The 57,671-nt window shown below is 41.0% G+C and carries 51 protein-coding genes (1 of these 51 running past the window's edge); 33 read left to right on the top strand and 18 right to left on the bottom strand.

Annotated features, from left to right (window positions below; genetic code table 11):
• From P1X15_RS27190 to P1X15_RS27175, 4 genes are all read left to right on the top strand, one after another.
• On the top strand, positions 1 to 11 hold the 3' end of the coding sequence (locus tag P1X15_RS27190) for a xylulokinase (protein ID WP_277341288.1). Its footprint begins 1,489 nt before the window's first position; the window shows 11 of its 1,500 coding nt (coding positions 1,490–1,500); the start codon falls outside the window, past its left edge; the stop codon is at positions 9 to 11.
• A 58-nt stretch (positions 12 to 69) separates the two neighbouring features.
• Positions 70 to 240, top strand: a complete 171-nt coding sequence (locus P1X15_RS27185; protein WP_157585040.1) for a hypothetical protein — start codon at positions 70 to 72, stop codon at positions 238 to 240.
• A 225-nt stretch (positions 241 to 465) separates the two neighbouring features.
• A complete protein-coding gene (locus P1X15_RS27180; protein WP_277341287.1) occupies positions 466 to 906 on the top strand; it encodes a DUF2147 domain-containing protein in 441 nt (146 codons plus the stop codon).
• 101 nt (positions 907 to 1,007) lie between these two features.
• Positions 1,008 to 1,574 (top strand): bifunctional precorrin-2 dehydrogenase/sirohydrochlorin ferrochelatase, encoded by a 567-nt coding sequence (locus tag P1X15_RS27175; RefSeq protein ID WP_277341286.1) that lies wholly within the window; start codon positions 1,008 to 1,010, stop codon positions 1,572 to 1,574.
• A 7-nt stretch (positions 1,575 to 1,581) separates the two neighbouring features.
• On the opposite strand, the gene P1X15_RS27170 is transcribed toward P1X15_RS27175, so the two are convergent.
• Positions 1,582 to 1,905, bottom strand: coding sequence for a hypothetical protein (locus P1X15_RS27170; protein WP_277341338.1), 324 nt, complete (start codon positions 1,903 to 1,905; stop codon positions 1,582 to 1,584).
• An 81-nt stretch (positions 1,906 to 1,986) separates the two neighbouring features.
• Here P1X15_RS27170 and P1X15_RS27165 point away from each other — a divergent pair, with 81 nt between their 5' ends.
• Positions 1,987 to 2,973: a glycosyltransferase family 9 protein gene (locus P1X15_RS27165; protein WP_277341285.1), complete on the top strand. Its 987-nt coding sequence runs from the start codon at positions 1,987 to 1,989 to the stop codon at positions 2,971 to 2,973.
• A gap of 14 nt (positions 2,974 to 2,987) precedes the next feature.
• On the opposite strand, the gene P1X15_RS27160 is transcribed toward P1X15_RS27165, so the two are convergent.
• The gene (locus P1X15_RS27160) at positions 2,988 to 3,473 is read right to left on the bottom strand and encodes a GAF domain-containing protein (RefSeq protein WP_277341284.1); all 486 of its coding nucleotides are present in this window, start codon (positions 3,471 to 3,473) and stop codon (positions 2,988 to 2,990) included.
• A 163-nt stretch (positions 3,474 to 3,636) separates the two neighbouring features.
• Here P1X15_RS27160 and P1X15_RS27155 point away from each other — a divergent pair, with 163 nt between their 5' ends.
• From P1X15_RS27155 to P1X15_RS27145, 3 genes are all read left to right on the top strand, one after another.
• Positions 3,637 to 5,979 (top strand): RND family transporter, encoded by a 2,343-nt coding sequence (locus P1X15_RS27155; protein WP_277341283.1) that lies wholly within the window; start codon positions 3,637 to 3,639, stop codon positions 5,977 to 5,979.
• A gap of 80 nt (positions 5,980 to 6,059) precedes the next feature.
• Positions 6,060 to 6,299, top strand: coding sequence for a DUF4834 domain-containing protein (locus P1X15_RS27150; RefSeq protein WP_277341282.1), 240 nt, complete (start codon positions 6,060 to 6,062; stop codon positions 6,297 to 6,299).
• An 85-nt stretch (positions 6,300 to 6,384) separates the two neighbouring features.
• Complete coding sequence (locus P1X15_RS27145; protein WP_277341281.1) at positions 6,385 to 7,413, top strand: VWA domain-containing protein; 1,029 nt, start codon at positions 6,385 to 6,387, stop codon at positions 7,411 to 7,413.
• Here the strand turns inward: P1X15_RS27145 and P1X15_RS27140 are convergent.
• The 5 genes from P1X15_RS27140 to glmM form a co-directional block, all read right to left on the bottom strand.
• Positions 7,388 to 8,599 carry a S8 family serine peptidase gene (locus tag P1X15_RS27140; protein ID WP_277341280.1) on the bottom strand — a complete coding sequence of 404 codons (1,212 nt, stop codon included), beginning with the start codon at positions 8,597 to 8,599 and terminating at the stop codon, positions 7,388 to 7,390. The genes P1X15_RS27145 and P1X15_RS27140 overlap by 26 nt on opposite strands.
• Before the next feature lie 181 nt (positions 8,600 to 8,780).
• On the bottom strand, positions 8,781 to 9,389 hold the full coding sequence (locus P1X15_RS27135; protein WP_277341279.1) for an OmpH family outer membrane protein: 609 nt from the start codon (positions 9,387 to 9,389) through the stop codon (positions 8,781 to 8,783).
• A gap of 223 nt (positions 9,390 to 9,612) precedes the next feature.
• Complete coding sequence (locus tag P1X15_RS27130; protein ID WP_277341278.1) at positions 9,613 to 10,992, bottom strand: vanadium-dependent haloperoxidase; 1,380 nt, start codon at positions 10,990 to 10,992, stop codon at positions 9,613 to 9,615.
• A gap of 117 nt (positions 10,993 to 11,109) precedes the next feature.
• Complete coding sequence (locus P1X15_RS27125; protein ID WP_277341277.1) at positions 11,110 to 11,607, bottom strand: gamma carbonic anhydrase family protein; 498 nt, start codon at positions 11,605 to 11,607, stop codon at positions 11,110 to 11,112.
• Positions 11,608 to 11,618: 11 nt separating this feature from the next.
• On the bottom strand, positions 11,619 to 13,010 hold the full coding sequence (gene glmM, locus P1X15_RS27120) for a phosphoglucosamine mutase (RefSeq protein ID WP_277341276.1): 1,392 nt from the start codon (positions 13,008 to 13,010) through the stop codon (positions 11,619 to 11,621).
• A 262-nt stretch (positions 13,011 to 13,272) separates the two neighbouring features.
• Between glmM and P1X15_RS27115 the strand changes: the two genes are divergently transcribed.
• The 4 genes from P1X15_RS27115 to P1X15_RS27100 are packed head-to-tail and all read left to right on the top strand — an operon-like array spanning position 13,273 to position 18,203.
• Complete coding sequence (locus P1X15_RS27115; protein WP_277341275.1) at positions 13,273 to 13,710, top strand: hypothetical protein; 438 nt, start codon at positions 13,273 to 13,275, stop codon at positions 13,708 to 13,710.
• 39 nt (positions 13,711 to 13,749) lie between these two features.
• On the top strand, positions 13,750 to 15,354 hold the full coding sequence (locus P1X15_RS27110) for a hypothetical protein (protein WP_277341274.1): 1,605 nt from the start codon (positions 13,750 to 13,752) through the stop codon (positions 15,352 to 15,354).
• Complete coding sequence (locus P1X15_RS27105) at positions 15,351 to 17,222, top strand: CocE/NonD family hydrolase (RefSeq protein WP_277341273.1); 1,872 nt, start codon at positions 15,351 to 15,353, stop codon at positions 17,220 to 17,222. Before P1X15_RS27110 ends, P1X15_RS27105 begins: the two co-directional genes overlap by 4 nt.
• Positions 17,223 to 17,228: 6 nt before the next feature.
• Positions 17,229 to 18,203: an NADPH:quinone oxidoreductase family protein gene (locus P1X15_RS27100; protein ID WP_277341272.1), complete on the top strand. Its 975-nt coding sequence runs from the start codon at positions 17,229 to 17,231 to the stop codon at positions 18,201 to 18,203.
• A gap of 50 nt (positions 18,204 to 18,253) precedes the next feature.
• On the opposite strand, the gene P1X15_RS27095 is transcribed toward P1X15_RS27100, so the two are convergent.
• Complete coding sequence (locus P1X15_RS27095) at positions 18,254 to 19,678, bottom strand: SusD/RagB family nutrient-binding outer membrane lipoprotein (RefSeq protein WP_277341271.1); 1,425 nt, start codon at positions 19,676 to 19,678, stop codon at positions 18,254 to 18,256.
• 49 nt (positions 19,679 to 19,727) lie between these two features.
• Positions 19,728 to 22,904 (bottom strand): SusC/RagA family TonB-linked outer membrane protein, encoded by a 3,177-nt coding sequence (locus P1X15_RS27090; protein ID WP_277341270.1) that lies wholly within the window; start codon positions 22,902 to 22,904, stop codon positions 19,728 to 19,730.
• 345 nt (positions 22,905 to 23,249) lie between these two features.
• Between P1X15_RS27090 and P1X15_RS27085 the strand changes: the two genes are divergently transcribed.
• The 4 genes from P1X15_RS27085 to P1X15_RS27070 all read left to right on the top strand — a co-directional run bounded on the left by P1X15_RS27085 (position 23,250) and on the right by P1X15_RS27070 (position 25,418).
• A complete protein-coding gene (locus P1X15_RS27085; protein ID WP_277341269.1) occupies positions 23,250 to 23,891 on the top strand; it encodes a DUF1361 domain-containing protein in 642 nt (213 codons plus the stop codon).
• Positions 23,892 to 23,912: 21 nt separating this feature from the next.
• Positions 23,913 to 24,293, top strand: coding sequence for a diacylglycerol kinase family protein (locus tag P1X15_RS27080; RefSeq protein WP_277341268.1), 381 nt, complete (start codon positions 23,913 to 23,915; stop codon positions 24,291 to 24,293).
• Positions 24,294 to 24,301: 8 nt separating this feature from the next.
• A complete protein-coding gene (locus P1X15_RS27075; protein ID WP_277341267.1) occupies positions 24,302 to 24,952 on the top strand; it encodes a hypothetical protein in 651 nt (216 codons plus the stop codon).
• Positions 24,953 to 25,124: 172 nt separating this feature from the next.
• Entirely contained in the window at positions 25,125 to 25,418 is a 294-nt protein-coding gene (locus tag P1X15_RS27070) for a transcriptional regulator (protein ID WP_277341266.1), read from the top strand.
• A 76-nt stretch (positions 25,419 to 25,494) separates the two neighbouring features.
• Here P1X15_RS27070 and P1X15_RS27065 read toward each other — a convergent pair whose 3' ends face one another.
• From P1X15_RS27065 to P1X15_RS27050, 4 genes are all read right to left on the bottom strand, one after another.
• Positions 25,495 to 26,328: a porin family protein gene (locus P1X15_RS27065; RefSeq protein ID WP_277341265.1), complete on the bottom strand. Its 834-nt coding sequence runs from the start codon at positions 26,326 to 26,328 to the stop codon at positions 25,495 to 25,497.
• 122 nt (positions 26,329 to 26,450) lie between these two features.
• Entirely contained in the window at positions 26,451 to 27,653 is a 1,203-nt protein-coding gene (locus P1X15_RS27060; RefSeq protein WP_277341264.1) for a carboxypeptidase-like regulatory domain-containing protein, read from the bottom strand.
• Complete coding sequence (locus tag P1X15_RS27055; RefSeq protein ID WP_277341263.1) at positions 27,646 to 28,230, bottom strand: RNA polymerase sigma factor; 585 nt, start codon at positions 28,228 to 28,230, stop codon at positions 27,646 to 27,648. The genes P1X15_RS27060 and P1X15_RS27055 overlap by 8 nt, the downstream gene beginning before the upstream one ends.
• 272 nt (positions 28,231 to 28,502) lie before the next feature.
• Positions 28,503 to 32,801 carry an SdrD B-like domain-containing protein gene (locus P1X15_RS27050; RefSeq protein ID WP_277341262.1) on the bottom strand — a complete coding sequence of 1,433 codons (4,299 nt, stop codon included), beginning with the start codon at positions 32,799 to 32,801 and terminating at the stop codon, positions 28,503 to 28,505.
• 333 nt (positions 32,802 to 33,134) lie between these two features.
• On the opposite strand from P1X15_RS27050, the gene P1X15_RS27045 reads away from it, so the two are divergent.
• Positions 33,135 to 34,973, top strand: coding sequence for a von Willebrand factor type A domain-containing protein (locus P1X15_RS27045; protein WP_277341261.1), 1,839 nt, complete (start codon positions 33,135 to 33,137; stop codon positions 34,971 to 34,973).
• A 79-nt stretch (positions 34,974 to 35,052) separates the two neighbouring features.
• Here P1X15_RS27045 and P1X15_RS27040 read toward each other — a convergent pair whose 3' ends face one another.
• Positions 35,053 to 35,691, bottom strand: a complete 639-nt coding sequence (locus tag P1X15_RS27040) for a porin family protein (RefSeq protein ID WP_277341260.1) — start codon at positions 35,689 to 35,691, stop codon at positions 35,053 to 35,055.
• A gap of 137 nt (positions 35,692 to 35,828) precedes the next feature.
• On the bottom strand, positions 35,829 to 36,539 hold the full coding sequence (locus P1X15_RS27035) for an SDR family oxidoreductase (protein ID WP_277341259.1): 711 nt from the start codon (positions 36,537 to 36,539) through the stop codon (positions 35,829 to 35,831).
• Positions 36,540 to 36,599: 60 nt separating this feature from the next.
• On the opposite strand from P1X15_RS27035, the gene P1X15_RS27030 reads away from it, so the two are divergent.
• On the top strand, positions 36,600 to 38,108 hold the full coding sequence (locus tag P1X15_RS27030; RefSeq protein ID WP_277341258.1) for an arylsulfatase: 1,509 nt from the start codon (positions 36,600 to 36,602) through the stop codon (positions 38,106 to 38,108).
• Here the strand turns inward: P1X15_RS27030 and P1X15_RS27025 are convergent.
• A complete protein-coding gene (locus P1X15_RS27025) occupies positions 38,105 to 38,689 on the bottom strand; it encodes an isoprenylcysteine carboxylmethyltransferase family protein (RefSeq protein ID WP_277341257.1) in 585 nt (194 codons plus the stop codon). The genes P1X15_RS27030 and P1X15_RS27025 overlap by 4 nt on opposite strands.
• A 102-nt stretch (positions 38,690 to 38,791) precedes the next feature.
• Here P1X15_RS27025 and P1X15_RS27020 point away from each other — a divergent pair, with 102 nt between their 5' ends.
• From P1X15_RS27020 to P1X15_RS26975, 10 genes are all read left to right on the top strand, one after another.
• Positions 38,792 to 39,088: a WGR domain-containing protein gene (locus P1X15_RS27020; RefSeq protein ID WP_277341256.1), complete on the top strand. Its 297-nt coding sequence runs from the start codon at positions 38,792 to 38,794 to the stop codon at positions 39,086 to 39,088.
• Positions 39,045 to 42,020 (top strand): hypothetical protein, encoded by a 2,976-nt coding sequence (locus P1X15_RS27015; RefSeq protein WP_277341255.1) that lies wholly within the window; start codon positions 39,045 to 39,047, stop codon positions 42,018 to 42,020. Before P1X15_RS27020 ends, P1X15_RS27015 begins: the two co-directional genes overlap by 44 nt.
• Before the next feature lie 16 nt (positions 42,021 to 42,036).
• Complete coding sequence (locus P1X15_RS27010; protein ID WP_277341254.1) at positions 42,037 to 43,476, top strand: WGR domain-containing protein; 1,440 nt, start codon at positions 42,037 to 42,039, stop codon at positions 43,474 to 43,476.
• 186 nt (positions 43,477 to 43,662) lie between these two features.
• Positions 43,663 to 44,235 carry a hypothetical protein gene (locus P1X15_RS27005; protein ID WP_277341253.1) on the top strand — a complete coding sequence of 191 codons (573 nt, stop codon included), beginning with the start codon at positions 43,663 to 43,665 and terminating at the stop codon, positions 44,233 to 44,235.
• Between the two features lie 9 nt (positions 44,236 to 44,244).
• Positions 44,245 to 45,894: an SWIM zinc finger family protein gene (locus tag P1X15_RS27000; RefSeq protein ID WP_277341252.1), complete on the top strand. Its 1,650-nt coding sequence runs from the start codon at positions 44,245 to 44,247 to the stop codon at positions 45,892 to 45,894.
• A gap of 18 nt (positions 45,895 to 45,912) precedes the next feature.
• Complete coding sequence (locus tag P1X15_RS26995) at positions 45,913 to 46,884, top strand: DUF4034 domain-containing protein (protein WP_277341251.1); 972 nt, start codon at positions 45,913 to 45,915, stop codon at positions 46,882 to 46,884.
• Positions 46,885 to 47,227: 343 nt separating this feature from the next.
• Positions 47,228 to 48,715 carry a reverse transcriptase domain-containing protein gene (locus P1X15_RS26990; RefSeq protein ID WP_277341250.1) on the top strand — a complete coding sequence of 496 codons (1,488 nt, stop codon included), beginning with the start codon at positions 47,228 to 47,230 and terminating at the stop codon, positions 48,713 to 48,715.
• A 37-nt stretch (positions 48,716 to 48,752) separates the two neighbouring features.
• Positions 48,753 to 50,282 carry a serine hydrolase gene (locus P1X15_RS26985; protein WP_277341249.1) on the top strand — a complete coding sequence of 510 codons (1,530 nt, stop codon included), beginning with the start codon at positions 48,753 to 48,755 and terminating at the stop codon, positions 50,280 to 50,282.
• Positions 50,283 to 50,402: 120 nt separating this feature from the next.
• Positions 50,403 to 51,746, top strand: a complete 1,344-nt coding sequence (locus P1X15_RS26980; RefSeq protein ID WP_277341248.1) for a Gfo/Idh/MocA family protein — start codon at positions 50,403 to 50,405, stop codon at positions 51,744 to 51,746.
• 123 nt (positions 51,747 to 51,869) lie between these two features.
• Positions 51,870 to 53,033, top strand: coding sequence for an AIR synthase related protein (locus P1X15_RS26975; RefSeq protein WP_277341247.1), 1,164 nt, complete (start codon positions 51,870 to 51,872; stop codon positions 53,031 to 53,033).
• 83 nt (positions 53,034 to 53,116) lie between these two features.
• Here the strand turns inward: P1X15_RS26975 and P1X15_RS26970 are convergent, their stop codons facing one another.
• Together P1X15_RS26970 and P1X15_RS26965 are read right to left on the bottom strand one after the other, a co-directional pair.
• Positions 53,117 to 53,557, bottom strand: coding sequence for a DUF3592 domain-containing protein (locus P1X15_RS26970; protein ID WP_277341246.1), 441 nt, complete (start codon positions 53,555 to 53,557; stop codon positions 53,117 to 53,119).
• Positions 53,558 to 53,560: 3 nt separating this feature from the next.
• Entirely contained in the window at positions 53,561 to 53,869 is a 309-nt protein-coding gene (locus tag P1X15_RS26965) for a hypothetical protein (RefSeq protein WP_277341245.1), read from the bottom strand.
• Between the two features lie 153 nt (positions 53,870 to 54,022).
• Between P1X15_RS26965 and P1X15_RS26960 the strand changes: the two genes are divergently transcribed.
• From P1X15_RS26960 to P1X15_RS26940, 5 genes are all read left to right on the top strand, one after another.
• Positions 54,023 to 54,598 (top strand): Crp/Fnr family transcriptional regulator, encoded by a 576-nt coding sequence (locus tag P1X15_RS26960; protein ID WP_277341244.1) that lies wholly within the window; start codon positions 54,023 to 54,025, stop codon positions 54,596 to 54,598.
• Positions 54,599 to 54,754: 156 nt separating this feature from the next.
• The gene (locus P1X15_RS26955; protein WP_277341243.1) at positions 54,755 to 56,110 is read left to right on the top strand and encodes a DUF6973 domain-containing protein; all 1,356 of its coding nucleotides are present in this window, start codon (positions 54,755 to 54,757) and stop codon (positions 56,108 to 56,110) included.
• A complete protein-coding gene (locus P1X15_RS26950; protein ID WP_277341242.1) occupies positions 56,100 to 56,525 on the top strand; it encodes a hypothetical protein in 426 nt (141 codons plus the stop codon). The genes P1X15_RS26955 and P1X15_RS26950 overlap by 11 nt, the downstream gene beginning before the upstream one ends.
• Positions 56,526 to 56,592: 67 nt before the next feature.
• A complete protein-coding gene (locus tag P1X15_RS26945) occupies positions 56,593 to 57,018 on the top strand; it encodes a hypothetical protein (protein ID WP_277341241.1) in 426 nt (141 codons plus the stop codon).
• A gap of 68 nt (positions 57,019 to 57,086) precedes the next feature.
• A complete protein-coding gene (locus tag P1X15_RS26940; RefSeq protein ID WP_277341240.1) occupies positions 57,087 to 57,503 on the top strand; it encodes a hypothetical protein in 417 nt (138 codons plus the stop codon).
• The last annotated feature ends 168 nt before the right edge of the window (positions 57,504 to 57,671 follow it).

Raw genomic sequence — 57,671 nt, 5'->3', positions numbered from 1 at the left:
ACAAAGGATGATTTATCCCTAACTTGCGGCGTATTTTTTAGATAATCATTCAATAAACACCGTTTTCACATGGAAGCGCACAAAGAACAGGAAGTTCACTGGGGCTGGTTACTAGCCTACTTTTTGATTATTGTTACTTTATTATTTGCCTTTGGCGATACACTTGTGGCCATTGTAGGTACCCTTATTCAAGCTTTAATTTTTGCGGGTTACCACAATTCCCTTCACAAAGAAATTTAACCCTCCTATTTTGGGTAAATAGATATAAAGCCGGCTTTGTCGGCTTTTTTTTTGCCCTTTTGAATAACGGCGTAAAAGGAAATTTACACAGAGTTTCAGAGAAAATAGTAAAAAAACTTGGGGTTTCTGATACTCGGTACACCTTAAGGCAAAAAAAATATTAGCAAATTAAAATTTTACGATTACTTATTTACGTTTCTTCATAAACCAAAACCAATATTTCAGATGAAAACATCATGGTTATTTCTCTTCAGCATGTTATTATGGATGAATACTAAAGCCCAAAACAACCCAGATGCTTGCGTAGGTACTTGGCTGACTGGCTCTAAAAAAGGTCACGTTCAAATCTACAAACAAGGCGATAAATATTTTGGAAAAATTGTATGGCTCAAAGAACCTAATAACCCCACAACCGGACAACCCCGCACCGACATCAACAATAGCGATGCGCAGAAAAAGACCCGTCCTTTGTTGGGATTAGTAAATCTTCGCGATTTTAAATACGACGGGGCCAATACTTGGAATGACGGAAAAATTTATGACCCCGAAAATGGCAAAGAATATAGTTGCAAAATGAAGCTCATAGATGCCAACCATTTAGATGTAAGAGGATATATTGGCGTATCTTTGATGGGACGTACAGATAGCTGGACAAGAGTCAAATAAATAATTGGCCTATTTGTAGGTATTTAAATTTGACTACAAATAGGCCAAGCTTTCTCAAACGCTATTTTGAAACTTGATACACTCAAAAAATTTAATTTATAATGAATAATCTCTTTCCGATTTTTTTGAAGCTCGAACAGCTCCGTGTTTTGATTGTAGGAGGTGGCTATGTCGGACTCGAAAAACTTACGGCAGTTTTGGCAAATTCTCCGGCTACCGAGGTATATTTGGTAGCCCCCGAAATCAGGACAGAAATCAAAGAAATAGCATCTGAGAACCCAAACGTTCGGCTGATTTTAGACACCTATGCCCTACCCTACCTCGACAATAAAGACTTGGTGATTGTGGGTACCAACGATAAAGAAGTAAACAAACAAGTACAACAAGATTGTAAAACCAAAGGGATACTAGTCAACGTAGCCGACACGCCCGACTTATGCGATTTTTACCTGAGCTCAGTCGTCAAAAAAGGAGATTTAAAAATTGCCATTTCGACCAATGGCAAATCACCTACCTTTGCCAAGCGTTTTAGAGAGGTTTTGGAGGAGATATTGCCAGATACCTTACAAGAAATTTTGGATAATCTCCAACTCATAAGAAACAAGTTAAAAGGCGATTTTCAGGAGAAACTTGAAAAATTGAATGAAATCACAAAAGTCATGAAATGACCGCTTTTCAAAACAAATCCAATGGCAGAGGTTTGTCTTTAAGAATGAAAAAATAAATCAAGCCCGCCAACACCATATAACTCAAAATCAGCCATTTTTTCTTTTGTTCAAACTCTTGATGGTGGTGATAGTAATCATAATACATAGAAGCGGACAAACCAAAGACCATCAAAATAGCACACATAATAGCACAATGAGTACGATAAATAACATATGGATGTAAAAAGCTTGCACCCAACAATATATATACCAACCACATACCAAATCCCATTCGGTATAAATACACACTCAGGCGTCGGTCATTTTTTATATCAAAAAGTTTATCGTCCATATCGGTAGAAGGCTGATTTTCAGTAAAATTATATATTTTTGTAATCAAAGTCAAATACCATTTACAACCCTTATACGTTTCATGCCTTTAAAAGTTTTGGTGATTCGCTTTTCCTCAATCGGGGACATTATTTTGACAACTCCCGTGGTGCGCTGCCTCAAAACCCAACGCCCCGATGTAGAGATTCACTACCTCACCAAAGCTTCTTATCAATACCTCTTGGTCGACAATCCTTACATCGACCGCATACACACCCTTGAAAGTAGTCTTTGGAAGCTTATCAAACCTCTCCGTGAAGAAAAATTCGATTTAATCATTGACCTGCATCACAATCTTCGCACCCTTCAAATTAAATTAGGGCTTGGAGTTCAGGCCATTAGTTTCAACAAACTAAACTGGGAAAAATGGCTACTCGTCAATTTTAAAATCAACGCTCTTCCCAATGTTCATATTGTAGATCGTTATCTTCATACCTTACATTCATTAGGAGTAGTAAACGACGACCGCGGGCTCGATTATTTTATCCCTTATCGCGATATTATAGAACCTGATTGGCTACCCGAAAGCCATCAAAAAGGATATGTAGCCTATGCCATAGGAGGCCAACACGAAACAAAAAAGCTCCCCCTCAATCGAATGATAGAGCTTTGCGAGAAAATCAATTTTCCTATTGTGCTATTAGGCGGAAAAGAAGACGCTGCCAATGGTGAAATCATTGAAAAAGCAATCGGTAGCAGGCTGATTTACAATGCTTGTGGCAAATGTAACTTCAATCAATCAGCTTCCTTGATTCAGCAGTCGAAGTTGGTATTTAGCCACGATACTGGCTTAATGCACGTAGCTGCTGCCTTCAAAAAGAAAGTATACTCTATCTGGGGCAATACTATTCCAGAGTTTGGAATGTACCCTTACAATACCCATTTTGTGTTGCTCGAAAATCGTCAGCTTTCTTGCCGTCCATGTTCCAAAATTGGGGCAAAACGCTGCCCTAAAGGGCATTTCAAATGCATGAATGAATTATCTTTTCAGTTTGAAATCAAAGAGTTGAAGCATCAACGGTGGCAATAAAAGCCAATGACAGCCTAGAGTTTTTGTTCTATCAATTCTACCACTTTTTTTAGCCACTCTGCATCGATTTCGCTAAAATCATCGAGTACATCACTATCTACATCCAGTACCATCGCCACACTTCGGTCAGGAGCAAATACCGGAACTACAATCTCTGACTTGGACGCGGAGCTGCAAGCAATATGCCCCGGAAACTGCTCCACATCAGGTACAATAAGGGTTTTCTGCTGTGTATAACTCGCGCCGCATACTCCTTTATCAAAATGGATACGAGTACACGCAATCGGCCCTTGAAAGGGTCCCAATACAAGTTGATTTTCTTTTTTTAGATAAAAGCCTACCCAAAAAAAGCCAAATGCCTCACGCAATGCGGCTGCAATATTGGCCAAGTTGGCAATAAGATCATTTTCGCCTTCCACTAGCGCCGCAATCTGCGGCACCAGACTTTCGTACAAAGCTTCCCTGTTTTTAGTATCGGGAAGATAAAGAGTTTCAGCCATGTTGTTTTTAAATAACTTTTCAAAAATACCTCCTTTACAGCTAGCCTATTTTTGAGTCAAATTAAGCCTTTTTAAACTACAATAGACATAACTTCGTTAATTGAAAGTGATTCTAGGTTGATATTGTTTAGATTTGCGCACTTTCTTTTACTGAGTACCCCTAATGTTTTGGAAAAAAGTTTCTTCCTTTATTCTCAAAAACCGCTTACAGCTTTTCAGCCTTTTGATAGGGCTAACGGTTTTGATGGGTTATCAAGTTTCAAAAATCCAGTTTTCTTACGAATTACCTAAGATTCTGCCCGAAAACAACCCCGATTACCAGCTTTATGAGGCTTTCAAAGCACGATATGGCGAAGACGGCAACCTCACTGTGGTCGGGATTGAAACCAGCAAATTGTTCAGCATTCCAGTTTTTAAAGATTGGTACAGTCTAAATCAGCGGCTCAAACTACTCAAAGGAGTAAAAGAGGTGATTTCAAATGCGACTATTATCACCATCGTTAGAAATGATAGCCTCAAGCGTATGCAAGCCAAGAAGCTATTGACTCATGTTCCTAATTCTCAACAAGATTTAGATTCCCTGCAAATCATTATTAATCATCTTCCTTTTTATCAAGACCTCCTGATAAGCCCTTCCCAAAAGGCACATTTAATGGGTGTCATCATTGAGCCTAGTGAACTCAATGCACCAAGTTTGATTAAAATCAATCAGAAGATAAAACAAGAAGTAGAACAGTTTGGGCAAAAGCATCGCATACCTGTACACTTTTCTGGATTGCCCTATATTCGTACCGCCTTTGCCACCCGTGTAGCCCAGGAGGTTGTGCTATTTACAGCTTTGTCGCTCTTCGTAACAGGCCTTATCCTACTACTCCTTTTTAGATCATGGCGAGTAGTGGCTATTTCTTTAAGCGTTGTACTAATAGGCGTAGTATGGAGTATGAGCTATATGGTCTTATTGGGTTTCCCAATATCTCTCTTGACCTCCCTGATACCACCTCTTATAGTAGTAATAGGTGTACCCAATGCGATTTTTTTAACTAATAAATATTACGAGCAACTCCGTTTAGCCCAAATTCAAAGAAATGCAATCGCCGTTGCGACAGAAAAAATTGGAGAAACAACATTTTGGGCAAATATCACCACTGCCATTGGTTTTGGGGTACTATGCATTACGGGCAGCAAAATGCTTTTGGAGTTTGGAATAGTAGCGGCCCTAGGTGTATTGAGCACTTATGTACTTTGTTTGATTTTGATTTCAATTTTGTACTCCTATTTCTCTCCCCCAAAAACTGCTCAATTATCACATACTGAAAACGTTTTTCTTCAAAAATTTTTGGGCAAAATTACCGAATGGGTCCAGTTTAAACGACGACAAATCTATGTGTGTGTGGTCATTTTGGTGGGGATTTCTATCATTGGTTTTACCCAAATCAAAGCCATAGGATATGTGGTAGATGATATACCCAAAGAAGATGTACTTTATACTGATCTCAAATTTTTTGAAAAACATTTTAAAGGGGTCTTGCCTTTTGAAATCAACATAGACACAGGACGCCCTGGCAGGGTTTTGACCCCTCAAACCTTAACCAAAATCAAAATTTTACAAAAAGAAATAGCCAAACACCCCGAATTTACAAAGCCTATTTCTTTGGTAGAAGCTGTGAAATTTGTTTACCAAGCATATAGGGGTGGGCAGCCCAAATACTTTGTATTGCCCGATGCCCTTGAGCTAAAAAAACTGGAACAATTTCTCGACACCACTCAGAAAAATTTTCTCCAAACCAATATTTTTTTAGACAAAACGCACCGACATACCCGCATAAGCTTTCAAATAGGTGATATTGGCACCCCTCGAATTTCGAGTCTCTATAATAGTCTTCAGCCCAAAATCGACAGTATTTTCAACATTGACCCAACTACTGGCACATGGGTGGATAAAGAGGAGGCCTACCAAGCCAAAATCACGGGCAATAGCGTGGTTTTTACGAAAGGAAATGAATACCTACTCCAAAATCTAATCCAAAGCACACTGCTAGCGGTGGGGATGATTTCGGTACTGATGATTGTGCTTTTTGGTAGTTGGCGTATGATTTTAGTAGCGGTTGTTCCGAGCTTAGTTCCCTTGATTATTACAGCGGGGATTATGGGTCTAGCGGGGATACCCCTCAAGCCTTCCACAATTCTTATTTTTAGTATTGCGTTTGGTCTTTCGACCGATGCTACCATTTATTTCCTCACACGATACAAAGACGAAATAAGAAACTCTCATCATCATAATAGTAGCCAACATATCACTGACACGATTCGGCTTACGGGTATAAGTATGCTACAAACGGCCATTGTTCTCTTTATAGGATTTATTACTTTTACTGCATCTACGTTTCAGGGCACGGTTTACTTAGGAATTTTGGTTGCAATAACTTTGTTGATGGGGGTAATATCCAATTTAATTTTGCTCCCAGCGTTTTTATTTTGGATAAATCACAAAAAAATTGTCCTTTAGAAGATTATCGTTTCTGTGATACTAAAGAAACTTCCCCCTTACGGTCTTTTAGTAGAAAGCATCTAATTTTTGAAAAAACAATGAAAATACTATTCAATATACTCTTGGTTTTTGTGTTCTTAATTGCCTTTGTACCAGCGTTCCGCAGGTTCATGTTTTGGCTTTTGGTAGGGCGGCAATTGATAAAAGAACAAAAGAAAGCCAATCGCCAGCCCCAAAGACGCGAAGGAGATGTTAGGGTTGAACGCCCCACCTCCAAAGATGACTCCTCTCGCTTCAAAGGCGGCGAATATGTAGATTATGAAGAAATAAAAGACTAGCAGAAGCACTTTTTCGCTGAGAAATTCCCATTTTTGAGAATAATGCCAAATTTGGCCTAAATCAGCGATTTGCTTTTAAACACACATGTGGGATTGGCTTTCTATTGAATGGTTTTCACTCTCTAAGTTTAGAGCTTTTACTTGGGTATATCCTTATTTTTTGTACGGGATTTTAGCCATTCCAATTTTATTTTGGCTCCGCAATGCTTTCCACGCAGGAGCATTTCAAAGGTTGAGCTTTACATTTGTCCGCCACGACCCTTCTAGTAGTTGGTCGGTATGGTTGAGGTGGCTTTTCCCAATTGCGGCATTTTTATCTTTGAGCTGTATACTAATTGCCTTGGCTCGCCCCCAACTCATCCGAAATGTCACCGAACGCGACGCCGAAGTCATCGACATTATGCTTGCACTTGATATTTCTAGTTCGATGCTAGAAAAAGACCTTCTTCCAAACCGTTTGGCAGCGGCCCAATCAGTCGCCAAATCATTCATTAGTGGGCGTCTTCAAGACCGTATCGGTTTGGTAGTGTTTGCGGGTGAGGCTGTTACGTATTGTCCACTTACCAATGATTATGACTTGTTATATGGTTTCTTGGAAGAAATTAATAGCAAAATGATTGCTACTTCTGGAACAGCCATTGGTAGTGCTTTAGCAGTATGTATCAACCGATTACGAGAAAGTCAGGCCAAATCGAAAGTAGTCATTTTACTCAGTGACGGCGAAAATACCGCAGGCAACTTAGATCCTATTACCGCAGCCAAACTTGCCAAAGCGTTTGGAATCAAAGTATACACGATTGCAGTGGGTAAATTTACCGCCGCTCCTGCGCTCAAAGATACCCTCAATGTAGCTCTTAATTTAGGTTCTACCGATGAAGGCACCCTAAAAACCATTGCTAAATCTACCAATGGACAATTTTTTAGAGCTGCCGACAATTCTACCCTGCGAGGAATATTTACATTAATAGACCGTTTGGAAAGGGTAAAAGTAAAAAATCGGCGGTTTCAGGAAGTCAAAGATTATTATAGAATATACCTCAACTGGGCCATTTCCTTCTTCTTGTTCATGTTATTTTTGAAGGTGGTTTTTATTGCGAATGTTTTAGAAGACTAGTAATATTTGCCACAGCTTGGGCATTTTTTTCGCGTGCAATAGGGTCAGCAGTGCCGTCGGGGTCATTTAAAGCGGTGCCAAAAGTAGGAATATTTGCTCCTCTAATAAACAATAAACCCGCTACATGAGGTGCTGCCATAGAAGTCCCGGACAAAGTAGCGTAGCGTCCGTTTGAATAGGTCGAACGTATCCTGACACCATAGGCTGCTACATCTACGACATCGTTACCATAATTGGAGAAACTAGCAAATCGCCCTGTGCTATCTACCGCCGACACCGTAAATACATTGGCATGATTGACCCTTGCTGGCGAGTATCCGTTGGCTTGCTTGGCATCGTTGCCTGCGGCTATTGCAAAAAGGATACCTTTGTTGGCAGCTGCCTGAACTTCCCTGTCTAGTGCAGCGGAGGTACCATCTAATCCCAAACTCATATTGACTACATCTCCCGCTGTAGCATTTTGGCTAACATGCGCCACCGCCGCAATCACACTCGACAGTCTACCTTCACCCAGCTGATCAAGTACTTTGAGCGCTACAATCTTAGCCCCTGAGGCTACTCCTACGATTCCGATAGTGTTGTTGATTGCCCCGATAATCCCTGCTACGTGCGTGCCATGCCCGTTGTTGTCGTCGGCGGAGGTTTGTCCACTAATAAACGAAAGGCTCCGTTGGGTATCTACATTCAAGTCGGGGTGATCAAGGTCTACCCCTGTATCAATTACCCATACTGTTTTATCACTAAAATTAAGCCCGTTGCCATAACCTGTTTTTTTCACACTCCAAGATACCGAAGCGGGTGCTACTACATCGACACATGAGCATATGCTTACTCTACGGTCGGGTTCGATAGTCTCTACCGCCGCTTCTTTCTGCAAAGAAGCCACTTCATCCAAGCTAAGTTTAGCGACAAACCCTCTCCTCACCCCCACAAAGGTTGTTTTGAGGGATTTGGTATCGACTTGGTATTTATTCAGAATACTTTCGGTCAAAGTTTGCAAACGGGCATTGGAAGAGATTGAAGAAGTAGCTACCTCTGACAGGCTTATGATGTATTCTCCTTCAATAATTTGCCCATTTACCGCCGAAGCCGCCACCAGACAATCCGCTGATGGCTCAGGATCTTCACTCTCTTGATGGCAAGCAGCTAAGCATACGAGTGCTAGGATAAGTTTTACCTTGTTCATTAAAATCATCAGTTAGGTGGTAAGAAAAAATAGGTAAAACAAGTATCATATAGCAAATGATAAGGCGAAGGGATTTGTTTGTTAACGCCCGTGATTTATAGAAAATTGTTTATTCAAAAACAAAAAAAGTAGCCGTTGGGGGGTATCCAACGGCTACTTCGTAAAATACTATTGCCAAAATTTATTTCTTAGCAGGAGCGGCAGCCTTATCTTTATATTCTTTGTTTAGGCCTTCCACCATTTTTTGGGTCACATCTAAGCTAGCATCCGCAAACAAAATTCCTCCCCCTTTGCTATATCCTAGTACAAACTCATATCCATTGTCTTTGTTGTAACGCTTGATATAATCAAAGATATTGGTATAAAACTCTTCTGTTTTTTTGATGCGCTCTTCGTCCAATTTACGCAATTGGTCATCACGGTATTTAGCAATTTCTTGCTCTTCTTTTCCTAGCTGAGCTTGAGCTGCCTGAGCTTGATCTTGCGACAAGGCTCCTTGTTGAGCACGTTGCTGAAAAAAGGCTATTTTGTTTTGAAAAGTACGGCCTTTGTTTGCCAAATCATTTTCTAATTGAAAGCCTTTACTTTCAAATTCTTTCTGAAAGTCTTTGTAATAGTCATAGTTTTTGAGCAAACTATCTGCTTGTACATAGACGATTTTTTTACCTTTTGAAGCCTCACTCACACTACTACTCCCACTATCCGACGAGTGATGTGAAAAGTGTTGATATCCTAAAAAAGCTACTGCCAAGGTCAAAACTGCATTCCAAATAAGTAGTCCGTTTTTCACCGTAAAAATTGTTTTTAAGTTTTATGAAATTTAATAAATATTGGTTAGCCATTAAAAAATTATTGATAAAGCAGTGATAATCAACAAAGTGACCCTTTTTTGGGAACAATGACAACACAGCGGCAAAGTTATAAATAATAGCTTACCTTAAAAAAAAATTCGTCTGCTGACTCGTAAAAGCTAAACAACAGACGAATTCTAATGTATGTATTTGGCTAAAATATTACTCTGTCCACCGAAGAGCATTAATATTTTGCCCCATTTTACGGCCTTCTTTCAAACCAGTGTCATTGTCTTGAAAAGTATGAATTCCTCCTAAAAACCGAGAATAGGCTGATTCTTCGGCTGCCGCCCACAACGACTTAAACGAACGTGCCTTGAAATCTACGTTTCGTTTGGTATCACGCACCCGGCCTATATGTGAATCGTCCACAAAGGCAAAATCAGTTCCAAACAAACCTTCCATGGCCACTGCCGAAGCAGAAGACTGCGTAGAATGCCCTGAAGAATAGCCTGGAAAAGGCGGTGCAGGCCAGAAAGGAACCCACCGAGGATCTACCGCTCGGCGTATAAAAGTATAGGGGCGCTCATTGTTAAAAACATATTTACATTTCCAACACAGCACAAAAGCATCGGCTACAGCTATACCTGTTCGAGCAAAAGCTTCAACGGCTTTGTCTAGTTTGGCATTGCTAGTTTTGACAGCAATGCGAGCGATGTTATAAGAGTGGCCTGGAGGCGTAAAAGTCTCACTTGGATCGTCTGCCCACCAAATTGAGATTTCTTTTTCGAGCTGAGTAAGGCTGATGTTTTTCTTATAAACATCATAATATTGCTGAAAATAGGGAGAATCTTGCTTGGTCGAAACTTCCAAAGGCAAGGGCATTGGCAGAGTAGAATTAGCAGTAATAAAGGTGCGATTTCGTCCCCAATAAGGCTGCATCGGAATCACGCGACCATTTTCAGTGGGCTGCCATGACCCCGGCGCAATCGGCACTTTAAAATCGGCAGGAAAATTACGATTATACCCTTCATGACCTCCGTCTGTTTTTGACCATTCAAAAATAGCTTTTGCTACCGATTCGCCAAAAGCCTCCGAGCGCTCTATAATCTCCTTGTTACTTTCAGCTTCAAAAACGACCCGGAAAGCCTGAGCCAATGAATCAACCGATTTTTTAGCCGCTTCGGTTGCATTGGGCCATAGGTTTTTGGCCATATACAATTGACCTGCATTGGCACTTGCAGCCCAGTTGTATTCTTTACCTGCTTCAGGCACAGGGAGGGCTTGTAGACCATTAAGTTGCCCTGCTAACGAACGGTGCGCTTTAATACCTGGTACCACTGACTCATACATGGCTACCCCTGCATATCCAAAAGCCCTTGATGCCACAGGAGGCGTGAAGCCTGGCGTAAATCGAGTAAGCTTTAAGCTCATCTCCGCCCATTTGAGGGCCACGTCAGCATTATAGGTATCGGCAGTTTTAGATACATTGTCTGGAGTAGTAGGGTCGTTGGAAGTACGGCATCCATAGATAAATAAAATCACCAATACGATGAGTTTCGTATGGTTTTGGGGCGAAAAAAAAGAGTATAATTTTTTCATACCTTATTGTCGTAATAACAAACTTTTAGGAAGTATTATAAATACAAATAGCCCAGTTCAAAAACAATGCCAATTTGTTTCTGAACTGGGCTATTTGTATCTCTAAGTCTTAAACTATCAGTCTATTATTGGATATTCTCCCCTGGCGTGTTTACGTCCCATTTCTACATAATGAGCGGCGCTTTCAAGAAGTTTCTGTGCGTAATCTTCAGGAATCTGTTTTACTATTTTGGCTGGCACGCCCAAGACCATCGAATAGTCTGGCACTTGCATTCCTTCAGTCACTAGCGCATGAGCTCCGACAATACAAAACTTACCAATCTGGGCATTGTTGAGAATCGTTGCTCTCATTCCTACTAAAGAGCCATCACCCACTATAGCACCATGAACAATAGCCCCATGCCCTACCGTAACATTATTTCCAATGATAGTAGGAGATCCTAAATCTGCATGCAAAACGGCCGTGTCTTGGATATTGGTGCGGTCACCTATTATTATTTTTTCGACATCCGCCCGTATTACTGCTCCATACCACACAGAACTACTTTCTCCCAAAGTAACCTCCCCCATCACCGAGGCGGTAGGAGCAATAAAAACAGCTTTATGTTTTTTCATCCAAAAACAAACTAATGAATTGCTTCCTTGATATCTGAGATTATTTTTTGAGCCAAATAATCGGCAGTGGCGGCGGTTTCGGATTCTGAATAAATCCGAATGATAGGTTCTGTATTAGATTTACGAAGATGAACCCATTCTTTATTAAACTCAATCTTCACTCCGTCAATACTATTGACAGGGTTTTTGGCGTATTTCTGTTTGATTTTTTCTAAAACAAGATCTACATCTATATCAGGAGTAAGCTCGATTTTGTTTTTTGAAATATGATAATTGGGATAGATTCTGCGAAGGATTGAGATAGATTTACCAAATTTGGACAAATGACTCAAAAACAAAGCTATCCCCACGAGTGCATCCCTGCCATAATGCAAAGCGGGATAAATCACTCCACCATTGCCTTCACCTCCAATGACCGCATTTTGAGCCTTCATCATTTCAACTACATTGACTTCACCCACCGCCGAAGCAAAGTACTGTGCTCCCGCTTTAAGCGTCACATCTCGCAGTGCGCCTGTGGAAGAAAGATTAGAAACAGTATTGCCTAGGGTATGTTTGAGTACATAATCGGCCACTGATACAAGGGTATATTCTTCACCAAAAGCCGTACCATCTTCACAAATCAACGCCAAGCGATCTACGTCAGGGTCCACCACAATTCCCAAATCATAATCGCCGCGCTTGAGTTCACGACTAATTTCAATCAGATTTTCGGGAAGAGGTTCTGGATTATGGGCAAAATCACCCGTAGGTTCACAATTGATGAGCTTGATATTTTCTTTTTTTACGCCCAATGCTTCCAATAGCAACGGAATCACAATTCCTCCCGTAGAATTGACAGCATCAATGACTATTTTAAAATTTTTAGCCGTAATCGCTTCTTTATCTACCAAAGGAAGCGCCAATATCATGTCTATATGTTTTTGGAAATAAGAATGATCGACGACATATTTTCCTAGCTTGCGTACTTCTACAAAATCAAAGTCTTCGGTTTCTGCCAACGCCAATACTTCGGCACCATCTTCACCTGAAATAAACTCACCTTGACTATTCAGCAGCTTGAGGGCATTCCATTGGATAGGATTATGGCTCGCTGTAAGAATGATACCTCCCGCTGCCCCTTCAAGAGGAACGGCGATTTCGACAGTAGGGGTAGTAGAAAGACCCAAATCGATAACATTAAGCCCTACACCTTGTAAAGTAGAAACTACCAATTTGCTTACCATATCCCCCGAAAGGCGAGCATCTCGTCCGACAACAATTGTATGACTCGTGGGATTTTTGCGTTTGAGCCAAGTTCCGAAGGCGGCAGAAAACTTCAATACATCAATGGGTGTTAGCGAATCGCCTGTTTTGCCCCCGATTGTACCACGAATACCAGAAATAGATTTGATTAAGGCCACTTTTAAAATCTGCTTTATGATGGATTAATGACAGGCTCAAAAGTAGTAATTTTTAAAGACAAATAGACGACTGTTGCAAAATCGCCGTACTTTTACGAAGTTCGTCTTTGGGAAGTAGCAACGCCCTTGCCAATTTATTTCTTTTTTGTTTTTAGAGGTAGAGCATTATTTCTCAAATCATCCCGAAATTTTTGAACAGTATTTTTTTTACTATTGTCAGCGTATTTCAAATCAAACCATCAATCATCAAACTTTTAAAATCATGCGTAAGTGGGTTTTCTTAACGATTTTTCTGCTCATTGTAGGTGGTATTTTGTACTATGTTTCATTTGGTTCTTTCAGTGACGGCACCCGTGTAGGTTCATTGGTAAAAATTAGCCGCCGTGGTTATATTTTCAAAACTCATGAAGGACAATTAATGGTAGGAGGTATGTCGGATGGTACTGGTACTTTTAATTCTACCACTTGGGATTTTTCGGTCGATGATGATAATAAAGAAGCGATTGCAGCCCTTGAACAATCTCAACGTACTGGACAACGGGTCTCTGTTCATTATGAAGAAAAATTTTTCCAACTCCCTTGGAACGGCGACACTAAGTACTTTGTGGTGAGTGTAGAATTGATACCTCAACAAGTTCAGCCTATCGTGCCCACCCCTCGTCCCCAACCCGTACAACCTGATAGCGATAACTCAATCTAAAATTTTTAGCTCTTTTTTATTGGCTGTGTTTTGAATATTATGCGTATTAATTGGCTCGGTTTCCTTATTATACTTATTGCGGGGGTTATTCTCGTACATAATCTAAGTGCTTGGAAAGATGTTGAATTTGGCGATGAAACTACTTATTTAGGGTCGGGGCTAGCCTTTTCTATCCCTTTCAAAGGGGGGGCACAATGGGGGCCGCTTTATGCAGCATGGTATGCTTTTTGGCATTTGTTTGTTCCCAATACCCTAGACTTATATTATTTTAATTGGGGTTTATTGAGCATTTTGGCGGGGCTTGTGGTCTTTTTATTTTTTCGCTCACAAACGCTCCCTTTTTGGGCGAGCCTTTGGTTGGCAATTTTATTTTTATATTCTACCCAAAATCTACCTCTCAACCCCAAAATCTCCATCGCTCCTTTTTGTTTGATTGTGGGTACTTTGGCGGCTATTTATTTCAACGGCCAGTTTTGGCCTAAATCCTTCCAGTTTCTTTTGGTTTCGTTGATAGGGCTGGTATGTGCATACATTCGCCCTGAGTTTTATGTATCTTTTCTTTTGGGGGTAGTATTAAGTGTTTTTTGGATATGGAAAGAGAGAATGCTCATGCACAAAACATTTTGGGGCATTATAGCTACCTTTAGTGTACTTGTGGTGTTGTTACATGTGCTATTTGAAAACCCCCTTTTTAGTGGAGATAGTAGTCGTAGCGCCGTAGCTTTTCAACAACATTTCATTGTAAACTACTCGGCTTGGCAGCACCAACCCGAACCAAGTACGATAGAAGCACAACTCAAGTTGTTTCATCAAGTACTAGGCGATGATGTCAATACCTTCACCGATGCGCTTGTGCATCAGCCTTCATGGGCTATCAAACATGTATTTACTAATCTTATCCATACCCTTACCGCTAACCTCCACAATGTGGTTGATACTTTTTATCATACACTTTTTAGGGGTTGGTACTCTCCTTGGCGAACAGCATTGGCAGGGATTTTTGTAATTTTAGGTTTAAGTCTTATAAACTATCGCAATACTTGGCAAAATATCCGAAAGTCACCCTTTGACTTATGGGGATTTATCGCCCTGATTGTTCTTATTTTACCCACTCTCATTGCCACTTTACTTATTTATCCTCGCACACATTACTTAGTTTTCCATTTGATTTTAATTTTATGGCTACTGACTTATCTTATTAATGCTCTTTCATTTAGGAAAATAGCCCTTTGGCCAGTCAATGCCCCAACCATTTTTTTGACAAGTGCGCTGGTTTTGTTTTTAGGAATAAAAGTGTGGGAATATCATCAGCCAAAACCTACTCCTTCTGCCGACAATGTACGTTTTATTACCAAAATCACCCCTAAGATTCGTCTTCGGGTATTAGAACGCGATTGGTATCGGGTATTTTTGAAAGAAAGCTCTGACTGGATACATGTGGAAGAATATACCTCCAACAACTTCTCAAACTTTGTGAAGGAAAAGGATGTCAATTTTATTCTGATGACTCACGATATGCAAGCCTATTTTGAAAAAGACGAAGGCTTTCAAGCATTTTTAAAAAATCACTCTGCTGAGGGTTTCGCCAAGCTAAAAACCAATTCAGAAGGGGATTATTTACTTATCAAAAAAACAGTTTTATGAAAACTCTTCTCTTCATCTACGGACTTATTTTGTGCTCTTTAAACGCTTTTTCACAAGTAGAATGGGTCAAAGAGCACTACCAAAAAGCCGAATATGATATTCCGATGCGAGATGGTACCAAGCTCCATACGATTGTATACTCGCCCAAAGATGCTTCCAAATCTTATCCTTTTTTGATGCAACGTACTTGCTACAGTGTAGCACCTTATGGGATAGATAAATATGCAGGTAGATTAGGTCCCAACAAATTTTTGATGGAAGACAAATACATTTTTGTGTATCAAGATGTGCGAGGCCGCTACCTGAGTGAGGGTACTTGGACCAATATGACGCCCCAAATCCCTAACAAAACTAGCAAAACACAAGTAGACGAATCGTCGGACACCTATGATACGATTGAGTGGCTGTTGAAAAACATCCCTAACAACAACGGAAGAGTAGGGCAATGGGGCATTAGCTATCCTGGTTTTTATACAGTAGCAGGCGCCTTAAGTCAGCACCCTGCCTTGAAGGCATCTTCTCCGCAAGCGCCTGTTTCGGATTTCTTTTTTGACGACTTTCATCACAATGGTGCTTTTACGCAAGGTTATTTTATGACATTCCCGGTATTTGGTATCCAACATGCTAAGCCCACTACCGACAATTGGTGGCTCTCAGGGATGATGCAACCCAAAACCAAGGACGGTTACCAATTTAACCTAGACTTAGGGCCTCTCAAAAATTTTGACCAGTACTATAAAGACAACTTCTTTTGGCAAGAACACAAAGAGCATCCAAACTATGATGAATTCTGGCAAAAAAGAAGTATTGTACCTCATCTCAAAAATGTCAAACATGCTATCATGACCGTAGGTGGGTGGTTTGATGCCGAAGATTTGTATGGTCCTCTCACTGTTTACAAAACCCTTGAGCGCAACAATCCCGGTACTTACAATACCCTTGTGATGGGGCCTTTCGGACACGGTCGTTGGTCACAAGAAACAGGGCATACCCTCCACAGCAATGTTTATTTTGGGGATAGCATCGCTACTTTTTATCAACGTGAAATAGAAACCACTTTTTTTCATCATTTCTTAAAAGGAGCTGCTGATGGCAAAACGGGCCTGCCAGATGCCTATCTATTTGATACTGGCAAAAAAGTATGGGAAAAATTTGAGCAGTGGCCTACCAACAAAAGTGAGAAAAAGACGCTTTATTTTCAGCCTAGTGGTAAATTAGCTTTCGAAGCTCCCAAAGCCATTGCGGCTTTTAGTGAATACATCAGCGATCCTCTCAAGCCAGTCCCCTACGTAGAAGACAATACCCAAACCTTGGGATTCACCCCGTTCACTTATATGTCGGACGACCAACGATTTGCGGCCCGACGTACGGATGTACTTGTGTTTGAAACGGAACCTTTGACAGAAAACATAACACTGGGTGGCGAAATAACCGTCAAACTCAAAGCCAGCACTACCGGTAGCGATGCTGATTTTTTTGTAAAGCTTATTGATGTGTATCCAGGTGATGAACCAAATCATGCTTATATGCCTCATAAAAACGTGATTTTGAGCAATTATCACCAAATGGTAAGAAGCGAAATTATGCGGGCGCGCTTCCGTAATTCATTTGAAAAACCCGAACCACTTACCCCCAATAAAGTCACAGATATTAAATTCCGTTTACAAGATGTACTGCATACTTTCAAAAAGGGACATCGTATCCAAGTTCAAGTACAAAGTACTGCATTTCCGCTGTTTGACCGCAATCCGCAGAAATACGTTCCCAATATTTACTTGGCCGATGAAAAGGATTTTATCAAAGCGACTCATCGAGTGTATCATCAAGCCAACTCCGCCAGTGGAATCGAAGTTGAAATTTTAAAGTAATCCTCTATGAAAGCGCTTTTGTGTAAGCAATATGGTCTTCCTGAAAGCTTAGTGCTTGAAGAAGTGCCCACGCCTTCTATCTCCAAAAAGCAAGTCTTGATTTCGGTAAAAGCCTGTGGCGTCAATTTTCCTGATACTTTGATTATCCAAGGGAAATATCAATTCAAACCGGCATTTCCTTTTTCGCCCGGCGGGGAGCTTGCGGGTGTCGTCAAGGCAGTAGGTGAAGAAGTGTCTCACCTAAACATAGGAGATAGTGTATTTGCAATGCCAGGCTGGGGAGGCTTTGCCGAAGAAATAGCAGTAGATGCGAGTCGGGTTTTTCGGATGCCTGCGGGGATGGATTATTCGGTAGCGGCTTCTTTTATGTACACTTACGGCACATCGTACCATGCGCTCAAAAATCGAGCCCAGCTTCAAGCTGGCGAAACCTTGCTCGTATTGGGCGCAGCAGGGGGAGTCGGATTGGCGGCTGTCAATCTGGGCAAAATCATGGGAGCAAAAGTCATAGTTGCCGCCTCAAGTGATGAAAAACTTGCACTTTGTAAAGCTTATGGCGCTGATGAATGTATCAATTATCAAACGCAAGATTTGAGAGAAGCCCTTAAAAACCTGCCAGAAAGTAACGGAGTAGATGTAGTCTATGATCCCGTAGGAGGAGCATTTACTGAACCAGCCCTGCGGTCGCTCAACTGGAAAGGTCGCCACTTAGTGGTAGGTTTTGCCGCAGGCCAAATCCCTTCTATTGCCCTCAATTTAGCCTTGCTAAAAGGATGCTCTATCATGGGTATTTTTTGGGGGGCGTTTGTAGAGAAAGAGCCCAAAGCCAACTTTCAAAATATTCAAGAATTATTCGATTTTTATCAGAGGGGAATTCTAAAACCTCATATCCAGAAAACCTACAACTTGTCGGAAGCACCTCAAGCTTTGCATGATTTAACCCAAAGACGAGCAATGGGAAAACTAGTAATAGTGCCATAGAAAAAGGGAGCTGAAAGGCTCCCTTTTTCTATGGCACTAACTTCAAAAATTTATTTATCCCACCATACACGAGTGTATTGGTCATCTTTACCTTGTCTGGTTACTACTGCATTGTAGTTGGTTTTATTAAGGTTTGATTCCGTAGCAGGATAAGCCATTCTACGAGGAATATCTTTTCCTCCGTTTAATGGATTAGCAGCTGGAGTTAATACTGGGAAGCCAGTACGACGCCATTCTGCCCACGCTTCACTTCCTTGATAAAACAATGCAATCCAACGCTGTACGCTGATTTGTTCAATAGCTTTAGCAGAAGTAAAAGCTACGTCAGGCTGTGCAATGTAAGCCTTATAATCAGCTTCGTTGTACACGCCCCATTGTTCTAAAGAAGCCTTAATGGCTGCTTCATACAAGTCTTTGGCGTTTCCAGAAGTCCACCCTAAAGCTGCCGCTTCGGCCTGAGCCAACAACACTTGTGCATACGTAATTACGTTGACAGAGGAATTTTGTTGACGCATAGAAGGCGCCGCTAAAGATACATCTTGCGCTTTCCAAGTCACTGGAAACACCCCGTAAGGCACACCGCGATATTCGCCGTTAATGTTTTTCTCGGCCATTGCTGGTAGGCGAGGATCTTTCAGCTTTACTAAGGTATTCACAAAAGTACTACTCACCGCATAATCCTTACGATTGGTGGTGATGTAGTTATTGTAAAGTGGATGTTCATTATTTGCTTCCGACAAATACGCATATTTTACGTTATCGGCATTGGCAGCAATAACGCCATCTGCCAAGGCCGCGGCAAATTCCGTTTTACCTTTTGCAGGATCTACTTTTGACAAGCGAAGAGCAGCAATAAGACGTAAAGAGTTAGCAAACTTTTTCCACTTGGTTACATTCCCACTCAGCAGGATATCTCCCACTACAGTTTTACCAGCATCAAATTGCGATTGTGCTTCTTTTAGTTCCTTAAACAAGTCATTGTAAATAGCTTGCTGTGTATCAAAAGCAGGACTAAAATTATCAACTCCTTTCAATGCCTCCGAGTAAGGAATATCGCCCCAGCGGTCAGTGATGTACTGCAAAAAGTAAGCTTTCAAAATACGAGCCGTTGCAATTTGGTTGGCGTTAGAGCCATTGGCAGCTGCAGTACTTTTGGTAGCTTCATCGGTATTGAGCTTGATGATATACTGCAAGTTGCTTAGGGGGCCTGTGTACAATGCATTATAATCTACCTGTACGGTTTTATAACGAGATTCTTCAATGTAAGTAACATCGCCAAACTGCTGTGCATACAAGGCAGGCATAATATTTGTACTAGTGCTTCCCACATTTCGTAAAACACCCGTCAACAAACTAGCCGTATTTGGATTGGCGGGACTATTGGGGCTCACATTCATGTCCCCAAAATCACTACATGAAGTCACCGAGAATAGCAACCCCACCCCAAGAATTGATTTTAAAATTGTATTTTTCATAAAATGTTTCTTTTTGAAATTGTACTGAAGTTCAAACTACTCCGAGGTATTACAAGCCCAAACGGAGATTGATACCAAATGAACGTACAGGAGGCAACTGACCCCCTTCAGTCCAGTAGCTCTCCGCTTCTGAAATATCAATACCACCACCTACAGCACTATAAATCAATAGAGGGTTACGTGCAATCAGCGACACATTAGCAGACTTAATCACTTTACCCAAAATAGCTTTAGGGAAGTTGTAACCAATTGATACTTCACGCAACTTCACGAATGTTTGATCAAAAATCCAATAGTCATGTAATGCAAACAAGCGGTCTTCGTAGAGTGCTTGCGTCTCTGCACGAACAGTATTAGGTGTTTTTCCGTCAGGCCCTACTCCATCAATCAAAATACCACCTCCTTCAGACACAGGATCGCGCTTTGGTTTACCCAATTCGTTAAGTCCAGCCGTTTCGGCAGCCAAGCCAGCATACGCATTAAACATTTTGGTAACAGAGAAGAATTTACCACCTACAATAAAGTCAGTATTGACTCTCATGTTCCAGTTTCCGTACGTAAAGTTGTTTAAGAAACCACCCTTAAATTTCGGCAACACAGATCCTAAAGGTTGATTCAAATCAAATTGATAAAGCCCGTTTGCATCCAAAATAGGTTGACCGGCTTCGTTACGGCGTATTTTACTTCCTGAAAACAATCCCCATTCTTCGCCTTCACGCGCATTGATAGTGAGACCTCTCCACGATGAGCCTAGTTGGTAATTTGTCAAACCAGGAGCCAACTCTATTACTTTTGAAGTACTACGGTCAAAGTTCAAATCAGTTTCCCACTGGAATTTAGTTCCTTTCACTGGAACGGCATTGATATGCACCTCCCAACCTTTAGTACGAATCAAACCTGCGTTGATAATGGCATTGCTATAACCGCTCGTAGGGGCTACTGCCAAAGGAATGATCTGATCTTTGTTGTTGTTTTGATACATAGTAAACTCTAAACCAACACGATTACGGAAAAACTTCAAGTCAATACCACCTTCGTACGAAGAAGACAAACCTGGTTTCAAGTTTTCGTTAGGTAGCGTAGTTGGTAGATACATGGTAGGATTTGAACCAAAAGGGTTTCCAGTACCATAGGTCAACATGGTGTTGTAAGGTCCAATATCTGTACCCACTTGTGCATAGCCTCCACGAATCTTACCATATGACAAGAAACCGCTATGAGGCAACAAATCCGAGAAAACAATACTTCCAGAGAGTGAGGGGTATAAATAGGAGTTATTGTTTTTAGGTAATGTTGATGACCAGTCGTTACGCAACGAACCTTCCAAGAAGAAAATATTATTATATCCTAAGCTCACGTTTCCGTACAAGCTGTTGATACGACGTTCTCCTTTTACGTTAGATACGCTTGGGCGATCTTTAGAAGCGGCAATATTATAGAAACCAGGCGTAGTGAGCCCCCCTACTGTTGCTTGAATAAAATATTCAGAAAGGTTATAACGAATATTACCACCGGCATTGGCAACTACCGAAAGCTTACCATAGTTTTTGTTAAAGCTTAAAAGAGCTTCATAGTTATTTTCGCGAGAATTAAGTACTAAGTTTGAGTATCCACCTTTACCTCCTTCGTTCAAAGTACCTGCCGCAATACGTCCCTCTTGGAAGTATTGACGTTGGTCGCGACGAGCCACTAAAGCTAGTTTTAAGTAATCTGTAAATTTGTAGTTAAGACCAAAGTCACCAAAAATACGAGTATCACGACGGCTATTGGTATTTTCGTACACTTGAGTGTAAGGGCTATCCCAATATTTAGGCTTAGCGTCTAATGGTCCACCGATATTCCAACTACGGAAAGTTCCGTCAGCATTCTTATAGTTTTTCAAGTCTTCAATGCTCAATTGGCGTTGGAACCATTGATTAAATGAACCGATTGTCTGGTTAAATCCATTCAAAATAGCGCCTCCCAATCCTGTTGAGTTACTACCGCCACTTGACCCATAGTTATCGGCAGGGATGTTTACCCCTCTAGTAGCCGAATAATTGATGTTCAAATCAGCCGTTAGCCCTTTAAATACATTTAGAGAGTTTTTAGCACTTACAAAGTCACGTGTTTGGCTACTATTAGGGACAATACCGTTATTAATAATGTGGGTATAAGAGATACGCGTTTGGTAATTGTCCCCTCCTTTTGAGAAAGAAATGTTTGAGTTATGACTTACTGGCTTTTCGAAGAAATCGCGAACGTTGTTAGGATTAGCTACAAAAGGAGTGAGCTGTCCAAATTCAGGGCCAGGCTGCCACGACCACGCCGAACGGTGCAGAGAACCGTCTATTTTGGGTCCCCAGCTTTCATCAGCTGAATAATCTAACATCTTATGCCCGTCAAATGACGACCAAGAAGCAGGGTGAATGGCAGGGTTAAACTTAAAAATTTCCCAATCTTGTGAATATCCACCACCATACTCATTTTGATACTTAGGAAGAAGACCTACCATATCCAATGTAGTACTGTGATTGATATCTAAGCGAGATTCACCAGATTTGGCGCGCTTTGTGGTAATCAAAATCACCCCACCCGCAGCACGGTTTCCATAGAGAGCCGTTGCCGCAGGTCCTTTCAATACGGAAAGGTTTTCTACATCGTCCATGTTTACGGCGTTGATGTCGGTAGGAGTTCCGTCAACAATATAAAGTGGGCTACCCCCTGTGAGCGTATTGACCCCACGCACCCGAATATCGGGCGTACCAAACTTAGCCCCCGACTGCCCAAGGACTTGTACCCCGGCGATTTTACCAGCAAGCGCATTGGCTACGTTTGCGTCACGAGCGGCGGTTAGCTTATCAGCCTTGATTTCTTGAACAGAAGTGTTGATTGCTCGTTTGTCTCGAGAAATACCCAAGGCAGTTACTACCACTTCTTGGAGTTGCGAAACATCAGGAATAAGCTTAATGTCAATCACACTCTGACTACCTACAGTCACTTCTTGATTGGCAAAACCAATAAAGCTAAACACCAATTGAGCACCGTTTGGAACTGATACTTTGTAGCTTCCGTCTGCGTCGGTAGTAGCTCCGCGGGTCGTACCGCGTACCGTCACACTTACACCTGGCAATACCGAACCATCGTCGGCGGTTACTTTACCCGTAATGGTGCGATCTTGGGCAAACATCGATAAGCTGCACAATAGCATAGCTACTGCAGCTAGCAGTGTAAACCTGTTTTTCATCCTTTAAAATTTAGTTTAGATTAAGATAACTGTGCCAAAAATAACAAATAAATTAATTGTCAAAACAAAAGTTACATTAAAATTATGCTGCTTGCATAACAATATGCCAAATTATGTTTCTACTTATCTTAAGAAGCAATAAAACTTTATCCTCCTTAAAACGGCAATTTGGAAGGTTAAAAATGGATTAAAAATGACCTTAATCACCTCAAAATAAGATTTTTGGACCTTTGGGCGTCTTTTTTCTATAGGTCTTGTCATACCCCTAGCTAAAATTTCTATCCATTTAATTAGATAGTGAGTTTATTTTTTTATTACTTTGCAAAACAAAGTTCTTTCCACAAAATGCAAAATAAATTACTACAATTAGCACTTATTTCGGGGGTTGGCGTAGCTATGCTTATTGGTAGAATCCTTATTACAGATTCTTTAGGGCACTTTGGTTTATTTTGGAATTTGTTTTTAGCATGGATTCCTTTACTAGTGGCTTATTTGACACGCATACTGTGGCAACAAAAAATAATTTCTCGTATAGGAATTGGCATCGGAGTGATATTTTGGTTGTTGTTTTTTCCTAACGCCCCTTATCTTATTACCGACCTGATTCACCTCAAAGAGGTGCCTGATTACCTGCTATGGTATGATTCGCTACTTAGCTTCTCTTTTGCATTAGCAGGGCTTCTTGCGGGTTTATACTCTGCCCTTCTTATTCATCGTCTTATCGAAAAAGTAGGCAATCAAATTTGGGCATGGACGATAATGATAGGCAGCCTCATTGTATCAAGCTATGGTATTTATTTAGGGCGTTTTGGCCGTTGGAATAGCTGGGATATTGTTACAAATCCTTTTTCACTGGTAAGATATACCGCGAGTAGTTTACAAAACCCTGTTGCGATCAAATTAACTGTAGCATTTTCGTTTGCCCTGCTAATTATATACTCAGCTTTTTGGTTGTACACCTACAAACCTAAAGAAGTTAAAAATTAGCCGTTATTTTTTATAAAACCAATGGTCAATTTACGCAAAATGCTTCGAAGCTTCGGCTTCGCTATAGAAGGAACCAAAGCTCTATTTCAGTATGAAAACAATGCTCGCTTTCATCTCATAGCTGCTATAGTGGTGGTTTTGACGGGTGCATGGTTTCAGATTAGTAATATAGAATGGGCATGTGTGGCGTTTGCTATTGGGGGAGTATGCTCAGCTGAGGCGTTTAATACTTCACTAGAAAAATTGTGCGATATGGTATCTCCTGAGATACATCCACAAATTAAGGCAATCAAAGATCTTGCCGCTGCCGGAGTTTTAATTATGACTTTAGCCGCTGTGGGAATTGGAATAGCTGTTTTTGGGCCTAAAATTTATTTAACCGTCAATTCGCTCAATCATTAAATCAAAGCATGAACTCTTCAAACCAACCTCTAGAAACCCTTAACGAAATCCGGGATTTGATGCAGCGTTCCTCTAAGTTCCTTTCTTTAAGTGGACTATCGGGGATTTCGGCCGGAATAGTGGCTCTTATTGGGGCGACTGTTGCGTATCTGCGCCTCAAAACTGATACCCTCTATGACGAAGAAAGCGCTCAGTTAGCGGGTTTCACACGTCGCCAAATGATGGAGTTTGTGCTATTGGATGGAGCGATTGTATTGGTTTTAGCTATAGGATTTGGGATATTTTTTACGGTACGTAAAGCAAAAAAAGCAGGACAACCCATATGGAACAGTACCTCTAAACGCGTCGTCATTAGTTTATTAATCCCCCTCGTAACAGGCGGAATTTTCTGTTTGGCGATGTTTTATCGGGGTATTTTATGGGTAAGTTTTCCAGCTACGTTGATTTTTTATGGGCTTGCTTTACTCAATGCTAGTAAATATACAGTCCGCGATTTAGAATATTTAGGAATATCCGAAGTAGTTTTGGGGCTATTTTCACTGTTCCTAACAGGGTATAACTTATTGATATGGGCTTTTGGGTTTGGCGTATTGCATATTATATATGGAGCAGTGATGTATTTTAAATATGATCGCACTTCTTCACATCCACAAGCTTAAAAAAATATAAAAGTTTTAACCTCAATTTTTCATGTTTTGTATAGTTTTCATGTTTGTATCCCAAAAGCACTAAACTTGAACTATATATATCGAAAATTTTATTTTTAATCTTTTATTTATATAATCAACTTGCAGTCTACAACTGCTCATAAAGAAAGACTAATTTAAACGAATGCTCGAACATTTCAACAAAGCCTTTGAAAGTAAAGCGCGACTTGGTATTATGTCAGTTTTGATGGTCAATGAGTCGTTGAGTTTCAATTCTCTTAAAGAACTTCTCAACCTAACCGATGGCAATCTTGCTACTCACTTGCGTGCTCTCGAAGAACAAGGCTATTTGATTGTTCAGAAGCAATTTGTAGGGCGTAAGCCAAACACTACCTACGCCGCCACTCCTGAAGGCAAACAAGCATTCACCAATCACCTCAATGCCTTAGAAGCATTCATCCGTACAGGGCAATATTAAGCTTTTTACACACCAAGGGCGATGCTGTTGTAGCATCGCCCTTGGTGTGTAAAAGTAAATCTTTGACTGCAGTGTTTTACTTCCCTCCTAATGGAATTAATAAACCTATTGATCCTTGAATATTTCTAAAATACGACTTGTCTACGCCAGGGATACTTTTTGAATTGTTGCCCAAACCATAAAAATAACGCCCCTCGATAAGTAACTTAGCGGCACCCAAGCCAAATGACACACCTAAGCCACCTACAGCACCGTATTCGATACGGCCTCCCTCATTGTTGGCAAAGTCTATTTCTTCGTTGATTGTGTTTGCGCCAATCTTGATTTTGGCATTGGCATTCAACGCATAGCTTCCATACCCCCCTGCATTGACAAACACTTTTAGGTTTTCAGGTCCAAAACCAACTTTCAAAAGCACTGGGACGGTAATTGTGTTGAAAGTAGTAGTACCAGAAGCCGAGACTCCTAAATTATTGGTTTCTGACTTAAAGCCGACTTGTGAATACAATACCTCCGGCTGAACAGAAAAAGTTTCAGTTCCTAAATTGAAAATAAGCCCTCCGTGGTATCCAATGATGGATTTGGGATTTATATCTGCTACATCACTTATGGTAGAGTAATTGGCCCCTCCTCTCACTCCCACACTAAACTTAAATCCTCCACTTTCACCACTACTCGACGCCTTGGGTTTTTGAGCTACTTCTTTTTGGGGCACTGGTTTAGAAATGGGCTTTTGCGGCGTTTCGGTTTTTGATTTAGCAGGTTGTGTTGTTGTTTTTTTAGGTGTATTACCATGAAGCTTATCATACTGCTCCTGCATACTTTGAGTAGGTTGAGGCGTATTTTGCGCCTGACTTACGCTCACTAAACACACAGTAACAAGGGCTGTTAGAGAAAAGAGTTTATTCATAATTATTGACAGGTTTTAGAGTAGCTTTTGTAAAGAACGCGATTTCGAATACAAAATTCGATTCTTTACCAAGATTTTTTTACCGCAATAATACGGGTTACTACTAGGTGTTTTTACGTGTTTTAGTCAAAATCAATTTCTATTTGCATCTTATATGAAAATGTCAAGGTAGATTTCCATTTCCCGCCTGCTTCCATAATCCGTACTGCTTCCTCAAAAAGCCTTGCATCAGCTTGATTGAGATTTTCAAATCTGCTCAGTTTACCATCATTTTCAACCATAAAACCTACCAGTACTTTGCCTCTTTCTATCTGAGGATTTTGTTGGATAAATGTCTCCGTTGCTTTTTTCAAATCAGCCTTATATTCTTTCCAAGGTTTTGGCGGGATAGGCTCTTGTAACCTCTGCATCGCTTGCGCTCTAGCAGCTGGCAGAGGACGCTTTGCCAACGAATTAGATTTAGACAATCCAATAGTGATCTCTCCCGTATCTCCTACCACATATTGTTGGGATTCAAAGTCTGGAAAAGACACCTCTATCTTTTGTCTTCTCTGAACATGGGGCAACACAAAATTCCCTTGGGGGTCACTTTTTACCGACGTGTCCTCCACTTCTACTCTAATAGTGGCTCCTGGTATTTTCTCTTGCGTCTCGGCATCTATGATATTTCCTTTTAGAGTAAATGATACCGACTCTTCCGGCAACAAACGACTCTGAGCAGGCGCTGCTGCCGAAGCTATACGAGGAGGCTTTTCAGTAGCCGATGTTGCCTGCGGAAGTGCCGCGAGGTCGTCTGGTTCGCTACTAAGTGACTGGTGTGCCGCAATATTTTCTTGTTTTGATAAAACTTTGGTTGAAAGTTTTGGTTTTGTGATAGGTTTTGAATGGGTCGGAGGCGGCACCCTAACAAACTCCTCTGGTGGCGTAGAAGTTTGGGGAATAGGCTGCGCTTTGGATTCTGGAGAAGTCGTTGCTATTTCTTCATACTTTATAGCATTCTGTGGTTCATTTAGACGTAAAGTCCACCACCATCCTAGCCCTATTGCTACTACTACTGCTGCCGCCGAAACATAATAAAAGGGTATTATTTTGAAGTCATTTTTTCGGGTTCGTTGTCTGACGACCTTTCTCAGTTCATTTGCTACTGCTTCACTATCGATATGGGCTTTTTTAAGTAGCAACAATCCTTCAAGAGTATCATCTACCTGCTGATTTTGCAAGGCGGCTTTTTCAATCTCATGCTGCTCCTCAAACGACATTTCTCCAGCCACATATTTTTGTAACTGCTCCACAGAAGGTTGTATTTGTTTTTTTTGCCTAGCCATGTTGTTTGCCCTCCATACAAAGTTTTAGGTTTCTTTTTCCGTTCTGAAGGTAGCTCTTAACTTTTTGGATTGCGTAGCCTGTCTGTTCCGCAATTTGCTGATAGCAAAGCTTTTGGTAATAAAAAAGCTCTACACTTTTACGTTGTTCGAGCGCAAGGTTTTCCAAGCAATCGCCTAAATCATTCCATCGACTTTCGACTTCCCAAACCTCATTTTCTGTCGTATCAGCTACAAAACTTTCATAGGATTCACTTTCAAAAATACTTTCATCGCCGATTATCATGCGTTTGTTACGGAGCTGTATCAAGCAATAATTTCGAGTAAGAGTATGAAGCCAACTCTTAAAATGATGTACTTCATGTTTTTTTAAATCTTCTACCAACTGTTCAAATATTTGCATCACTGCATCTTTGGCATCATCCTCATCTCTCAAATATTTAAAACTCACCGCAAACACCATATCAATATGCCGTTGATAAAGTTCTCCTAAATCTGCCAAATCGCCCGTACGGCGGTATTCTGATACAAAATCAGCATCAGTTTGGGTTTCTTTACGACGAAATAGCTTCAGAAACAAATTGAGTAAAAATTAGTTTTGGACCTTTGGACAATAGATGCATCTGGCATAACCTTTCCATAAATTTATTTTTTATTTTTCTAAAAACGCAAAACAGCAAAACAAAAAAGAGGTGATTTGCTAACAAATCACCTTCAGCCAACATCCTAAAATCTTGCACAAAGTTAATTACAGTACGCCGGCACGATTATTCCTTAATTATATTAACAATCAACGCTTTATCAGCAAGTTATTACTATTCCATTAATAATTGACTTCGTCCAAACAAGCCCTTAATCGAATGGAATTTTTGTTTTTGTAATGGTGAAAGGGATACATAAATTAGTAGGACAGCAGTTCTCGCCTGCTTCGATAATAATCGGGCAACACCCCTCCACAGGACAGCTACTATTGCTTGCCGTAAAAGTGTATTGCCCCGGCTCACTTAGCAAAATAGTATTACCAGCCCCTGCCAATATCCCATCTTTAAACCATTGCACATTGAGATATTGGGTCGAAATATTGGCTTCTACTGCTTCTCCTGTACATAATTTAAGGGGTACTGTAAAGCACTGAAAATCTAAATCATCTTCCGTATCGTCATTATTGCCCGGAGTAGAGTCTGTGTCTTGTTCGTTGATTTTGGTGATTTCTACTTTGTTAAAATGTAATCCCTGACTAACAGCCCTCACTTTATAGATCAGTATCACGGTATCTCCGCTAGCTGCTACCGAGTCTATATTCCATTTTATGGTGTTTCCAACCAACGTCACGCCTCCTCTACTCGCCGATACACTTACGGTTTGTAGTTCTACCGTAGTAGGTATAGAATCCGTCACTTCTACTCCGGTGGCTAGATTTAAGCTTTCATTCCATAACTTTACTGTATAAGTAAGTGTATCGCCGAGTTGGACTATTTTTTTATCAATCAATTTTTTCAATGCCAAATCAACCCTGCAATCCTGTGCCAAAATATATACTGGCAAGCGTTCGCTACTTATGGCTACTGGACAAGCAGCATCAACGCTTCTGGCTTGCACGTAGAAGGTATCAGCGGCAGTTACTGTGCCGTTGGGCTTATAATTGAGTCCCGTAAACAAAGGGCTCCCCCCCGTAGGGGTATCAAACCACTCAGCCGTGGCCAACCCTACTACAGTAGTTTGTAAGGTAGGGAAAGTATCTCCTATACATACTGTACGGCTTGGAGTAAGGGCAATTGGCAATCGGGGTGAGCAGTTGCAATTGGGACCCACAATCACCGTATCAAATTTACAGATAGCACTCAAACTATCTATTACTGTAACGGATACTGAATTTGGCACCCCCGACACGGTGTAGGGATTATTTCCAGACAAGGTACCTGCGCTAACTTTTATGGTACCAAGCTGCCCTATGACTGAGAAACTCACTGAATAAGTAAGGTTGTCTATAGCACATACTGGCTCATTCGAAACCACAAACTGAGGCTTAATACAGCAATCTTTTACTTCGAGCTGAAGTGTATCTGTGCAGCCATCGACTTCATAAACCAATTCATAGATTCCGGCTATATTAAGGCCACTGACCGCGCCAGTGGTAGTAACTATAGCTGTATTTCCCAAGGGGGCATTACCTAAACTCCAACTACCCCCTGAGGGCACTCCTGCAAGTGTGGTATCAGTAGAAATACAAAGGGCATTGGCACCTATGATGTCTGCCCCTGCGTTGGGCTTGGCTTTAAGTATTACTTGAGCCGTATCAGAGCAGCTATTGAGGGTATAAATAAATTTGTAAGTACCCGCCACGGTAAGCCCCGACACATTGCCAGCATTGTCGATAGTTGCCGAAGTAGGATTTGCAGCATCAGGAGCCCAGGTTCCACTAGGGGTGACTGCCGTTAATTGGGCGGTAGTAGTAGGTAGACACACACTTACGTCATTTCCGGCATTAGGTTTTAGATTAACGATAACTTGAACAAATGCCGTATCAGCGCAAGTAGCTACGCCATTTTGCCCCACCACTGCATAATAATAGGTTCCTACTGCCAGCTGATTAGAAGCCAAAGCATATACTGATGAATCTGCGCCTACAATAAGCCCACTACTAAAATCGGTAGTAGTGTCAGCTAAAGGGCCATACCACTGATAGGTCAACCCTGCATTGGTACTATTTACTGCCAATGGAGCGATAACCTCTCCTTCACATAGACTATTATTGGTCACTAAAGGGGTCAGAATAGGGTTGATGCAAGGGCTTATCCCAAAATCATAGGTATGGTTGTTTTGTCCTACGCCTCCTAGTTGGAACGAAATAGTAGGTTGCCCAGACTCGATAAAAGCATCATTATTACTAATGGTAGTCCCCGTGTTAAGATTTCCGTTTATTTCTCCAGGAGCAGGAGGAATATTAGTCAACACCAAACCTGCGACCGAGGGGTCATTGCCCAAGCTTGTGATTTTGAGACAATATGTACTATCATTTTCGAGACTTAAATTATAAATCACACTCCCAGAGGAAGTACCCACGGCCGACGAAAAATAGAAACTGCCGTTGGCATCCGTAGTAGCGGTAGCAATCGCCGTTCCTGTACAATTTTTGAATAAAGAAACCGTAACCCCCGCCAAAGCAGGCTCTCCTGCATCCTGAATCCCGTCGTTGTTGGTATCCAACCATACTCGGTTTCCGATTTCGATAGGAGCAGCGTCGCACATTACCTCTACATCTCCTAATCCCGATGCCTTCCCAAATCCGCCTTGCGAACTAGCAGTGTAAAGCGTGATAGCATCTGTAGCATTTCCGGTATTGTTGCTATACCACCTTGCCCCTCCACTTGAATACCCAGCAGCATCGAAACTATGACGAGGGTCAAATACAGAATTCAGAACAGTCCCTTTTCCTGCCAGTAGAGCGATTCCTCCAATACTAGTTTCATCATGAATCCCCGGATTAGCAAGTAGTCCCAGTGGGTCGGTGTTTGGATCAATAGGTGCAGCATAGCGGTCTTCATGATAAAACTCGCCACCACCAGGGCCATCTTCATTGCCGGCTCCGGCCGTAACTACTTTAGGACTACTGGTGCCTTCTTTTCCATTATTTTCTAATTCAAATACACCATTGTTGTTATAAGCCCTCATGATGTCACCATTACCGGTAGCGGTAAAAAGCGATATATTGTCTGTAGTATCGGTACCGTAGTTTTGAACACCTACTTGATGTCCCGTGCGATCCATAAAACCCATAATCATACTCCCTTCTACATCAAATTCAATATCAGACAGCATAGGTTGAGGATGTGATTTGTGATTTGTACCATACAAATCTCCAAAGTTGCTTACCCAAGGGTGCCAAGAGCCTTGTATCAAATTAATATCCGTACCATTTTGATCTACATAAGGAGTGCTATCTGTTACGCCTTCACCTACATTCATGTTTGCCTTTCGGTTGAATGTCAGCGGGAATGACAATACACTCGTCCAAGTAGCTAGACCAGGCGTATCATTAATACTAGCCCGATAAATGGTAGCACTTAGGTTGTTGCGGTCAACGGCTGAGCCATTGACTGCATCACATATTCCTCCTACATACACAAAACCTTTGTATACTTTTACCGCAAAAGGCCGAAAGGTGCTATTGTTGCAGGTGGTCGGGAAAGCGGGATAATTTTGAATTTGCGCTGCCGTAGAAGGAGGGATAGCGTCTTTTCCCACTTCTACCCTCCAAAGCTGACGGTCGTTTAGATTGACAACATATACATACTGCCCATCATCAGAGCAGTCTATCCCTCCAAGTCCCACTTTGCCTATCTCCTCAAACATGTTTTCATCGTAACTTGGGAAAAGTGGATTTCCTTGGCCTGGTTTGAAATTCCGAATAACCGTCCCTGCATCAAAAGCGGGATTGACCGCATTGAGGTTCACAAAATTGGCACTAGAGTTGGCATCATTTGCCGTTTTGGCATTAGAGGTCACATACAAACCATTAGGTCCTAGAGGTCCCCAATTGACATGTCTTTTTCCGAAAGCCGCCGAAAACAAATTTCCCGATTGGCGATGAAAAGACACACTCCACAACGAGCCCGTATTACCTCCGTTGCCTAGTTTGTTGATAGTACCATTTTCATAGGGAAAACTTACCAATGTCTCCAACACTCCAGAATTTCCAGGAGCTTGTCCATCCCCATTGACATAGCACGGAATAGCAACGCGTGGATTTGATGTTTCGCAATAATCCCCCGCATAGTTGATACCTAAATTTGAAATAGACGAAGGGGCGCTCAGAAATTGCACACTTGTCGCATTACTACTTCCTTGTGGACCAGCAGCATCTCCTTGTAGCAATCCAGAGAATTCAATTTTTACCGGAAAAGTAAGACCACTGAAGCTATATTCTCCATTTGCATTGGTGGTTTGAGTACCACCTATCTGTACTCCCAGTGTGTTGAAAGCTTTGACGGTAATATTGGCTACCCCTACTTCATAGAAAGTAGCGCTGCTATCACGTGTCCCGTTAGCATTGAAATCTCGGAAAACCACCCCCGATACTTGTCCTTGCGCCCCGCTGTATATCCCCAACAGCAAACAAAGAAAGGTTAGCCAAGTAAAATTTAGCTTCATAATGAATAGAAAGGTTATTCAGTACCGTAAGAAAATATCTTAATAGTGCGGTTTTGGCAAAAACCTTTTTCGAAGTAGGGAACAAAGTGAAGAGTAGCAAAAACTATACCGTTTTGCTAAAAAGGGCATGACAATACACTGTAATGGTATTTTTTAACCCGATAGGAATGAGTTTGCTTCAAAAAGAAGAAATATGAAACTTATAAGACAAATATTGTGCCATTTTTTTATCCTAAAAACGATTGGGCATATTTCCTTAAAAAGTTTTTGAAAATATTTTATGGAATCTTCTCTGTTAATACATCCCATAGTTGTAACTAAATCTTTACAACCATGAAACCATCGCTTTTTATCTTCTTAGTTAGTATTTTCTCAGTGTACGCTTGTGCGCAGCGCCGCCCTATCACTATCACAGGTACTGTATCAGAAGGAAGCACTCATGCTCCTTTGCTAGGAGTGAAGGTAGCTATCAAAGGCAAGCCTACCCTTGCTTACACCGACCTCCAAGGCGTTTATAAAATCAATGCGCATGTAGGAGATAAGTTGATTTTTTCCTTGAAAAATTATCAGTTGTTAGAAAAAACCATTTCTAAGGATTCTATTATCAATGTCCAACTCAATCGAGCGTTTACAAAACACGAGCAAATAGCAACACACCCCCAAGGCTATCCCGCTCCCAATATGTCGATAGATAGAGCAGCTTATGCCGCTCCGCTTATGAAACTGAGTTCGGAGCCTTCTACCGAAGAGTATCGCTCTATCGGCGAAAACATATTTCACAATACCCAACAAAATCCCCTTACGACTTTCTCTATTGACGTAGATAGGGCTTCCTACAGCAATGTGCGCCGTATGCTCAATCTAGGTCAATTTCCCCAAAGAGATGCCGTGCGTATCGAAGAACTGATTAACTACTTCGATTATCAATACCCCCAACCAAAGGGTGAGCATCCCGTGGCTATCAAAACAGAACTGTCAGAGTCGCCTTGGAATCCTGGCTTGCAACTTTTGCAAGTAGGTCTCCAAGCCCAAACGATTCCCGCCGATAATCTTCCCGCTTCTAATTTGGTGTTTTTAATTGATGTCTCTGGCTCTATGAATAGTGCCAACAAACTTCCCCTGGTCAAAGAAGCCTTTAAATTATTGGTCAATCAACTTCGGCCTCAAGACCAGGTAGCGATTGTGGTATATGCGGGAGCCGCTGGAGCGGTGTTGCCTTCTACTTCAGGTCACCAAAAAGCCACTATCAAAGATGCCCTCGACAAGCTATCGGCGGGTGGCTCTACGGCAGGTGGAGAAGGTATCAAACTAGCTTATCAGATAGCACAAGAACATTTTATAAAAGAAGGCAACAACCGGGTGATTTTAGCCACCGACGGCGATTTTAATGTGGGTATATCAAGCGAAGGAGAACTCCAAAAACTTATCGAAGAAAAACGAAAAAGTGGTATATTTTTGAGCGTATTGGGCTTTGGAATGGGTAATTATAAAGACAACAAAATGGAAACCCTAGCCGATAAAGGAAATGGAAACTACGCCTATATCGATAATCTACAAGAAGCTCAAAAGGTATTTGTACATGAGTTTGGGGGGACTCTGTTTACCGTTGCCAAAGACGTGAAATTACAACTAGAGTTTAATCCAAAATTTGTAAAAGGTTATCGCCTCATCGGCTATGAAAATCGAATGCTTCAAAACGAAGATTTTCATGACGATAAAAAAGACGCAGGCGAAATGGGCAGCGGGCATAGTGTGACAGCGCTCTATGAACTTATTCCTAACGGGGTAGAAAGTAAATATCTGAAACAAGTGGATGAATTGAAATATCAAAAAACAAGCCCCGTCCAAAACAATTCGGACGAAGTACTGACTATAAAACTCCGCTACAAAAAACCCGACAGCGAAACGAGTAAGCTGTTTCAAACTAGTGTTTCGAACAAACCCATCGCTTTTCAAAAAGCTTCTGCTGATTTTCGTTTTGCAGCGGCAGTGGCCGAATGGGGCTTACTTCTACGAAACTCCGACTTTAAAGGAAACGCCAACCACGAACAAATCATTGAAATAGCCCAGAAAGCTCTTTCATATGATCCAGAAGGTTATCGTTCGGAATTTGTTAGACTAGTAAAACTCTCTCAATCATTGGATACTACCATCGCTAAAAAAGAAGATTAATCACATATATCAACCAAAGAGGGAGTTGCCCACACTGATGTGTGGATAACTCCCTCTATTTGGGTGAATCAGCACTATATTATCTTAATGTACCTGTACTTGGGCTATAGATTCCCAACGGAAAACTAACACCAAGATTGATGCCCCATGAGCGATTACGGACATCGGGTATGGTGTTCATTACTTGCGTCAAGCCAAGGTTGTAACGAGCATCAAGATTGAGCCATACTTTTCTACCTATTGAGTAGTTGAGTCCTGCTCCCATAGCGGCACCTGCATCTACACCTTTGTAGGCGCGAGGATTACCTTCAGGGTTTATACTGGCGTTACTTTCATTAACTGCTTTTACCAAAAAACCCACATACGGCCCTAGCATCAACTTAGGGCGTAGTTTGTTGCCACGACCATTCAAATAATAAGTCCCCATGATTGGAATACTAATATAGTCTAAGTGAGCTTTTGACACTCCCGTAGAAGATTGTCCTCCAAGTCTAGAGTAAAGGATTTGCCCGTTTACACCGAGCCGACTTTCGCCGCTGTAATTGATAAAAATCCCCGCGTTATTGCCTGTTTTCCAGTCATTATAGAGTACATTTCCCGTAAGTCGAGAAAAATTAACCCCTACTACAGGACCGATAGATACATTTTCTTGCGCTTTGGCTTGGCGGCTATACACAGCCGCACACACGATTGATAAGCCTAAAAGAACCTTTTTCATATGTGATAAAAAGTGAAACAATTGAGATGGTAGTAGATATACCAAAAAAATTATTCCTTTTACAACTCATAGAAAATCTCCTCTTTTTGGGCAAAAAATTCCCCACACCTTGTGTATTTTAAGCAAATCGCTAGCTATTATTGTGGACTTGTAGGCCGAACTTCAATCTTACTAGGAAGAGTGCGAGGGTTCATTTTTAATAAATCAACCACAATCTGCCCAATATCTTCAGGCTGAATCTTCCATGCATCTTTTTCGGAAGGCTGATGATTATTGAAATGCGTAGCTACCGACCCCGGCATGATAGTAGTGGCTTTGATACCTTCGTTGCGCACATCAAGCATGACCGCCTGCGTAAATCCTACCAAACCAAATTTGCTGGCGTTATAAGCAGCGCCATTGGCAAAAAAGTTGGCACCCGCCAAGCTTGCTATCGTAATCAAATAGCCTTTAGATTCTTTTAAAGCATCCAAAGCAGCTTTTACACTATAAAATACCCCTGTCAAATTGATGTCGATAGTTTCGTGCCACTGCTCAAGGGTCATAGAGCCGATAGACGCAAAATGCCCCACGCCCGCATTAGCCACCAATACATCCAATCGCCCCCATTGCACAAGCACTTGTTTTACAGCCTCTTGTTGAGATTCAAGACTACGTACATCAGCCACTATACCTAAAGCATATCCTTCTCTGATTTGATTCAATGCCCCGATAGCATCTTGTACAGTTTCATCATTCCGGCCTGTTATGGCCACTCTAACACCATCTTTGATAAGCATTTCTGCGATTCCGTAGCCAATCCCCTTTGTACCACCCGTGATAAGAGCCGTTTTTAGTATTTCTGACATGATTTATTCTTTTAAGATTGTGTAATGAATATTTTGGAAGTACAACAAACCCCAACCCAAATGAAATCCCGATACATCATAATTTTAGCGTTAATAGTAGGCACTTTGCCTCAGTGGTTTATTAAAAAAGCGCCTACCAAACCTAACATTATTTATATTTTGGCAGATGATATGGGAGCAGGCGATGTATCAGCTTACAATCCAAACTCAAAATTCAAAACACCTCATTTGGACAAATTAGCCACGGAAGGAATCCACTTTACAGATGCTCACTCTGGCTCCGCAGTATGTACACCTACAAGATACGGGATTTTGACGGGCAGATATTCGTGGCGGAGTACCCTCAAAAAAGGAGTTACGTGGAGCTACGACTCGGCCATTATAGAAGACAAACGCCCTACGGTAGCCTCTTTTTTAAAACAGAATGGTTATCAAACCGCTTGTATCGGCAAATGGCATTTAGGCCTAAATTGGGCGCGAAAAGAGGATGCCACAGTACCCGTAGATTTCACTAAACCTGTCAAAAAAACGCCCAATTATTATGGATTTGACTATTCATTTATTATTCCTGCTTCTTTAGATATTCCTCCCTATGTATATGTAGAAAACGACCACGTCACTGCCCAACCCAATCGTGACACAGAAAGCAAAACCGAGTTTGGATGGTGGCGCAAAGGCCCCACTGGAGCCGATTTCAAACATGAAGAAGTGCTTGGGACTTTTATTCAGAAATCAATCCAATATATCCAAACCCATCAATCGGAGCCTTTTTTCTTATATCTTCCGTTGGCGGCTCCGCATACGCCTATTTTACCCACTGACGAATGGCGCGGGAAGTCGGGACTTAACGAGTACGGCGATTTTGTGTTGATGGTAGACCATGCCGTTGGCCAAATCCAAAAAGCACTCATCGACAATGGCTTAGACCAAAATACACTCCTCATCTTTACCGCCGACAATGGGTGTGCCCCTTATGCTGGTACGACTTTTATGGAAAAAGCGGGACATTTTTCGAGTAATGGCCGCCGAGGCTACAAAGCCGACATCTACGAAGGAGGTCATCGCGTACCTTTTATTGCCAAATGGCCCTCTCGCATCAAACCCAACACTAAAAGCGAAGAAACTATCTGCCTCACCGATTTTTTTGCTACTTGTGCCAGTATTCAAAGTCAAAAATTGGCCGATAATGCTGCCGAAGATAGCTATGATTTGACGCCTATTTTGTACGGCAAAACTTCGGTCAAAAATCTGCGCGAAGCTACCGTACACCATGCAGTGGAGGGTGCTTTTGCGATTAGACAAGGACAATGGAAACTTATTTTAGAGCCGGGTTCGGGCGGATGGAGTTTTCCCAAACCGGGTAAAGATTATGAAGGCCTCCCTGCCATTCAGCTATATGATTTGGAAAAAGACCCGCAAGAAAAAAACAATATTTATGCCCAACACCCCGAAAAAGTGGCACAACTCAAAACGCTTCTCAAAAAATATATCCAAGAAGGGCGTAGTACCAAAGGCCGTCCGCAACCCTACACCCAAGTAGCTAACTGGCCTGGACTAAGTTGGCTCTAAAAAATCTTAGGAAACAACATCGGTACACGGCGACGATACGCAAGATAGTCGTCGCCAAAGCTACTGATGAGCTTTTTTTCTTCAAAATAGATACCAATGCGCGTATAAATGTTGATGCAGGCCGCCATAATCAAGGTTGCCAAACTAGCATCTTTTAAAAACAATCCCCACACTACCAAAAACGTACCTGTATAAAGGGGATGCCTCACATAATGTAGCATCCCTGAGGTTTTTAATTGATTGGGTGCTTGCTTTTTCCAAAATAACAACCCCAAAAATTCGCCCATGTCATATTCTTTCAGGGCCAAGAAGGCCACAATCATGCCCAAAAACAAACTCATATTACCCAATACATCCACCCGAAAATCGACCATCCAAAGCCTGTCCGTAGGAAGACTACGCTGATACCACCATAAAGCAATGAGTAGTACAAAAGCGATTCCATTGTAAATAAGGCGATAATAACGGAAACTATTTCCCATTTTTTGCTGAAAGAAGTGCTTTGCCCTAGTACCTGCCAATACACTATGCAACACCCCATAAGCCGCCCAGAAAAAGATTTGAAGTAGGTAAGAGAGCATTATTTTCTTTTTTGTAAAAATACAACAATAAAGACTCTTGGGGATTATAAATCAATTTGATATTTTGCCATTTCAAATCCTTACACCTATTGTTTACAGCCCATGAAGCTTATCAAACAATCAAAACTATTTTTTAAAGAAGGCAATTCCGACAAAATTTACGAAATAGACCTATGTGAAATCAGTAATGGTTTATATGTGGTTAATTTTCGTTTTGGTCGCCGAGGGAATCCTTTAAAAGAAGGAACCAAAACCGATACACCTATAAGTTTGAATTCAGCAGAGCAAGTTTTTTTATCTCTGGAATCAGAAAAAAAACGTAAAGGTTACCAAACTCAGCAAGAGTTATCCCAATTTGAGTCAATTTCTATTGCTACAGCTTCCCGACTTACCCTATAATACCTATTCCGACAATCCTCTTGAAGCAGCTGTTTTGAAGCGTTTAAAAGGATTTATTGAAAATCAGAATTCATTCAAAACGCAATGGAAACCTTCGCGTGTCATTTGGAGAGCAGGTGAGTTGCGCCTCAAAAAAGCGGTCCCTTTTGTTTTGAGATTATTGGACAAAGGCGACGAAATGCAACTTTATTCATCTCTATGGACACTCGGACGTTGTGATGAAAAAGCAGCTTCCGCTCCCCTTAAAACTTATTTTCATCATCCAAAAGCTTCTACAAAAATAAACCGTATTGCTGGAGCAGGATTATTGCAATTAGTGGAAGGGAAAGAGCGCGAAGAACATCTCAACTATTATATTCAGCAGCTGCCAGAAGATGTAAGAAATTTATTAACCTCTTACACAGATTTGAGTAATTTATTGGAAGAAAAACTATTCGGTAAAAAGCATACAGATTATGATTTTTTAGAAACTTTGTATCTATTATCTGTTGAAGACAAATCATTAAAAAAAATCATAGTTTCTATTTTACAAAAAATACCTTTAGAAAGCGGTTATTTCCGAGCGGTGCGTCATATTTTAAAAATTGCTGAATTAAGAGATGATTTTGAAATATTGGGATTGCTTTCATACAGATTTGAGCGTTCGGTCGCTATGTATAAAAGTCCACGTGTGACCAAAACGCATGGCTATCAAGAAATTTATCGAGTAAAAGCCGAATTGCAAAAAAAGACAAGTAGTGTAGCTTATTCAGATAAAACCAAAGCCTATTTAATTCGTAAATCCCTGCGGCAGTTAAAAGAATTTGGCGAGGAAAAACGAGCAGAATATATCAAGCTTGCTATCTCCATTTTGATTTCCTACGACCCAAAAATCGATTATAAAGCGGCTTATTCAAATACAATAAGCCAATATTCTAAAAAACTTCAAATTTGGGAGACCCTTCGTAAAAACTATCCTGATTATTATGACGCTGTTTTAATGAATTTAATTTTGTATGGCGGTGGAAATCGACTCTCTTTCACGGGCAAAGTGTGGGTAAATACACAGGTAGAAACCATAAATCAGCAACAGAACTGGAATCGATATCAGCCTTCACCAAGTACACCAGCCTCACCACCGTCACCTTCCACGGATTCAGGAGGAATTTTAAATCGCGTTTTTGAGTCCATTTTTGGGTTGTTTGCTCACAAACCCTTGTCTATACCAAGCGCTACTTCGACATCCTCAAGAGAACCCCAAAATACTACTCCTCAAAAAATAAATATAGTTCGAGAGGAACTATATCCCGACCTATGGGACAAGACCCCACAAGCTTATATTCAGCTATTGCTGCAAGCCAAAGTAGACAAAATCCATCAATTCGCCCTACAAAACCTTTCACAACATCCAGATTATGAAAGCATAAGAAAAAGAATTGACTTAAAAATGATACGATTATTTCTAGCTTCTGAATACTTGATACCAGCTCGGTTTGGGTTAGGGCTAGCCAATCAACATTTAGGTATTAACCCCAATCGTTCTCTTGTTCTTTCTTTAGTCGAAAGTCCCTTGTCTGAAGCTAGAGAATTAGGATTCAAAATCATCGAAAAAGACCTCGAGAATTATTTTGAAGAAAGTATTTTTGTTAAAAACTTATTATTTTCTACATACATTGATGTTAGAATCTGGGCAAAAAAAATACTCATCAAAACACCCATTGATATCTCAAAACAACAACTATTGCTAGGGAGAGCTATTGCAGAATTATTTGAACTAGCAGAGCAAAACGACAAAAACAACAGTATTATTAAAGATGCCACTTCTATTTTATTACAAATTTGTAAAGACACCCTTATCGAACTAAACAATCAAATTCTGGTTGATTTGTTGGCAATCAAAGTAGAAGCCACTCAAATCTTTGTGGTCAAAACTATCATTCTCAAAAATACTTATCCTTCTGCTGTTATTCTTTGTTCGTTATTAATAAGTCCTTATACTTCCGTTCGTAAGGTAGGTGTCGAGCTATTGATCCAATTAGAAGAACATCTACAAGCTGACCCAGCTTATAGCTCTTTTTTAGTCAATTACCTAGTTCCTGTACTGATGAGTAAACAATCAGACGAAGCCCTTCATCACGATATTTATATGATATTGAGTACTCAACTAGTCCGATATCTTGGCGAAGTAAATTTAGTTTCTACTCTTCGATTGATCCATTCTAACTATCGTCCTGCCCAAGAATTAGGCGCGCTATTGCTAGAAAAACATGTCAATCCAAATCAGCTAAGAATGAAGCAAATCGTCGATTTGGGCAATCATGAGTTAGTGGTTTTTCGGAGATGGTGCTGCCAATATTACGAGCAAAATCTCAATCGAATAAAATTTGAACGCGAAGAAGCCCTCCAACTCTTAGATTCTAAGTGGGAAGATACCAGGCTTTTTGCGATTCAATTTTTCCGTCAAAAATTTGAGGCAGAAGACTGGTCGCCCGAGGTATTGATAGGAATCACTGATTCTACAAAAGTTGAGATAGAAGCTTTAGGGAAAGAACTCATTAGCCGTTTTTTTGAGGAAGAACAAGGCAGTGAATACTTACTCAAATTGAGCCAACATCCTAGTACAAGTGTCCAACTCTTTGCGACTAATTATTTAGAACGTTTTGCGGCAGGCGATATTACTAAACTTCAAAATTTGAATTTTTATTTTAGGTCAGTACTTACGAGAGTCAACAAGGGGCGCAGTTCTAAAGCTAGAGTGTTTCGATTTTTACATCAAGAAGCACTCAAATCGGAGGAAGCAGCGATTCTAATTTCGGATATTTTCAGAGATATCTCTGCCACTGCCTCTATTGAAGACAAAGCCACATGTATTCGCATCATGCGCGATTTACAAACTAAATTTGAGCACCTACCTCTCCCTCTAACGGTACTAGATTTTGAAGATAGAATTTAAAATATAACATTAAGTCATGGTTAGACATTATTTAGAGCTCTCGGAAGACCAAGGATCTTCACATAAATTTTATGAAGTAACCATTGATTCCACAACCGTTACGATTCGGTATGGGCGCATTGGCGATAAAGGCCAAACCCAAATCGCTACCCACAACACCCCCGAAGAAGCCCTCAAATTTGCGAATAAGAAAGTTCAAGAAAAAGCCAAAAAAGGATATGCTCCCGCAGTAATGGGAGTGCGTACAAAAAGAGCAATCACCCGCAGAACCACTGAAAGTAAGCCTTCTCTCATCAAAAACAAGCTGCCTATCCTGTGGAAGTTTCAGACAGAGTCGGCGGCATTTGGGATATACATTGATGATATCAACTGCTGGGTGGGCAACGAAAAAGGCGATGTTTTTAGACTCAATCACCAAGGAGAACTCACTTTACACCAACGCTTACCCGATAGTGTAAAGTGTATTGTGGCAGATAGTGACTGGATTTATGTGGGATGCGACGATGGCAACGTGTATGACCTAACTGGTAAAAGGCCTCGTCTGTCTTATGAAATTAACGAAAAAATTGATATTTATTGGCTTGACATCAACGATGGCTTGCTTGGGGTGTCGGATGCTAGTGGGCGCGCCACTATTATCAACTACGAAGATGAAGAGCAATGGAGCAAACAGCAAAGCGGCCGTGCCGCGTGGATGATGCGTTGTGATGAGCGTGGAAAAGTTTTTTACGGAGACTCCGCCGGAATTACGGCCTTTAATGGCCCCGATGGTAGATTTGAATGGGAGCACTATTCCACCGGAGCGGTATTGTTTGGTTGGATGGAGAACAATGCCCTCTATGTTGCCACTAGCCATTCTTTAGTACAAGTTTTCTCAAAAAATGGCATACATTTAAGAGATTATAAAACCGATGCAACTGTTTATTCTTGCGCTGCTTCAAAAGACGGCGAATATGTTTTTGCGGGAGACAACTACTCCTCTATCTACTGTTTCAACGCGAGTGGTCAACGTCTTTGGAAATTAGCTACTGGCTGTGGTTCGGCTCTATCAATGCAGTATTTTCAAGAAAAGCTTTATACAGTCACTACCGATGGAGCACTAGTATGCATTGATGCCTCCGAACATGCCATCCTCAATGCACAATCTGGTATTGTGCCTGTTTACAAAGACATCAAAGTGGCAGCTTCACAGCTTTCACCATCTATTACCATCAACGATACATTGGTTTTAGAAACTACTCAAAACCCAAATACTGGCGTACAACTCCAATGTCAGCTCGAAAATGGGCAGCTAAGAGTAAAAGTGATTTCGGAGGGATATAATAAAAATTGGCATGTTCAGTTCCCTAAAAACCTAAGGCAAGAAGGAGCCATATATATAGTTGATGAAGTACGGCAAGCTTCACAGGGAGGCTTTTACCGTGTTTTTGGAAATATTCTAAAACTACAAAACTAGCATCAGATGGCGTTTTGGGTTATCATCCTATTCAACTTAGTATTGTCAGTCAAATGCCTATTTGAGTTTTTGTTGTACCGAAGCAACAATTGTGACTTTATAAGATTTAAGGCGGGCTGGGGTTATACACTCTATTTCAAAGTCTTCAATCAAGTGCCCATTTTTCTAAACTTAATTCCTTACTGGATGGGATTAAAAGTAGAGGGGGCTTATTATTTGGGAGAGGAGAGAAAAGAAATTGATTCAACATTGAGTGGCCTACCTCTTTTCAGAAGGTTGCTTTTAGTATCCTTAAAGTTCATTATTCCTCTAATATTCTTACATTTTTTTACAGACAACAATCAGGATTACAGTCGTTTATCAAATCTATTTCACGATGTTATTTTTTTTGATGCCCCACCTACAGATATAGTAAATCTAATCAATAAACTAGGAACTAATGTAAACGTTTGCGGAATCATTGCTACCAATCTAATTCTCTTAGTAGCGGCTCCGACTTTTGCGGTACATTTTGTAGAGATACTAAGTTCCGACAAAACGCCCGCCAATTTCATTACTAATTTACTTACTGTTGGAGGTTTTTTTTACATGCTATATGCTTTCATAAAATACTTAGGTGGTTTGTTTTTTGTATTTCGAATGTTATGGGCCTTGGAAAACTTCCTAATGACGACATGCTTAATTTTAGTAGGTCAGTTTCTGTCCATGTTTTTTTTAGGTTTGGGCTTTGAATTGTATATTAGAAAATATTCTAAATGAGACATTTATATGCTTTTCAGTTATAAATATGGTGGAAACAGCTCAATAGTGAGCAACACCAACTCGGTAGGTGTATCTTTTGTGCCTGATACTCTAAGGGAACCTACTTATTTTGTGGGAAAACTCAACAAAAAAATAGCGTTTCGAGAAGCCATTTCTGCTTTGCATGATGTGGTGGTGTCTGATATGAGATTTAAACCCAAAGACAAAACCGCCTATAAAGAATGGGCTGCCCAGCAAGAAGGCTTATTTTTGGCCGAATTTTTAGAAACCTATAATGTCGAAGCTGTCAAAACACGCATTGAAGCAATTCGCAAAGAATTGCGAGGTCTAAATCAGGAACGAGACAGAATTCTAAGCCCTTTTTATAGAGCGCAGCGGCGCTATTTTGACTATCTTTACCTAAGAGACCGGGATGCTTGGATGGTGCTTGACCCCGTCATTACGGTACATCCCGATGAAGTATTTTTTGAATGTTTCAGTCAAGATGAATCTACTTACGGAAAACTTGAGTCAAGTTACAACGTTTTCAAAGAAATTAACGAATTTCAGTGTGGCACTACTAACATTGATTATTCGTCGGGGCTGTATCATGAGTTCCAAAAAATAAGAGACTATAAAGAAACTGATTTTAAAATCGACCCTACTGGATTTACTGTCAAAACTACGAACGAAACCGAATTTAAAGAGGTAAAAATTGATGTTCCTGATAGTTGGGTACGGGGGTTTTTACAGGTCAGTTCAGCCATGACCCTACCTACTACGAGTTTTGAATTACATCCGATGGATGTTTATAATATTTGCTTGTTATTGAGGCGATTTAAAGAAAAAACAGGACCAAGGTCTATTAAATTTATTTTAAAGCCCGGCGAACCTATTGTATTGCTTTTTGAGCCATTCAATAAAGAAATCGTATGCAATAGATCCATATTTAAAGGCTCAACCCCTCAAACTATAAGAGTCTGGGGAAGACGGCGGCTCTTAATTTTAGAAAGATTAATTCCTATCACTAAAATATTTACGGTACACCTACTCGGCTCAGGACTTCCTTCTTTTTTTATAGCTGATTTAGGAGACATGACTTTCACATTGGGTCTTTCGGGATGGTCAGCCAACGATTGGTCAAGAGTAGGCAATTTTGACTTAATGGCTCCGCGAGCAGAAGTCGATGGTTTTCTCTCTCAGACTATTTACAATGCTTTGCGTGAAAACTGGTACGAAAAACCTGATAATTTAGCTAAAAGACTTAATATCGATACCAAAACTGTATTAGGCGCTTTAGGAACATTTACCCAAGCAGGCAAAACCATCTTTGATTTAAACCTCGGGGTATACAGGATTCGGGAGCTTTCGCGAGACCCTTTACCCATTCACAAGTTACGATTCGACAATCCACGCGAAGAGGCGGCAAGATTACTAGTAAAAAATAATAATATTCACATAAACGCTCAGTCTTCTTCTCATGGATTATCAATGTCGGCAACGATTAAATCGGGAGGGCGTACTTTTAAACCATCACTCTTCATCGACAATGACGAACGACTCGTACAAGCTCACTGTGATTGTGACTTTTATATCAGCAACAAACTCTACAAAGGTCCCTGCGAGCATATTTTAGCAACTCGAATCGCATATATAGAAAAAAAAACACCCTCATAATTCTAAGCTTATTTTAAGATGTTCAAAACCCTTTTCGGCTTCGGCAAATCTAAAGATTCAAACATACAACCCCATCCTTCTCGTGATCCTGACCCCTCTTTTGGGAATCCTTCCGTCAACCGAGCAGCATCATTGTTATTAAGTGGGGAATTTGACAATCTTACTGAGCAATATCAGAAAAGCAAATCTTGGGAAAAAAGTTTATTGGTAGCAAACTTAGCCTTTGAGAATCAGTACAGTGCTAAAATATTAGAGTGGGTATCTGCGCAACCTGATTCGTACATATCTCATTTATTTAGAGGAGCAAACTGTGTACATTTAGCTTGGGAAAGCCGCACCGCTAAATGGGCGGAAGATGTCACTGAAGAGCAATGGGAAGGTTTTTTAAACTATTTATATAAAGCAGAAGAACACTTTCAAACCTCTCTCGAATTAAATCCTTATGAAGCTGAAACTCACGCCCGTACGATTCCGATGTATATGGGATTAAGTGACAAAGAAGCTGTTTTAAGTCATTTCCAAAGTGCGATTCAGCTAGACCCTAATCATTTCTATGCGCATTCGGCTACCCTCAATGCGCTAAAAGAAAAATGGCTAGGGTCAAAACAAGAAATGTACGAGTTTGTGGATCAAATCATTACCAACAATCCAAATCCTTTCTTTAAAAGCTTAATGCTAGAGTGTTTTATAGAAGATGCGTTGGGGTACTTACGAGAAGAAAACGGGCGCGAAAAATTGGATAATTTCCTTAAAAATGAAGATTTCAGGGCTGATTTTTTCAAATTATACAATGAATTTTCTCCTACTCAAGAACCCAAAGAAATCATCTATCCCATTCAAAACAAATTTTGTTTCTTACTGTACTTGATGAAAGAAAAGGCACTGGCAAAAAAAGAGTTTGAAAAGTTTAAAGGCCACATGAGCGCCACTCCTTGGAATTATTTGCGGGGTATCAAGACCAATAAAGACTTACAGAACCTTTTCGCATAAAGACTAGAAAAATCTGTAGAAAAGGTTTGCTAAATCAAATCAACATTTTAATTTGCACAAGCAAATCAAGAAATTCAAAATCTTGCATTCCGAAAGGAAAGAACGATGTTTCGTCGTTCGTGAAATATGACTTTACATGCATCACTAAATGCAATCTTTACTGTGAGGGCAACACCCCCATAGGGGCTTTCACAGTATGGCTTCCTTGAAGCAAAAGCCCCTATGGGGGTGCGCCCTCTTGGAGTTGATTGATTTAGTCCTGAGTATGATCGAAGAAAATTTCTTGAATTTGCTCCCCTTTCTTTGTCTTAGTGAAGAAAGGGGTTTTATTTGAATAAACACTATGTCAGAACGCCTCACCCGCCAACAAATCTACGACCGCATTCGCGAAACCTCACGCGACGAATTCATTTTTTCGGAGATGAAGCGGCTCGGATTCTGGCAAACTGATGCAGCCCAACCCCAACTTTCTGAACAACTTATTGCAAAACAGGGAGAGCTTTATCGAGAATTAAATGAACTCTCTCAAAAACAGCAACGCTATGCTAATAAACAGGCCATGCTGGCCGAAATGCGTAAGTCGCGTCTAGAAGCATCAAAAAAACGAAGAGAGGAAACAAAAGCTAAAAATGAGCAGCGTCGCCAACAAAAAGCTGAGGCGTGGAAAATTCAACAACAATACTCTATTGGATACTTAGGAGAAGGTGTTTCTGGAGGCTTGAATCAAACACAAAGCAATCTCCAGCAACTTAATACCTTAGGGCTGCCACATTTTGAAAACCCTTTTCAATTAGCTCAGGCTATGGGAGTTTCTCTAGGCCATCTTCGGTTTTTAGCTTTCAATAGAACTGTCTCTAAAATTTCTCATTATAAGCGCTTTTATCTTCCAAAAAAATCTGGCGGTAAACGATTAATATCAGCTCCTATGCCTTTATTGAAAAAGGCACAATACTGGATATTGGAAAATATACTCTATAAAATACCCTCCTCAGAGGCGGCTCATGGGTTTGTACCTAAAAAATCCATTCTTTCCAATGCACAAAACCACACGGGTCAAGAAGTAGTAGTTAATATCGATTTAAAAGATTTTTTTCCTACTATCACCTATCCTCGTGTCAAAGGTTTATATCATAAATTAGGCTATTCCGAACGGATAGCTACGATTTTGGCGTTAATCTGTACTGAGCCTGAAGTAGATATTGTAAAGATTGATAGCCAAATTTATTATACTGCAAAAAGTATCCGAAAGCTTCCGCAAGGAGCACCCAGCAGCCCCGCTATTACCAACCTTATCTGTCACCGGCTCGACCTGCGTTTTCAAGGATTAGGCCAAAAATTAGGATTCAATTATAGTCGATATGCCGACGACCTCTCTTTCTCAGCTACTAGCGAAGGTTCAAAACTCGTAGGACAATTACTTTGGAGTGTCCATAAAATTGTTGAAGATGAAGGTTTTGTCGTTCATCCTGAAAAAATAGCAGTCATGCGTAAAGGTACTCAACAACGAGTAACAGGCATTATTGTAAATGAGAAAGTGAGTATCGATCGACAAATGCTACGTAAATTCCGTGCCCTTATTCATCACATTGAGCAATCAGGCGTAGAAGGTAAAACTTGGAACAATAGTAAAAACCTAGAAGCTTCTATGAGGGGGTATGTCAACTTTGTGAGTATGATAAAACCCGAACAAGGTGCAAAATTCAAAACAAAGTTAGATACCATTTTTGGTAAAAAAGAAAAAACATCTCCCTCTATTAAAGATATATCTCCCACATCGCTCCCTTTTCAAGATTCAAATAACGACGATAAAGCATGGTGGGAGGTGGTTTAGGAGCAAGTCTATCATCAACTAATTTGAAACTTTCCCAATGAAAAACTTTTTCCAATGTGTCTTCTTCGTTTCAATTATCTCTATTGCACATAGTCAATCCTACCGCCCGCCCGTCTTTACCGACCCGGATAGGATGAAGAAAATCGAAGCTGTTTTTCCGACCATTGATAAAATCTATAAAGAATACGCCGAAAAAAATCATTTCCCAGGATTTACCTACGGAATCGTAGTAGATGGAAAGCTGGTTCATACCAATAGCCTCGGCTATACCAATCTCGCTCAGAAAACCCCCGCTTCCACTCAGTCACTTTTCAGGATTGCGTCAATGAGCAAGAGCTTTACTACCATGGCGATTTTACAGCTCCGTGATGCCGGCAAACTCAATCTCGACGACCCCGCTAGTAAGTATATCCCAGAGCTTGCTTCCATAAAGCTCCTCACTGCCGATGCTCCTGCAATTACGATTCGGCACCTTTTGACCCACGCAGCGGGATTTCCTGAAGACAACCCTTGGGGCGACCGTCAACTCGCGGATACGAACGAGGAACTACTTAAACTCCTTCAAAGCAAAATTGCCTTTTCCAATACACCGGGTATTACGTACGAATACAGCAATCTTGGAATTACGCTGTTGGGATATATCATTCAACAAGTGTCGGGTAAAACTTATCAGCAATTTATCAACGAGAATATTTTCAAACCCCTCGGTATGACGCATACTAAGTGGGAATACACCGACATTCCAGCCGATAAACTCGCCCACGGCTATCGTTGGCGCGACGGCCAATGGACCGAAGAGGCCCTGCTTCATGATGGGGCTTGGGGAGCCATGGGAGGTTTGATTACGTCAATCGAAGATTTTAGCAAATACATGGCGCTGCACTTGGCGGCATGGCCTCCCAAAGACGACACTGACAATGGCCCTCTCAAACGCAGTTCGATTCGAGAAATGCACCAACCTTGGAACATCAGCAGTTTCGCACCCCAATACAAATACCCAAGCGGTCGTACATGTGGTACAGTATCTGCCTATTGCTATGGACTCAACTGGATGCGCGACTGCGACAACCGTGTGTATATAGGCCATAGTGGTGGCTTACCCGGCTTTGGGAGCAATTGGCGCTTTTTGCCCGAATATGGCATCGGTGTAGTTTGTTTTGCCAATGTTACTTACGCCCCTACTGTACCTATTAATCTCAGGGTTTTGGATACACTTATCATCAGTGCACAGTTACAACCTCGCCAATTACCCGCTTCTGATATTCTTAAACAACGGCAAAAAGACCTTACGCAAATCTTGCCAGATTGGAAAAATGCCGAAACGAGCGGTCTTTTCGCCGAAAACTTCTTTGCGGACTACTCACTTGAAGCCCTCAAAAAAGAAGCTAATACCCTCTTTGCTAAAGCTGGAAAAATTTTGAATGTCAAAGAAATAGTGCCCGAAAATCAACTGAGAGGGCGTTATCTTATCGAAGGAGAAAAGACCACGCTATGGGTGTCATTTACACTTACGCCCGAAAGTTCACCTTTGATTCAAGAATATCATATCGGAGAAGTGAAGAAGTAGTGTTTTTGCAAAGTCGCAGACACATAAAACATTCTTTATCTGCGACTTTGTCCCTCTTCTTGGATTCTTTCATTAGATTATTTCTTCTTCCTGCTTTTGCCTAAAAAACACACTAAACCTATGCAAACTTCACGCAGGAAATTCATACGCTCAGCCTCTGTATTGACCGGAAGCAGCCTCTTTGCATTTGCTCCTTTAGAAATACTGGCAAGCCAACGCAACCGCGTATCGGCCAACGAGAAAGTACAACTGGGCGTAATCGGTTGCAACGGCATGGGTTGGTCTGATTTACGCTCACACCTTCAGCTAAGCGACGTAGAGTGTATCGCCCTTGCGGACGTGGATCAAAATGTACTCGACCGCCGCGCGGCAGACGTAGAAAAAGCGCAGGGTAAACGCCCTCAACTATTCAAAGATTACCGCAAAATGCTCGAAAACAAAGACATTGATGCGGTCATCATCGGTACTCCCGACCATTGGCATTGCCTCGCTCTCACTGATGCCTTGGCTGCGGGTAAGCATGTGTATTGCGAAAAACCACTTGCCAATTCCATTGAAGAATGTAACATCATGTTGGCAGCCGCCAAACGTTCCAACAAAATCATTCAAATCGGACAATGGCAGCGCAGTGGTTCGCATTACGAAAAAGCGATTGAATATGTGCGTTCGGGCAAGCTAGGCAATATTCGTTTAGTGAAAGTATGGGCCTATCAGGGCTGGATGGAGCCTGTTCCGGTCAAACCCGACAGTGCCGTACCGACCGGCGTAGATTATGACATGTGGCTAGGTCCCGCCAAAAAGCGACCATTCAACCCAAACCGTTTTCACTTCAATTTCCGCTGGTTTTGGGATTATGCGGGCGGCTTGATGACCGACTGGGGTGTACATGAAATCGACATTGCCTTGTATGCCATGAACGCCAAAGCCCCTAAATCTGTCATGGCTTCGGGCGGTAAATTGGCCTACCCCGACGATGCTTCTGAAACACCCGATACTCTGCAAACCGTCTATGAGTACGAAGGCTTTAATATGCTTTGGGAGCATGCTACAGGCATTGACGGTGGCAATTATGGCCTTACCGAAGGGATTGCCTTTATTGGAAATAATGGTACGCTTGTATTGCACCGAGGCGGGTGGTCATTACACCCTGAAACCCAAAATAAAAACGGTATCAAAGTTTATAAAATCGAAGATATTCCCGACCAAGCCCGCAACGGTGATTACCTCAATGACCACACCAAGAATTTTATTCAGGCCATTAAAGACAATAATCCCAAAATCCTGAAATGCGGTATTGAAACTGGCAGCGTGGCTGCTATCAATGCCCACATGGGAAATGTAGCCTACAAAACAGGCCGCAAAGTGTATTGGGATGCCACCACAGGCTCATTTAAAAATGATGCTGAAGCCAATGCACTCATTAAGGCTCATTATAACAACGGCTGGCAGTTGCCAAAAATATAGCAACGTAAGAGTACAAAGAATCCCCCTGCTGCACTCTTTGGGATTTAGACCGACATAACGGAAAGAATTTAGAAAATGAGGCGCAAAAGTGATAACTTTGCGCCTCATTTTGTTTTCAACCCCATGACTGAACGTTACCTTCAACGGGGCGTATCGGCTTCAAAAGAAGACGTACACCGTGCCATTGCCAATCTCGACAAAGGGCTTTTCCCTAAGGCATTTTGTAAAATTGTGCCTGATACCCTCGCTGGTAATCCCGACTATTGTACTATCATGCACGCCGATGGCGCTGGCACCAAAACCTCTCTAGCCTATTTGTATTGGAAAGAAACAGGCGATTTGTCGGTATGGCGTGGTATTGCACAAGATTCGATTGTGATGAATACCGATGATTTGATTTGCGTGGGAGCAACGGGTCCGATGTTGATTTCCTCGAGTATCGACCGCAATAAAAACAAAATCCCGGGAGAAGTCATTGCCGAAATCATCAATGGTACCGAAGAAGTACTAGAAATGCTCCGCAGCCACGGCGTTGAAATATATAGTACTGGTGGCGAAACCGCCGACGTAGGCGATTTGGTACGCACCATTACCGTCAACAGTACGGTGATTGCGCGGATGAAACGTGCGGAAGTAATTTCAAACGACAACATTCAAGCCGGCGATGTCATTGTAGGGTTGGCTTCCTTTGGACAAGCTACTTACGAAAACACTTATAATGGCGGCATGGGAAGCAATGGCCTTACTTCAGCTCGTCATGATGTGCTTGATAGCTACCTTGCTCCCAAATACCCCGAAAGCTTTGACCCTGAAGTACATAGTTCGCTGGTTTATAGTGGTTCCAAACGCCTCACTGACCCCGTACCCAATACGCCTGTCAATGTCGGCAAATTGATTCTCTCTCCTACTCGTACTTATGCGCCCGTTGCCAAAACGCTCTTAGATGAGCTTCGGCCACAGATACATGGGATGGTGCATTGCAGCGGTGGCGCCCAAACCAAAGTCCTGCATTTTATTGATAATCTGCACGTTATCAAAAACAACCTGTTCCCTATTCCTCCGCTTTTTAAGCTTATCCAAGCAGAAAGTGGTACGAGTTGGCAAGAAATGTATAAGGTATTCAACATGGGTCATCGCCTAGAAGTATATCTTCCAGAAACCTATGCCCAACACGTCATTGAGATTGCACAATCATTCGGAATTGATGCCCAAGTTATTGGTCGTGTAGAAGCCAATGAAGGCAAAAAAGTGACCATTCAGAGTGAATTTGGGGAGTTTGTTTATTAGAAATTTCTTCTCTAATCTCTTGCCATGCTATCCCACAGAAAGCAACGATAGCATGGCATTTTATAAGGACTAGGGTTTTACATTTACTTAGCGCGCCAAGAGCGAATGCCCAAAGCGACTCCTACTATCATCAAAATCCCTCCCAACGCTATACACACTACCCCGCCTCCCCACATGCTCCAAAATCCCATGATTTGAGCCTCTGAAGGCGAAAGTGGGTTATAAACTACATCTACGATTTCGCCTATTTCATAAGCCGCTGGTGTACTCCCCGCTGGGGAGCGAAAAGTTTGGGTTTGCCCCTCCAAAGTAGTGAATTTTACTACTGGAAAAAGTGCGCTTTTCTTCTTTTTTCCTATTTTATTTCGTTCAACCGTAGTCAGTTCTATCACCTTCCCCTTTGCTGTTTTGGAAGTGCCCAAAAACTTTTCTTGCGAAGCATACCACTTCCATCCTGCCACTAAAAAAAGGGCACCTATCACAAAAAAGACAAAGGCAGCAACTGATTTGGAGGATTTACGCATTGGTTAGGGTTTTATAGGGCGGCGACTTCTTCTCATTGGATTCGGCATCCGATAGACACTTCCACTGTCTTGGTGCATTTTAAAGTTAGCATTGGGCATATTGTCATTGGATTGCGCCAACAGAATGGGCATATTATCCTTATTGGAATAGGCTATGCTCGAATCCTGCGAAAAACGATATTCCTTGGACGAATATAATTTGGGATACGCCTTTTGGGCTTTTAAGGGTTTGGAGGGAATTCTCAATTCTAGCTTTTGGGCCCAAGCTACCGAGACTCCCAGTACTAAAAAACAAGTAAGAATTATTTTCATGACCCTAATGGTTAAGTTCACAACAAATATATAAAGTTTTGTTTTATATCAAATCAGTTCAAAGCAACAAATGAAAATTAAGTATTTTTACTCTATATTGTATATCAAAAAAAATACTTTTTTTGCAACTTCAAAACTTAACCTCTAACAGCCATGCCTTTAGCCGTCGCCTTGTCCAAAATTTCGTTTCTTTCGCCACAATGTCAATCTGCGGTACGTGATGTTTCACATACCTTATCTTATAAAGCAGGTCGCTCTTTGTTAATTCCAGGTCAAGTAAATGAGAAATTATATTTTGTAAAAACGGGACTTATACGTGCATTTTATGATACAGAGACACACCGCGAAGTAAGTATTTGGTTTGAACAAGAAGGTGGATGGGTACTTTCCGTACAGAGCTTTTTAAGACAAATACCTTCTTATGAATATGTCGAATTGTTGGAAGATAGCCAGCTAATCGCCATCCAATATGAAGATTTACAAAGATTGTTGGCGCAATACCCCGAACTCAATCTGCCTTTTAGGTTAATTTTTGAAAATATTCTTATCTCTTACGATAACCATCTCCAGCTTTTTCGGGAAAAAGACGCTCTTAAACGTTATCAAGGTTTTTTGGAGCTTTACCCTCGATTAGCCTGCCGTCTTCAGGTAAAGCACGTTGCTCAATTTCTCAATCTTGCTCCAGCTACCCTTAGTCGAATCCGAAAAAAATTATACGAGGCATACTAATTGATTCTAATCAATCCATTTTTTAATTTGAGTCAAATCTAAGCTCGTCTCTTTAATTTTCCTTTGTATACGAAAAAGCCCCGCATCTGTTTGGCGACCGAGCGGAGCTTTTCGACAGTTCAAACAATGTTCAATCATTTAAACCAAGGTAAAATTATGAAAAAAAACCGACTTCGGCATCTTTCAAACGCATTGTTTATTATTTTACTTACAGGGGTTTCGTGTAGTCGAGAATTATTAATAACTCCTCTAACTTCAATTGGAGAAACCACTTCAGATGAAGTCACAATTGAGAGAGCAAAGGTTATTTACGAAAATTCCTTACAGACTAACAAAATCTCTTCGAAAGCAAGAAAGAAAGCCCGTGAAGAAAGCCCCGATTGGGAAAGAGCAAAAAAACTTAAATTCAAGGGAGGACGAAAAGCACTAGTTGTTCCTGTTTTTGAAATGCCAGAATCTATTACTTTGACTAAGATTGATGCGGAGCCAGATAAGGGCAAATTGAACCTTTCAGAATTAGTCACCCCTCTACAATTAGTACTTTATAAAGATGAAAAGGGAACAGAAATATTGGAACGAATGTATAGTAAAGCAGACCCAACGTATCAAAAACGAAAAAAGAACAAATCAGAAGATCGTGATTTTACAGGTATGCACTGGTTTGAAGATAATGAAGGGAATTTTAAAAGAGGATTTGTGTATGAGGATGGGAATTTAATAAAAACCTTACTGCCAAAAGTAAGTGGTGGGAAGGCTAATTTACGTACAACATGCCAAACCACAACTTACACCACCACAATCAATTATTATTCGGTGGCTTGTGTTACAGGGTATGGTTGTGGTGATCCTGTCTATATGTATTCAGAAACCTATAGTTATACTGTAAGTACTGGAGATTGCCAAAGTAAACACGACATCGACTACTCTCCTTACGACAATGGCGGTGGGGGTGGATGGGGTAGCAGTACTACTAATGAAGACCCACTTGAAGAGGGATGGGCAGTACCCGAAGATAAAATTACTGCTTTTTTACAATGGCTAGGAAGCCTAAATGAGGCAGAAGCTAAATGGGCAAAGGCCAATCCAACAAAAGTTGCTGCTGCATGGGGCAATAAAAAATTAGCTGAGAGTACGGCTCAAAGTTTATTTATGTGTGAAAAAAATGGAGTACAATATCTTGATATAGATGGCACTAATCAAAATGCGTTTAAACACGCGTATTGGAATGCACTAAACTTCAGAAGTTTTGGCTCATCAGAAGCAAAAATCATAGGTGATAATCATGAAAGTGAAGACATGTTTAGCTTAGACGCACAAATGGATTTATGGAACAATCAACTTGGCCGCAAAGTGGCTGAAACCTGTGGCTGTGGAGGGGTACTATTACGTCAGAAAGTTTTGGAGGCTATATACAATAAGCAAGGAAAGCGCCTTTCGATAGGTACAAGCGGTGTAAAAAAAGGCAGTTTAATTCCAACCAGTTCCGCAACCAGTTTTTGCAATGATAATTAAAAGAGTTTTTATCGGCATTTTGTTGGTATTAGTAGGATGCGAGCGAAAAGATATAATAGTGAAGCACATCATCACAGATTTTTCTAAGCCTCAATCTTTATTTTATACCATACAAAGAGAGCAAAGTATAGTGGAGTATAAAGTTAAAGGAACTTTAGCTGGAACTGTGGGCTTTTACGAAGGAAATTGCTTTGACAAAAACGAGTTTTCCTCATATAATAGTGCCAAAAACCTTAGTGAGATTGACAGTAGTGATCTAAGAGAATACATGAAAATTTTTGCTGATTCTATCATTGCTAAGGGCGGGTGTGAAGGTACTCAAGCTGGGGCTATGTATTGTTTACAATTCATCCCTGGCACAGCCAAAAAGGGCAAAATAGAAGTAGTCTTTCGAGAACATGGGTATGGGTTTTAATACTTTTCACAAATGCCCCCAGGTTACTTATTGAGTAGTTTGTGGGGTATTAAGTCCCTAACAGCCAATGATAATTAAAAGGTTTCTTATCGGCATTTTATTCGTACTTATGGGATGCGAGCGGAAAGACATCATAGAGACGTATGTTTTTGGCGATATGACCAAAACCCAGTATTTCTTTTACAAAATCCAACGAGAGGATAGTATCGTGGATATAAATATAAAAGGATACATGGATGGAAGTTTGGGGTTTGGCAAAACTATTTGTGGTGATACGACAGAATTCAAAGCAAGTCAGATACCCATCAGCGTAGCACCGCCATTCGATAGCATTAACAAAAACACTCTTTCCATTCACTCAGATTCAATTAATATTAAAAGGGTTGAAGAAGGTACTCAGGCAGGACTTTTTATTACATTGGGGTTCATTCCTGGAACAGCCAAAAAGGGCAAAATAGAGGTCGTCTTTCGGGAACATGGATATGGATTTTAAGGCTTTTCACAAATGCCCCACAGGTCGTTTCTGGAGTGGCTTGTGGGGCACTAAGTACCTAAGAGGCAATGATAATTAAAAGAGTTTTTATCGGCATTTTGTTGGTACTGATGGGATGCGAACGAAAAGACATAATAGAAGCATATACCTTCACTGATATGACCAAAACCCAGTTTTTCTTTTACAAAATTAAGCGGGAGGATAGTATCGTAGATATAAACGTAAAAGGATACATGGATGGAAATTTGGGTTTTTTGGGTATAGGGCTTTGTGTCGACACTACTGAATTTAAGGCACGTAAAAGACCCATTAAATTAGATAGTCTAGCTAGGCAACAGTACCCTGTTTATACAGATTCGATTAAAGTTAAAGAAGTAGAAGAGGGAACTCAAGCAGGCCTTATTCTTGCTTTAGAATTCGTCCCCGGCACAGCCAAGAAGGGCAAAATAGAGGTCGTCTTTCGGGAACATGGATATGGGTTTTAAGCCTAAGCTGGAACACAACGATTACACCCTTTTGAGCAATATGGGAGTGTACGCTGAACTGTGTCAGGATTTTAGTTTTGCCTTTTCAGCCTCCGAGGTAATTTTCTCTGTCAGCTTGTAATCTATCGCCAAATTTAATGTACAATTGCGACATGGCCAACCCCCAAT

Source organism: Runella sp. MFBS21, assembly GCF_029433105.1.
GTDB lineage: Bacteria > Bacteroidota > Bacteroidia > Cytophagales > Spirosomataceae > Runella.
The sequence above is the reverse complement of the archived record's forward strand: the minus strand, read 5'-3'. Positions and strand labels throughout refer to the sequence as shown.

Excerpts from the sequence above, each read along its gene's own strand:
- P1X15_RS26970 (WP_277341246.1), bottom strand. The coding sequence starts at position 53,557 with ATGCGTAAATCCTCCAAATCAGTTGCTGCCTTTGTCTTTTTTGTGATA.
- P1X15_RS27030 (WP_277341258.1), top strand. The coding sequence starts at position 36,600 with ATGAAATCCCGATACATCATAATTTTAGCGTTAATAGTAGGCACTTTG.
- P1X15_RS27105 (WP_277341273.1), top strand. The coding sequence starts at position 15,351 with ATGAAAACTCTTCTCTTCATCTACGGACTTATTTTGTGCTCTTTAAAC.
- P1X15_RS27065 (WP_277341265.1), bottom strand. The coding sequence starts at position 26,328 with ATGAATAAACTCTTTTCTCTAACAGCCCTTGTTACTGTGTGTTTAGTG.
- P1X15_RS27080 (WP_277341268.1), top strand. The coding sequence starts at position 23,913 with ATGGTCAATTTACGCAAAATGCTTCGAAGCTTCGGCTTCGCTATAGAA.
- P1X15_RS27160 (WP_277341284.1), bottom strand. The coding sequence starts at position 3,473 with ATGGCTGAAACTCTTTATCTTCCCGATACTAAAAACAGGGAAGCTTTG.
- P1X15_RS26965 (WP_277341245.1), bottom strand. The coding sequence starts at position 53,869 with ATGAAAATAATTCTTACTTGTTTTTTAGTACTGGGAGTCTCGGTAGCT.
- P1X15_RS27115 (WP_277341275.1), top strand. The coding sequence starts at position 13,273 with ATGCGTAAGTGGGTTTTCTTAACGATTTTTCTGCTCATTGTAGGTGGT.
- P1X15_RS27040 (WP_277341260.1), bottom strand. The coding sequence starts at position 35,691 with ATGAAAAAGGTTCTTTTAGGCTTATCAATCGTGTGTGCGGCTGTGTAT.
- P1X15_RS26940 (WP_277341240.1), top strand. The coding sequence starts at position 57,087 with ATGATAATTAAAAGAGTTTTTATCGGCATTTTGTTGGTACTGATGGGA.
- P1X15_RS27050 (WP_277341262.1), bottom strand. The coding sequence starts at position 32,801 with ATGAAGCTAAATTTTACTTGGCTAACCTTTCTTTGTTTGCTGTTGGGG.
- P1X15_RS27005 (WP_277341253.1), top strand. The coding sequence starts at position 43,663 with ATGGGATTAAAAGTAGAGGGGGCTTATTATTTGGGAGAGGAGAGAAAA.
- P1X15_RS27060 (WP_277341264.1), bottom strand. The coding sequence starts at position 27,653 with ATGGCTAGGCAAAAAAAACAAATACAACCTTCTGTGGAGCAGTTACAA.
- P1X15_RS27100 (WP_277341272.1), top strand. The coding sequence starts at position 17,229 with ATGAAAGCGCTTTTGTGTAAGCAATATGGTCTTCCTGAAAGCTTAGTG.
- P1X15_RS27155 (WP_277341283.1), top strand. The coding sequence starts at position 3,637 with ATGTTTTGGAAAAAAGTTTCTTCCTTTATTCTCAAAAACCGCTTACAG.
- P1X15_RS26980 (WP_277341248.1), top strand. The coding sequence starts at position 50,403 with ATGCAAACTTCACGCAGGAAATTCATACGCTCAGCCTCTGTATTGACC.
- P1X15_RS26955 (WP_277341243.1), top strand. The coding sequence starts at position 54,755 with ATGAAAAAAAACCGACTTCGGCATCTTTCAAACGCATTGTTTATTATT.
- P1X15_RS26985 (WP_277341249.1), top strand. The coding sequence starts at position 48,753 with ATGAAAAACTTTTTCCAATGTGTCTTCTTCGTTTCAATTATCTCTATT.
- P1X15_RS26960 (WP_277341244.1), top strand. The coding sequence starts at position 54,023 with ATGCCTTTAGCCGTCGCCTTGTCCAAAATTTCGTTTCTTTCGCCACAA.
- P1X15_RS26990 (WP_277341250.1), top strand. The coding sequence starts at position 47,228 with ATGTCAGAACGCCTCACCCGCCAACAAATCTACGACCGCATTCGCGAA.
- P1X15_RS27185 (WP_157585040.1), top strand. The coding sequence starts at position 70 with ATGGAAGCGCACAAAGAACAGGAAGTTCACTGGGGCTGGTTACTAGCC.
- P1X15_RS27085 (WP_277341269.1), top strand. The coding sequence starts at position 23,250 with ATGCAAAATAAATTACTACAATTAGCACTTATTTCGGGGGTTGGCGTA.
- P1X15_RS27175 (WP_277341286.1), top strand. The coding sequence starts at position 1,008 with ATGAATAATCTCTTTCCGATTTTTTTGAAGCTCGAACAGCTCCGTGTT.
- P1X15_RS26975 (WP_277341247.1), top strand. The coding sequence starts at position 51,870 with ATGACTGAACGTTACCTTCAACGGGGCGTATCGGCTTCAAAAGAAGAC.
- P1X15_RS27180 (WP_277341287.1), top strand. The coding sequence starts at position 466 with ATGAAAACATCATGGTTATTTCTCTTCAGCATGTTATTATGGATGAAT.
- P1X15_RS27090 (WP_277341270.1), bottom strand. The coding sequence starts at position 22,904 with ATGAAAAACAGGTTTACACTGCTAGCTGCAGTAGCTATGCTATTGTGC.
- P1X15_RS27045 (WP_277341261.1), top strand. The coding sequence starts at position 33,135 with ATGAAACCATCGCTTTTTATCTTCTTAGTTAGTATTTTCTCAGTGTAC.
- P1X15_RS27010 (WP_277341254.1), top strand. The coding sequence starts at position 42,037 with ATGGTTAGACATTATTTAGAGCTCTCGGAAGACCAAGGATCTTCACAT.
- P1X15_RS27145 (WP_277341281.1), top strand. The coding sequence starts at position 6,385 with ATGTGGGATTGGCTTTCTATTGAATGGTTTTCACTCTCTAAGTTTAGA.
- P1X15_RS27130 (WP_277341278.1), bottom strand. The coding sequence starts at position 10,992 with ATGAAAAAATTATACTCTTTTTTTTCGCCCCAAAACCATACGAAACTC.
- P1X15_RS27170 (WP_277341338.1), bottom strand. The coding sequence starts at position 1,905 with ATGGACGATAAACTTTTTGATATAAAAAATGACCGACGCCTGAGTGTG.
- P1X15_RS27025 (WP_277341257.1), bottom strand. The coding sequence starts at position 38,689 with ATGCTCTCTTACCTACTTCAAATCTTTTTCTGGGCGGCTTATGGGGTG.
- P1X15_RS27070 (WP_277341266.1), top strand. The coding sequence starts at position 25,125 with ATGCTCGAACATTTCAACAAAGCCTTTGAAAGTAAAGCGCGACTTGGT.
- P1X15_RS27075 (WP_277341267.1), top strand. The coding sequence starts at position 24,302 with ATGAACTCTTCAAACCAACCTCTAGAAACCCTTAACGAAATCCGGGAT.
- P1X15_RS27125 (WP_277341277.1), bottom strand. The coding sequence starts at position 11,607 with ATGAAAAAACATAAAGCTGTTTTTATTGCTCCTACCGCCTCGGTGATG.
- P1X15_RS27110 (WP_277341274.1), top strand. The coding sequence starts at position 13,750 with ATGCGTATTAATTGGCTCGGTTTCCTTATTATACTTATTGCGGGGGTT.
- P1X15_RS26945 (WP_277341241.1), top strand. The coding sequence starts at position 56,593 with ATGATAATTAAAAGGTTTCTTATCGGCATTTTATTCGTACTTATGGGA.
- P1X15_RS27095 (WP_277341271.1), bottom strand. The coding sequence starts at position 19,678 with ATGAAAAATACAATTTTAAAATCAATTCTTGGGGTGGGGTTGCTATTC.
- P1X15_RS27165 (WP_277341285.1), top strand. The coding sequence starts at position 1,987 with ATGCCTTTAAAAGTTTTGGTGATTCGCTTTTCCTCAATCGGGGACATT.
- P1X15_RS27150 (WP_277341282.1), top strand. The coding sequence starts at position 6,060 with ATGAAAATACTATTCAATATACTCTTGGTTTTTGTGTTCTTAATTGCC.
- P1X15_RS27020 (WP_277341256.1), top strand. The coding sequence starts at position 38,792 with ATGAAGCTTATCAAACAATCAAAACTATTTTTTAAAGAAGGCAATTCC.
- P1X15_RS27140 (WP_277341280.1), bottom strand. The coding sequence starts at position 8,599 with ATGAACAAGGTAAAACTTATCCTAGCACTCGTATGCTTAGCTGCTTGC.
- P1X15_RS27000 (WP_277341252.1), top strand. The coding sequence starts at position 44,245 with ATGCTTTTCAGTTATAAATATGGTGGAAACAGCTCAATAGTGAGCAAC.
- P1X15_RS27035 (WP_277341259.1), bottom strand. The coding sequence starts at position 36,539 with ATGTCAGAAATACTAAAAACGGCTCTTATCACGGGTGGTACAAAGGGG.
- P1X15_RS26950 (WP_277341242.1), top strand. The coding sequence starts at position 56,100 with ATGATAATTAAAAGAGTTTTTATCGGCATTTTGTTGGTATTAGTAGGA.
- P1X15_RS26995 (WP_277341251.1), top strand. The coding sequence starts at position 45,913 with ATGTTCAAAACCCTTTTCGGCTTCGGCAAATCTAAAGATTCAAACATA.